Source organism: Polyangium jinanense, assembly GCF_028435265.1.
Lineage (GTDB): Bacteria > Myxococcota_A > Polyangia > Polyangiales > Polyangiaceae > Polyangium > Polyangium jinanense.
The window spans coordinates 173014-230435 of sequence record NZ_JAGTJK010000012.1 but is presented as its reverse complement, the minus strand read 5'-3'; the positions used below and the strand labels follow the sequence as shown (position 1 = coordinate 230435).

At 68.8% G+C, this 57422-nt stretch carries 45 protein-coding genes (2 of these 45 only partly in view); 16 read left to right on the top strand and 29 right to left on the bottom strand.

The features are described 5' to 3' along the window. Nucleotides 1-440, top strand: partial view of a hypothetical protein gene (locus KEG38_RS23400; RefSeq protein WP_272421989.1) — the 3' portion only. The gene continues 2317 nt to the left of window position 1, outside the view; 440 of the gene's 2757 nt are visible here — the last part of the coding sequence; its start codon lies off the left edge, out of view; its stop codon occupies nucleotides 438-440. Between the two features lie 64 nt (nucleotides 441-504). Here the strand turns inward: KEG38_RS23400 and KEG38_RS23395 are convergent, their stop codons facing one another. Continuing rightward, nucleotides 505-1929, bottom strand: coding sequence for a serine hydrolase domain-containing protein (locus tag KEG38_RS23395; RefSeq protein WP_272421988.1), 1425 nt, complete (start codon nucleotides 1927-1929; stop codon nucleotides 505-507). Nucleotides 1930-2194: 265 nt separating this feature from the next. Continuing rightward, nucleotides 2195-4783: an AAA family ATPase gene (locus KEG38_RS23390; protein WP_272421987.1), complete on the bottom strand. Its 2589-nt coding sequence runs from the start codon at nucleotides 4781-4783 to the stop codon at nucleotides 2195-2197. A 116-nt stretch (nucleotides 4784-4899) separates the two neighbouring features. On the opposite strand from KEG38_RS23390, the gene KEG38_RS23385 reads away from it, so the two are divergent. After that, complete coding sequence (locus tag KEG38_RS23385) at nucleotides 4900-5478, top strand: 2OG-Fe(II) oxygenase (RefSeq protein ID WP_272421985.1); 579 nt, start codon at nucleotides 4900-4902, stop codon at nucleotides 5476-5478. Between the two features lie 3 nt (nucleotides 5479-5481). On the opposite strand, the gene KEG38_RS23380 is transcribed toward KEG38_RS23385, so the two are convergent. From KEG38_RS23380 to ybiA, 5 genes are read right to left on the bottom strand one after another with little or no spacing between them, the layout of a single operon-like run. Beyond that, nucleotides 5482-6063, bottom strand: coding sequence for a Uma2 family endonuclease (locus KEG38_RS23380; RefSeq protein ID WP_272421984.1), 582 nt, complete (start codon nucleotides 6061-6063; stop codon nucleotides 5482-5484). Between the two features lie 19 nt (nucleotides 6064-6082). After that, nucleotides 6083-7375, bottom strand: coding sequence for a beta-helix domain-containing protein (locus KEG38_RS23375; RefSeq protein WP_272421982.1), 1293 nt, complete (start codon nucleotides 7373-7375; stop codon nucleotides 6083-6085). Next, nucleotides 7375-8388 (bottom strand): peptidase associated/transthyretin-like domain-containing protein, encoded by a 1014-nt coding sequence (locus tag KEG38_RS23370; protein WP_272421981.1) that lies wholly within the window; start codon nucleotides 8386-8388, stop codon nucleotides 7375-7377. Before KEG38_RS23370 ends, KEG38_RS23375 begins: the two co-directional genes overlap by 1 nt. Then, the gene (locus tag KEG38_RS23365) at nucleotides 8385-9896 is read right to left on the bottom strand and encodes a serine/threonine-protein kinase (RefSeq protein ID WP_272421980.1); all 1512 of its coding nucleotides are present in this window, start codon (nucleotides 9894-9896) and stop codon (nucleotides 8385-8387) included. The genes KEG38_RS23370 and KEG38_RS23365 overlap by 4 nt, the downstream gene beginning before the upstream one ends. Nucleotides 9897-9926: 30 nt before the next feature. Next, nucleotides 9927-10484, bottom strand: a complete 558-nt coding sequence (ybiA, locus tag KEG38_RS23360) for a riboflavin biosynthesis intermediates N-glycosidase (RefSeq protein ID WP_272421979.1) — start codon at nucleotides 10482-10484, stop codon at nucleotides 9927-9929. Nucleotides 10485-10612: 128 nt separating this feature from the next. Between ybiA and KEG38_RS23355 the strand changes: the two genes are divergently transcribed. Continuing rightward, the gene (locus KEG38_RS23355; protein WP_272421977.1) at nucleotides 10613-11170 is read left to right on the top strand and encodes a hypothetical protein; all 558 of its coding nucleotides are present in this window, start codon (nucleotides 10613-10615) and stop codon (nucleotides 11168-11170) included. On the opposite strand, the gene lepB is transcribed toward KEG38_RS23355, so the two are convergent. Beyond that, nucleotides 11167-11964 (bottom strand): signal peptidase I, encoded by a 798-nt coding sequence (gene lepB / locus KEG38_RS23350; RefSeq protein ID WP_272421976.1) that lies wholly within the window; start codon nucleotides 11962-11964, stop codon nucleotides 11167-11169. The two genes, KEG38_RS23355 and lepB, sit on opposite strands and share 4 nt — an antisense overlap. Before the next feature lie 127 nt (nucleotides 11965-12091). Here lepB and KEG38_RS23345 point away from each other — a divergent pair, with 127 nt between their 5' ends. Continuing rightward, a complete protein-coding gene (locus tag KEG38_RS23345) occupies nucleotides 12092-12619 on the top strand; it encodes an RNA polymerase sigma factor (RefSeq protein ID WP_272421975.1) in 528 nt (175 codons plus the stop codon). After that, on the top strand, nucleotides 12616-14619 hold the full coding sequence (locus KEG38_RS23340) for a YfbK domain-containing protein (protein ID WP_272421973.1): 2004 nt from the start codon (nucleotides 12616-12618) through the stop codon (nucleotides 14617-14619). Before KEG38_RS23345 ends, KEG38_RS23340 begins: the two co-directional genes overlap by 4 nt. 18 nt (nucleotides 14620-14637) lie before the next feature. On the opposite strand, the gene KEG38_RS23335 is transcribed toward KEG38_RS23340, so the two are convergent. The 9 genes from KEG38_RS23335 to KEG38_RS23295 form a co-directional block, all read right to left on the bottom strand. Beyond that, on the bottom strand, nucleotides 14638-16356 hold the full coding sequence (locus KEG38_RS23335; protein ID WP_272421972.1) for an ABC transporter permease: 1719 nt from the start codon (nucleotides 16354-16356) through the stop codon (nucleotides 14638-14640). Beyond that, a complete protein-coding gene (locus KEG38_RS23330; RefSeq protein ID WP_272421971.1) occupies nucleotides 16353-17582 on the bottom strand; it encodes an ATP-binding cassette domain-containing protein in 1230 nt (409 codons plus the stop codon). The genes KEG38_RS23335 and KEG38_RS23330 overlap by 4 nt, the downstream gene beginning before the upstream one ends. Further along, on the bottom strand, nucleotides 17579-19681 hold the full coding sequence (locus KEG38_RS23325; protein ID WP_272421970.1) for a hypothetical protein: 2103 nt from the start codon (nucleotides 19679-19681) through the stop codon (nucleotides 17579-17581). The genes KEG38_RS23330 and KEG38_RS23325 overlap by 4 nt, the downstream gene beginning before the upstream one ends. Then, nucleotides 19678-20703: an AAA family ATPase gene (locus KEG38_RS23320; protein ID WP_272421969.1), complete on the bottom strand. Its 1026-nt coding sequence runs from the start codon at nucleotides 20701-20703 to the stop codon at nucleotides 19678-19680. Before KEG38_RS23320 ends, KEG38_RS23325 begins: the two co-directional genes overlap by 4 nt. Before the next feature lie 30 nt (nucleotides 20704-20733). After that, nucleotides 20734-22584 carry a hypothetical protein gene (locus KEG38_RS23315; protein WP_272421968.1) on the bottom strand — a complete coding sequence of 617 codons (1851 nt, stop codon included), beginning with the start codon at nucleotides 22582-22584 and terminating at the stop codon, nucleotides 20734-20736. Between the two features lie 72 nt (nucleotides 22585-22656). Beyond that, a complete protein-coding gene (locus tag KEG38_RS23310) occupies nucleotides 22657-23391 on the bottom strand; it encodes a hypothetical protein (RefSeq protein ID WP_272421967.1) in 735 nt (244 codons plus the stop codon). Nucleotides 23392-23728: 337 nt separating this feature from the next. Continuing rightward, nucleotides 23729-24442 carry a hypothetical protein gene (locus tag KEG38_RS23305; protein WP_272421966.1) on the bottom strand — a complete coding sequence of 238 codons (714 nt, stop codon included), beginning with the start codon at nucleotides 24440-24442 and terminating at the stop codon, nucleotides 23729-23731. Between the two features lie 434 nt (nucleotides 24443-24876). Then, nucleotides 24877-27054, bottom strand: coding sequence for a hypothetical protein (locus KEG38_RS23300; RefSeq protein ID WP_272421965.1), 2178 nt, complete (start codon nucleotides 27052-27054; stop codon nucleotides 24877-24879). Continuing rightward, nucleotides 27051-28496: a hypothetical protein gene (locus KEG38_RS23295; RefSeq protein ID WP_272421964.1), complete on the bottom strand. Its 1446-nt coding sequence runs from the start codon at nucleotides 28494-28496 to the stop codon at nucleotides 27051-27053. The genes KEG38_RS23300 and KEG38_RS23295 overlap by 4 nt, the downstream gene beginning before the upstream one ends. Nucleotides 28497-28749: 253 nt before the next feature. On the opposite strand from KEG38_RS23295, the gene KEG38_RS23290 reads away from it, so the two are divergent. The 3 genes from KEG38_RS23290 to KEG38_RS23280 all read left to right on the top strand — a co-directional run bounded on the left by KEG38_RS23290 (nucleotide 28750) and on the right by KEG38_RS23280 (nucleotide 34137). Next, the gene (locus KEG38_RS23290; RefSeq protein ID WP_272421962.1) at nucleotides 28750-32196 is read left to right on the top strand and encodes a hypothetical protein; all 3447 of its coding nucleotides are present in this window, start codon (nucleotides 28750-28752) and stop codon (nucleotides 32194-32196) included. A 1-nt stretch (nucleotide 32197) separates the two neighbouring features. Further along, nucleotides 32198-32653, top strand: coding sequence for a hypothetical protein (locus KEG38_RS23285; protein WP_272421961.1), 456 nt, complete (start codon nucleotides 32198-32200; stop codon nucleotides 32651-32653). A 302-nt stretch (nucleotides 32654-32955) separates the two neighbouring features. Further along, the gene (locus KEG38_RS23280; RefSeq protein ID WP_272421960.1) at nucleotides 32956-34137 is read left to right on the top strand and encodes a hypothetical protein; all 1182 of its coding nucleotides are present in this window, start codon (nucleotides 32956-32958) and stop codon (nucleotides 34135-34137) included. Between the two features lie 499 nt (nucleotides 34138-34636). Here the strand turns inward: KEG38_RS23280 and KEG38_RS23275 are convergent, their stop codons facing one another. Beyond that, complete coding sequence (locus tag KEG38_RS23275; protein ID WP_272421959.1) at nucleotides 34637-35071, bottom strand: hypothetical protein; 435 nt, start codon at nucleotides 35069-35071, stop codon at nucleotides 34637-34639. A gap of 356 nt (nucleotides 35072-35427) precedes the next feature. Between KEG38_RS23275 and KEG38_RS23270 the strand changes: the two genes are divergently transcribed. Together KEG38_RS23270 and KEG38_RS23265 are read left to right on the top strand one after the other, a co-directional pair. Continuing rightward, nucleotides 35428-36717, top strand: coding sequence for a matrixin family metalloprotease (locus KEG38_RS23270; protein WP_272421958.1), 1290 nt, complete (start codon nucleotides 35428-35430; stop codon nucleotides 36715-36717). 104 nt (nucleotides 36718-36821) lie between these two features. Continuing rightward, complete coding sequence (locus KEG38_RS23265; RefSeq protein WP_272421957.1) at nucleotides 36822-39092, top strand: DUF2169 family type VI secretion system accessory protein; 2271 nt, start codon at nucleotides 36822-36824, stop codon at nucleotides 39090-39092. A gap of 2 nt (nucleotides 39093-39094) precedes the next feature. Here KEG38_RS23265 and KEG38_RS23260 read toward each other — a convergent pair whose 3' ends face one another. Genes KEG38_RS23260 through KEG38_RS23240 form a run of 5 tightly spaced genes read right to left on the bottom strand, consistent with a single transcriptional unit; the run spans nucleotide 39095 to nucleotide 44060 of the window. After that, the gene (locus tag KEG38_RS23260) at nucleotides 39095-40240 is read right to left on the bottom strand and encodes a PAAR domain-containing protein (protein WP_272421956.1); all 1146 of its coding nucleotides are present in this window, start codon (nucleotides 40238-40240) and stop codon (nucleotides 39095-39097) included. Between the two features lie 13 nt (nucleotides 40241-40253). Further along, complete coding sequence (locus KEG38_RS23255; protein WP_272421955.1) at nucleotides 40254-40685, bottom strand: DcrB-related protein; 432 nt, start codon at nucleotides 40683-40685, stop codon at nucleotides 40254-40256. A 15-nt stretch (nucleotides 40686-40700) separates the two neighbouring features. Then, nucleotides 40701-41129 (bottom strand): DcrB-related protein, encoded by a 429-nt coding sequence (locus KEG38_RS23250; RefSeq protein ID WP_272421954.1) that lies wholly within the window; start codon nucleotides 41127-41129, stop codon nucleotides 40701-40703. Between the two features lie 4 nt (nucleotides 41130-41133). Further along, a complete protein-coding gene (locus KEG38_RS23245; protein WP_272421952.1) occupies nucleotides 41134-42090 on the bottom strand; it encodes an OLD family protein in 957 nt (318 codons plus the stop codon). Next, nucleotides 42087-44060 (bottom strand): type VI secretion system Vgr family protein, encoded by a 1974-nt coding sequence (locus tag KEG38_RS23240; protein WP_272421951.1) that lies wholly within the window; start codon nucleotides 44058-44060, stop codon nucleotides 42087-42089. The genes KEG38_RS23245 and KEG38_RS23240 overlap by 4 nt, the downstream gene beginning before the upstream one ends. A 120-nt stretch (nucleotides 44061-44180) precedes the next feature. Between KEG38_RS23240 and KEG38_RS23235 the strand changes: the two genes are divergently transcribed. Together KEG38_RS23235 and KEG38_RS23230 are read left to right on the top strand one after the other, a co-directional pair. After that, nucleotides 44181-45533, top strand: coding sequence for an NAD-dependent malic enzyme (locus KEG38_RS23235; RefSeq protein WP_272421949.1), 1353 nt, complete (start codon nucleotides 44181-44183; stop codon nucleotides 45531-45533). Nucleotides 45534-45645: 112 nt separating this feature from the next. Further along, nucleotides 45646-46947 carry a hypothetical protein gene (locus KEG38_RS23230; RefSeq protein WP_272421948.1) on the top strand — a complete coding sequence of 434 codons (1302 nt, stop codon included), beginning with the start codon at nucleotides 45646-45648 and terminating at the stop codon, nucleotides 46945-46947. Here the strand turns inward: KEG38_RS23230 and KEG38_RS23225 are convergent. Beyond that, complete coding sequence (locus KEG38_RS23225) at nucleotides 46937-47419, bottom strand: hypothetical protein (protein WP_272421947.1); 483 nt, start codon at nucleotides 47417-47419, stop codon at nucleotides 46937-46939. The genes KEG38_RS23230 and KEG38_RS23225 overlap by 11 nt on opposite strands. Nucleotides 47420-47475: 56 nt before the next feature. Here KEG38_RS23225 and KEG38_RS23220 point away from each other — a divergent pair, with 56 nt between their 5' ends. Further along, nucleotides 47476-48249: an alpha/beta hydrolase gene (locus KEG38_RS23220; RefSeq protein WP_272421946.1), complete on the top strand. Its 774-nt coding sequence runs from the start codon at nucleotides 47476-47478 to the stop codon at nucleotides 48247-48249. A gap of 136 nt (nucleotides 48250-48385) precedes the next feature. Beyond that, complete coding sequence (locus tag KEG38_RS23215) at nucleotides 48386-49687, top strand: hypothetical protein (protein WP_272421945.1); 1302 nt, start codon at nucleotides 48386-48388, stop codon at nucleotides 49685-49687. Nucleotides 49688-49712: 25 nt separating this feature from the next. Here KEG38_RS23215 and KEG38_RS23210 read toward each other — a convergent pair whose 3' ends face one another. The 4 genes from KEG38_RS23210 to KEG38_RS23195 are packed head-to-tail and all read right to left on the bottom strand — an operon-like array spanning nucleotide 49713 to nucleotide 53302. Continuing rightward, complete coding sequence (locus KEG38_RS23210; protein ID WP_272421944.1) at nucleotides 49713-50210, bottom strand: hypothetical protein; 498 nt, start codon at nucleotides 50208-50210, stop codon at nucleotides 49713-49715. Between the two features lie 10 nt (nucleotides 50211-50220). Further along, nucleotides 50221-51843, bottom strand: a complete 1623-nt coding sequence (locus KEG38_RS23205; RefSeq protein WP_272421943.1) for a hypothetical protein — start codon at nucleotides 51841-51843, stop codon at nucleotides 50221-50223. Further along, nucleotides 51843-52490: a hypothetical protein gene (locus tag KEG38_RS23200; RefSeq protein WP_272421942.1), complete on the bottom strand. Its 648-nt coding sequence runs from the start codon at nucleotides 52488-52490 to the stop codon at nucleotides 51843-51845. The genes KEG38_RS23205 and KEG38_RS23200 overlap by 1 nt, the downstream gene beginning before the upstream one ends. Next, the gene (locus tag KEG38_RS23195) at nucleotides 52487-53302 is read right to left on the bottom strand and encodes a metal-dependent hydrolase (RefSeq protein ID WP_272421941.1); all 816 of its coding nucleotides are present in this window, start codon (nucleotides 53300-53302) and stop codon (nucleotides 52487-52489) included. The genes KEG38_RS23200 and KEG38_RS23195 overlap by 4 nt, the downstream gene beginning before the upstream one ends. A gap of 163 nt (nucleotides 53303-53465) precedes the next feature. Between KEG38_RS23195 and KEG38_RS23190 the strand changes: the two genes are divergently transcribed. Together KEG38_RS23190 and KEG38_RS23185 are read left to right on the top strand one after the other, a co-directional pair. Beyond that, nucleotides 53466-54971 (top strand): M20/M25/M40 family metallo-hydrolase, encoded by a 1506-nt coding sequence (locus KEG38_RS23190; protein ID WP_272421940.1) that lies wholly within the window; start codon nucleotides 53466-53468, stop codon nucleotides 54969-54971. Nucleotides 54972-55016: 45 nt separating this feature from the next. Further along, nucleotides 55017-55631, top strand: a complete 615-nt coding sequence (locus KEG38_RS23185; RefSeq protein WP_272421939.1) for a hypothetical protein — start codon at nucleotides 55017-55019, stop codon at nucleotides 55629-55631. On the opposite strand, the gene KEG38_RS23180 is transcribed toward KEG38_RS23185, so the two are convergent. Then, nucleotides 55625-57422 carry the 3' portion of a DUF8769 domain-containing protein gene (locus KEG38_RS23180; RefSeq protein WP_272421938.1) on the bottom strand. The gene runs 212 nt beyond the window's last position, so the window shows 1798 of its 2010 coding nt (coding positions 213-2010); the start codon falls outside the window, past its right edge; the stop codon is at nucleotides 55625-55627. The genes KEG38_RS23185 and KEG38_RS23180 overlap by 7 nt on opposite strands.

Below are 57422 nucleotides of genomic sequence, written 5' to 3'. Positions count from 1 at the left end.
GCAGCCAGTGCGCGTACAACCCGAACGCGAGCATCCCGGGCTACAGCGGGTCGTGCTCCCAGGCCAACCAGTCGCAATCGCAGGTCTGCCACGATTACTGCGGCCCGCTCACGCCGAACGGCTGCGACTGCTTCGGCTGCTGCGCCCTGCCCGGCCTGAATTACAAGGTCTGGCTCGGCTCGGAGAACCCGGCCGGCACGGGAAGCTGCAACGCGAACACGCTGAACGACCCGTCGAAGTGCAAGCCCTGCACGCAGGTCGCAGCGTGCCTCAACACGTGCGAGGTCTGCGAGGTCTGCATCGGCAAGCCGAACCTTCCGCCCGGCTGCGTCGAGCAATTCTGCCCGGCCGGCGTGGAGAAGTGCGGTCAGCCCGGCCAGGACCCCTGCCCGGCCGGCGAGACCTGCATCACCGGGTGCTGCTACCCCGTTCCGCAGTGAAACCCTGAGACGAAACGAGGGGGCGAGGCGCCGAAATCGCGGCGCTCGCCCCCTCGGGCGTTTGTCACGGCCCCGTGATCGAGAGCTGCACGAGGTCGTTCACGACGTCCGGCGCGATGCCGTTCAGCATGCCCTCGTAGCCCGGCCAGATGAGGTTCCCGCTCGCGTCGACCTGAATGCCGTCCGGCCCGGCGAGCGGCGGAAGGCCGTAGTTCGTCAGGAGAACGATCACGAGGTCACGCGAAGGATCCGGGTCCACCGTGAGGAACGTGCCCGCGGCGCCGATCTTCGAAGCGGCGTACGGGGACGAGTAGAGACCCGTCACGACGTGCGCCCCCGGCACGGTGTCCGCGAGCTCCCAGCCGTGGCCCTTGTTCGCGAAGAGCAGATCGTCGAGCCAGCTCGACGTCACGCCGTAGATGCCGAGCGGCGCGCCGTAGGCGTCCGTCGACTGGACCAACATCGTGCCCTCGACGAGCGTCGGCGACGCGAGCAAGTCGATGCCGCAGGTCCACATCCACGGCGTGCAGTAGCCGTAACTCGTATTGCCCACGACGCGCGCGCCGCGGTTCAGAAACATCTGCCCGAGGAGCGCGAGGTCCCACGCCGTGGAAAAGGCGCCGTCACAGCCGGTCACGCCGTGCCCGTCCGCCTCGATCCAGTAGTCCTGCTCGTCGGCCACCTCGCCGCGCATGTACCGGGGCGCGCCGTTTGGCTCGCGCAGCGTCGAGTAGCCCGTGCCGACGAAGCGGCTCGACTTCGACGGCATGTTCACGAGCGGCTGCCACGCCGTGTCCTTCATCCCGAGTGGGCTCGTGATCCGGTTCTTCACGAGCACGTCGAGCGGCGCGCCGCCGGCCGCCTCGGCGACGCGACCGAGCAGGCGATACGCGATGTCGCTGTAGAGCACCGCCGTGCTCGGTGTGTACGCGAGGCTCTCGGCGAGCATCGTGCTCCAGGGATCGGCATCACCCAAAAGCGACGCGGCGGCGTCGATCGAATGGCCCGAGGTGAACCGCACGAGGTCGGCCACGAGCACGCCTGATTTCTCGGGCGTGGCGAACTCCGGCAGGTAATTCGCTACGGGATCGGAGAGATCGAGGCTGCCGTCATCGTACAGATCGATCGCGACAAACGCTGTGAAGATCTTGGTGATCGACTGCAGATCGAAGATGCCGTCCTTGGGCATCGACGGGTTTTGCGCGACAGGGCCGGCGAAGTTTCCGTCGCGTTTGCCGAACGCCTTGTGGAGCACGACCTTGCCGTGACGCGCGACGAGCAGCACGGCCCCATCGATCGTTCCGGCGTTCACCGCGCTCTGCACGTGCGCGGAGGCCTGCGAGAGGTAGGTCGCGTCCATGCAGACCTGGGACGGCGACGTGGCGTATTGCAAGCTGTAGGGGCGTGTGGCGCTGGAAGGGTTCGCGGAAGCGAGGGCCGGTGCCACGACGATCGAAGTCAAAAGCGCCGCGAAAGCGAGACGTCTCATGGGTTCCTCCATCGATGGAGAAAGGACTTGGTGAGCCCCGGTGATTTTTCGGATCGTGGCGGCGCTGGGCGTTTCGTGGGTTCAGGGCCGACGCCGCGCCGGGCGCGCTCGTCGTGTCCAAAAGGCTCGGCGTGGGTACACCGCTCGTTACGGGCACTCGTCGACAATCCGGGGGCCTTACAAGAATAGTTGCCTTTCTGGATGCTTGTGAATCCTGGCACGCTCCGATACGCCACGATTTGCCTCCGTACGAGACAAAACGACATCAACGTCGACACACCTCCTCGCGTGTCGCATCGCACCCGGGATGACCGATCCGCTCCCGCAAAACGAGCGCCTCTTCGAGATACCGCTTGCCAATCTCCGCTACGCCCACGCTCGAAAGACAGAGCCCAGCCCAATGCAAAACGTCCGCGCGCCCCCAGGCGTCCTCGACAAGCACCCGGTCGGGCGCGTCCTTGGCCCGCACCGTCATCCCGTCGTCACCCCGCGCGAGCGCGATTTCGAGCCCGAGCGCGAGGAGCCGCGCCCGGAACAAACCGAGCCCACATGCCTCCGCGAGTTGCTCCCCCGCGAGCGCCTCCCGCGCCGCCTCGAACAACGCCCCTCGCGCGAGCGCGAGCCGCGCCGTCAGCTCGTGCACGCGCGCTGCCATTTCCACTTCCCCGGAGACGGCGACCCACGCCCGCGCCGCCGCGAGCCGACGCGACGCCTCCGCCGGATCCTCGTCCACCACGGCGAGCCCGAGCAGCACGTGCCCCTGCGCCGCGTGCCCGGCCCAGCCGAGGCGCTCGCAGGCGGCGACGTTCGCCTCGGTCATCTGCACGGCCTCCGCCCGCTGCCCGAGCGCGAAGAGGTGCTCCGCCTCCCAGAGCCCTCGCCGCGCCACACGCGCATCCCCCATCGCCGCGAGCCGCGAAAAACCCGCGCGCGCGGCTTCGATGTCCCCGAGGTCGTGCGCGATCGACGCGTAAAGCGCGATTCCTCGGGCCATGTGCGCGCCGAGGCCGGCCGACTCCGCGATAACGAGCGACCGCGACGCATGCGCCCGCGCCGCCGAAAGCGTTCCGGCGAGCCGCTCCGTGTATGCCAACGTGCGCATACCTGTAACGAGGTGTGATAGCTCGGACGCCCCTTCGATCAGCGTGTTGTGCTCCTCGTAGGAACGCCTGGCGAACGCGAGATCCCCGAGCGCTCCCGCATACAGCCCGCGCTCGTAGAGCAACGCGAGACGATAGCTCCATGCAAGCGAGGCGGCGGGTGATCCCGGATTGGTTGTCTCGCCAAACATTCGTAAAATTCGTGCACCACGACTCATTTCTCCGAGCACAAGTCCGAGGTGCGAGAAACCGCCTAGCGTTTGCGAATACACCCTGTATGCCTCGGTCGGCTGGCCCGCAGCAAGGAGGGTCCGGAGAACGTCTTCGATGGCGTCGAGGCGGCCGCGGTCCCGGGGTTTTTGCCGGGGCGCGAAGATCAAGGTGCCCTCGGAAGGCGGGCTCATCGCCGCCTGCACGGCCGAGGGCGAGACCGGGAGCAATCCGCGGAAATGGTCCCGGACGAACGGGTGCGACGACCAACGCGGCGGCTCACCGCCGGCGCGGAACACGAGCCCGAGCCGTTCGAGACGGGCGAGCGCGCGGCGAAGGCTCTCGGCGGAGGCTCCTGCGAGCGCGCCCGCGACACGGGGGGAAGCGGAGGCGAGCGCGAGGAGCGCGTCCTCGTCGGCGCCGGCCGACAGCACGGAGAGGCGCGCGAGGAGATCCCGCTCGGCATCGGGCAACGCGGCCGCATACGCCGAGAGGACCCGGGCGAGGCGCCGCGCCAGCGGATCGTCGCGCGCGGCCTCGGCGAGATCGAGCGGATCGAGCGGGCGCAAATCGCCGCCGAGAAACGCCCCCGCATACGAGCCCGCCACCGCGAGCGAGAGCGCATGCCCGCCCGAGGCACGAACGACCCGCGCGAGCGCCTCGCCATCCGCGTCCGCGCCCCACGACCGGAGCAAACGCGCGGCGTCGGTCGGCGGGAGCGGCCCGAGCTGCACGGTGCGCGCGCCCGCGTCTGCCCAGGGCGCGAGGTCCCCCAGCAAAAACCGCGATGTGACGAGCGCCCGCGCCGCCCCGAGCCCTCGAGCGAGCGCGACGAGCAGGCGCCGCACCAGCGGATCTTCGAGCTCGCCGTGCGCGCGCGAGGCCCCGCCCGAGGCTTGCACCGTCTCCAGCCCATCGAGCACGAGCAAATGCGGCGGCCCGCTCCCGAGCGCGAGGAGCAGCTTCTCCAGCCGCTCCCCGGCCTGCGCCTCCGCCCCCGCGAAATACCGCACGGCGTGGGCCAGAAATGCCTCCGTGCGCTCGTCATCGTAAAAACTCCATACGAAGAGCCCGCCGTGCCGCGGCGCATCACCGATCCGCGTCACGAGCCGCTCGGCGATGGCCGTCTTCCCCGCGCCGCCCACGCCCACGAGCGCGACCACGCCCGGCGTCTGGCCTTTCTCGGGCGCCGAAGCCCATGCCCACAGCTCGTCGAGGATCTCCTCGCGCCCCACGAAATGCGGCGCGCGCTGGAGCGTGTGCACGTGCTCGGGCGGAAAAAGCTTCGGCGCGGGCGCGGGAGGCTCGGGCGCGGCGTCGATCACCAGGTCCGCGGCGGCGATCCCGAGCTCGGCGGAGAGCCGTTCGATGAGCTTTCGCCGGGCGGGTTGCCGGATGGAAAAGCCGCCCTCGTTGACCTCGCCGGATTCGTACCGGCGGTACGTGCGCACGTCCACGCCGACCGAGGCAGCGAGCTCCTCCTGGGTGAGCTCGAGCTCGAGGCGTGCCCGCAGCAAGGCCTCGTGGTTGAACCGCTGCGCCATTCGATTCGCCTGCGCATCATCCTTCCGGCGGGCCGTCCTGTCCACCGCCGGCCCCGCCCGGTTCCTGCCCGGTTCTGCCCTGTTCAGCCGCCCGGCGCGGCCGCATGGTGTCCGGCATGAACGCCATCGAGAAACGCCGGCTCGCGACCGGCAAGGAGCTCTTCACGCTCTCGAACGTCCTCGCCCCCGCCGAGTGCGACGACCTCATCCGGCGCGCCGAGGCCCACGGCTTCACGGACGCGCCGATCACGGTGGGCCCGAACAAGTTCGTGATGGCGAAGGACGTCCGCAACAACCGGCGCGTGATGCAGGACGACCCGGCCCTCGCGGCCGAGCTCTGGCCGCGGGTCGCGGCGCACGTGCCGGCAGAGCTCGGCGCGTATCGCCCCGTGGGGCTCAACGAGCGATTCCGGTATTACCGCTACACGCCGGGCCAGCAATTCGACTGGCACCGGGACGGCGCGTTCCTCCGCACGCCGGAGGAGCAGAGCCTCTTGACGTTGATATTTTACCTCAATGAAGACTGCGTCGGCGGGACGACCGATTTCATGTACGTGACCGACGACGAGATCCGCGTGGAGCCGCGGCGCGGAATGGCGCTCGTGTTCTCGCACTCGCTGTACCACCGAGGAGCGCCGGTGATCGAGGGGACGAAATACGTGCTCCGGACGGATGTGATGTATCGGCGGGGGTGAGGGTCAAGGGGTGGGCGGACGAGGCGTCCAGAGCAGGGAAAGATCGATTTCAATCGCTTCGAACGGCTCGGCGCGGACGCGCACATCCCCGTCAAATGTCGCCGCGACAACCCATAACTTGCCTTCGAGCCGGTAGACCTCGAGCGTCTGCAACTCTGGGTCGATGATCCAATAATGGCGGACGCCGTGGTGAGCGTAAAGCCTGAGCTTTGCTGTCCGATCGGAGCGAGCCGTGCTCGGCGAGAGAATCTCGCAAACCCAGTCCGGGGCCACGAGGAACGGGCCCTCGTGCGGCTCCTCGAAGCGCTCGATCCGCCAGCCTGCCAGATCGGGTACGCGGATCTCTTCCCCGAACCGGATACGGGGCTCCGGGCGAATCTCCCACCCGCCTGGCCCCCCTTCGCCCAGGTCGAAGGCGCCGCCAATCTTCGCATGCAGCTTCGCCTGCGCCCGCCCGTGCGGCGGGCTCGGGCGAGGCAGGAGGACGATCTCCCCCCCAACGATCTCCCCGACAACCCCCTCGGGCAAATCCGCCAGGTCTTCCCAGGTCTTCGGACGTTTCGACGCGCGAGCCGGATCCGACATGCCCGCATTCTACCACGTCTCACCGATCCGGAAAGGCCGTCCACCCCTCGAAATCCGGGCACACCTCGCCGCAGGCGCCCACGAAGAGCGCGGTCGGATCGAAAAACCCGTCGTCCGGCGGCGCAATCGCTCCCGAAAGCCCCTTCGCCCCGCTCACGAGCGACAGATACACCGGGCCGTTCGTGAACAGCGGCAAACCACTCTCGTCCGGCGTCAGAGCGCGATTGTTCCGCACCGGCTCCGTGGCCCAGTCCGACTCCGCGAACTCAGCCTCGCCGTCCTCGAAATTGTCGTCGTTCGCGAAGATCGAATGGCGAATGTCGAGCAGCCCCGCGTTCGCATTCTCGTGCGTCGGCGTCTCGTCGATGGCCAGGCCCGTGTCCCCCGCGTTCGCCACGAGCATGTCGAACATCCGCCCGCGCGTCCCGCCCCGCAGCTTCACGTTCGGCCCGAACTGGTCGGCCATTCCCACGAGCGTCACGTTGTACAGCAAAGGATCCGAAGGCGCCGATCCCGCGCCGTCGACCTCGGAATCGCTCGTGCCCTGACCGGCCTGGATGCCCGTGTCGCCCTGCATGTCGCCCATCACGACGCCGATGAATTGACCCTTGCCACGCCAGCCGAGCGCCCAGTCGAAGCCGTCGTCCTCGTACCCCGTGACGAGGATGTGCTTCACCGACACCGTCCCGCCCCGCAGATCGATGGCGTCGTCTTCGGTGCGGTGCACCTGCACGTGCTCGACGACCGTGCCGCTCCCGACGCCCTCCAGGCGGAACCCGCCCGGCGAGCCAGAAAGGCCGTCGTTCCGGCCCGCAAACTCGATCCGCACGAACTGGAGCTCGCCGCTGCTATCGTCCTCCGCCGTCCCGCCGCAGGTGGCATTGATGCCGGGAGGAAGGACATCGAGCTTTCGGCCGCTGGGCGCGCCATTGATCGGGGCGCGCCCACAGAGGATGACGCCGCGCCAATCCCCGTCGGAGCGCTCGGTCGCCGCGCTCGTGAACACGATCGGCGCCTCCTTCGTGCCGCGCGCGACGATCCGCGCGCCTGGCCTCACGAGGATCCCGCCCTCCGTGTGGGCGAGGATCCGCGTGCCCGGCTCGATCGTGAGCGTCGTGCCCGACTCGACCACCACGTATCCCGTCAGGATCGTGGTCTGATCCGCATACCACGTCGTATCCTTGCGAATCGAGCCGGAGACCTCGATGCTCGGGCGCAACACGCCCTCCTCGATGCCAAAAACCGAGGCGCAACCCGTCGCGCCCGCGAGCGCCCCGAGGACGAGAACAAGGTTGGCAGGACGAACGCGCATCAAAAGCTCCCTCGCGCGAAGATCCCCCCGGGTCCGAGCGTCAAGGTCACGCTCGCCTTGGGCGCCGCATCCGACGGCCCCCGCGTCGCGAGCGAGACGACGAAAAGCGCGGCGCCCGCGGCCGTGAGGACCGCGCCAGGCACGAAGATCGCCGTCCCGACGCCCGCGAGATCCTTGGCGTCCTTCCGAATGGCAACGCCTTCCCGATCACAATACGTGGCGTCGCAGAAAGGCGCCGCCTCGTCGAACCGCGCGCGCGCCGCGAGCCCCACGCCGAGGGACGCGCCCATCGTGAGCAGGCCCGCCCCACCCGCCGCAATGCCCACGATCCCGAGCGGCCCGATCCCTTTGGGCTTCGGCCGAGGCGGCGGGGGCGGCGGAGGCGGCGGCAATTTCACGGGCTCGAGCAAGGGCTTCGCCGGCGGCGGCTCGACCTTCGCGTCTTCGAGCGGCGGCAACATCACGGTCGTCGTCGCGGATCCACGCTCGATCACCACGGATGTCGAATACGGCACTTTCCCCGGCGCGGTCGCCTCGATCTTGTACGTGCCCGGATCGATGGGCACGCCGGTGTTCCACAGGACGGACCCTACCTCCAGCCCATCACGACGCACGACGAACCCATCACGCAAAATCGAATCCGGCACCTCGATGACGAGGCGCGAGAGCTTCGCTTCGAGCGCGTCGGCCCGCGTCCGCCCGATCTTCTCCCGGTCCGGTTGGCCCGCCCGGCGCGCCGCGTCGGCCGCCTCGCGGAACGTAGCCCACGCGGTCGCGAACTTACCTAGTTTTTCTTGACAATCACCCAGATAAAGCAACGTGCCGATGCCCGAATCGAGCTTGTGGCTCTCGGCCAGCCGTGGACACGCGTGCTCGTAATCGCCCTTCTCCATGAGGGCGAGCGCCTCCTTGAAGAGGTGTTCGGCCGCGGCCACGTCGCCCTGCTGGGCAACCCCGGGGCGCGCCCCGCCGAAGAGCGCCACGGCGAGGAAAAACCCGGCGGCGCGTTTCACTTCCGGCCTCCGAAATCGGGGACCAGTCCGGTCGTGGGGGCCGCGCTCGGCGTCTCGGTCGCCGCAGGCTTCGTCGTGCCGGTCTTCACGGGCGCCGCGACCTTGGGCGCCGCCACGCTCGCGGAAGGCGCCGCGGACGTGCTCGGGGGCGCGGCGGCCGTCTCCGCGGTCTGCGGGGGCGCGACGGTCGCGCTGGGCGCAGGCGCCAGGGTCACGGCCGGCGCAGGCGTCTCGATGGCCGGCGGCCGCGGCGGCTCCGCGGTCATGGTTTTCTCCTCGCGGCCCCCGAGCAGCCGCGTCCCCACGATTCCCAGGAGCAAAGCAACCGCGCCTGTCAGGACGAACCATTTTCCCGACCGATGAGGCGCGCCCATCTGGGTCTGCGACCACGTCGAGGCCGTCTTCCCCATCGCCTGCGTCGACAGCCGCTCGCCTCCCCCGCTCGGCCGCGCCCCTTCGCCCGTCGTTCCTCCGGACGAACGTTCCTTTTTCCCGAGCGACGCACCCGTCGTTTGTCCGGGCGATGGATGACCCGTTTTCCCGGCCGGCGCCTCGGGCGGCAAGCTCTGCGGCGCGCGCGGCCCGGCGAGGTGCGCGTGAATGCGATCGAGCAGCGCCCTCGACCGCTCGGGCACGAACGGGGCGAGGGCATCCGCGAGCTCGGCCACGCTCTGGAAGCGATCGGCCGGGTCTTTTTGCAAGCAACGCAGCACGACCTCGCCAAGCTCGGCCGGCAGGTCCTCCCGGCGTTGCCCCGGCGGCTCGGGATCCTCGGTCATCAGCACCATGATGAGCGCGCCGAGCGAATCGGCGACAAACGGCATCGTCCCGGTGAGCGCCTTGTACAGCACCACGCCAATCGACCAGATGTCGCTGCGCGCGTCGACCTCACGCGCCGCCCGGAACTGCTCGAGCGACATGTACATCGGCGAGCCGAGTAGCGCGTTGCTACGCGTGAGCGCCGTGCCGTCGAGCGCCGCGGGATCCTGGTGCTTCGCGATTCCGAAATCGAGCACCTTCACCGCGGGGCTTCCATCCGCGCGCCGGGTCACGAACAGGTTCGCCGGCTTGATGTCTCGATGCACGATGCCGCGCCCGTGCGCCTCGGCGAGCGCCTCGCACGTCTGCAGCACGACCTCGCACGCCTCCTCGATCGGCAGCTTGCCGGCGGCGCGGATCATCTCGTCGAGGTCCTTGCCTTCGAGCAGCTCCATCACGAGGTACGGCACGCCGTCGTCGAGCGTGCCGAAGTCGAGCATCCGCGTGACGTGCTCGCTCCGGAGCTTCGTCGCGGCCTGCGCCTCACGCAAAAAGCGCTTCTTGCCGACCTCGTTCTTGGCCGCGGCCTCGAGCATGAACTTGATGGCCACCCGCTGCTCGAGATCCGTGTGCTCGGCGGCGACGACGGCGCCCATGCCGCCCACGCCGAGCACCCGATCGACACGGTATTTCCCGGCGATCACGTCGCCCGCCCTGACCGGAAGCTCCATCTCGCTGTCGCTACTCATCGGCCGCGCACGTCGTCTCGGGGGCCGAGCCTATCGAGGAGGCGCCGCGCCGGCAAGCCCTTCGCGCGCCTCCATGAGCGCAAATCCCAGCAAATTCAGCCCTCGCCACGCCCGAGGGTCCGTCGCTCGCGGATTCGACGCGCCGAGCCCGATCCCCCAGATCGTGTCCCGCGGGCTCGCCTCGACGAGGATCTTCGATCCGGTGCGAAGCAACCATTCGCCGAGGGCCGGATTCTGGCCGAACTTCGCGAGGCTCGCCTCCACCACGATCCCGAACCGGTGCTCGCGCCACCGCGCCTCGTCGAAATCACGCACCTCGCGCCCGAGCGCCTTCGCCTTGCCCGGATCCTCCGTCGCCAGGATCTTCGCGCGCGTCACTTCGTCCCCGAACAGCCGCGCCTTCTCGGCCATCATGAAATGCTCGGCGGCCGCGTACCTCTGCCCGCGCACGACGAACGGCGCGGGATACCATTGGCTCAAAATGAAAGGTCCAAGCGTCCCTTCCTCGCTCGGCGTATGGCCCCAGAAGAACAGGAATTCGAGCGACTCGCCGCGTTCTTGCCGCGCGATCAGGGTGGCGACGTCCATGGCGGGATTCTAGCCCAACCCATCGCCGGCAGGGAAGCCTCGACACCATCTCCCCCTTTTCCGCGGCCCGCCGTGGCGGTAGCGTATCCCGCAGACCGGCGAACGACATCGTCGGAGGAGGCTTCTTCATGCGCACCCGCTTCTTCCTTTTTGCAGCCGCCGCGATGCTTTTTGCGGCCCCCGCGTCCGCGGACGTCCTCTCGGATCCGCCGTCCGACTGCCCCGAGGGCAGCGTGGGCGAGTTCTGCCACGGACCCCCGCAGTGCGCGCCCCTGTTCTGCGAGACCAACGTCGATTGCAAGGACGGCGCGACGTGCGTCGAAACCGAGCTCTGTATCGAGGAGATCGGCTGCTCGGGCGGGTGGATCGGCGACGGCGCGCCCCCGCTCGAGATCAACGTGCTCGGCGCCTGCGACGCGGCCAGCGCCTGCCCGCTCGGCGGCACATGTTCACCCCTCAAGGTCTGCGTCGGCGGCTCGGGCGCGGGCTCGGGCAGCGGCGCAGGCGCGGGCAGCGGCGCCGGGAGCGGCGCGGGCGCAGGGAATGGCGATAGCGGCGACGACGACATCGCGGTGACGGGATGCGCGTGCAGCGCGGTCGGCGACCGCGCCGCGCCGTGGCTCGGGCTCGCCATGGTCGCCGTGGGCACGGGGATCGCCGCGGCGCGAAGGCGGCGGGCGCGTTAACGCGCGGGCGGCGGCGGCGTCGCGGCGGTTTTTTCCTTCAAGCACTTTTCCATCGCAGGCCCGAGCGACGCCGCGCCCGCCGGGAGAATGGGCGGCCCGTCCACGGGCGTCGCGCTCCGGCCGGAAAAACCGCCGAGCATGATCATCGCCACGCGCCCGACGACCGTGGAGATCGGCATGCCGCGTCCGATTCCACCTTTCCAGCTCCGCGAGTCGTGGCTGTTCATTCGGTTGTCGCCGATGACGAACGCCTCGCCCGCGGGCACGACCCAGGGCCCCTGCACGGTCCCGCAAATCCCGCCCCGGCACGATTGCATCGCGCTGCAATCACTGTCCTTCTCGCACGTCTCCCCGAAGACGGGCCCGTCGAGCAGAACGCCGTAAGCGTGTTCGTCGAGCCATTCGATGAAAAGCTCGTACGTCCGCCCCTCCCAATCGTAGCGGCCCACGCGGCATTGCGGGACACGAAAGCCGTTGATGATGGGCCGCCCGTCCACGAACTCGATCCTGTCCCCCGGCATCCCGATCACCCGCTTCATGAAGAGCTGATCCGGGTTCTCGGGGAACGGGAAGACGATCACGTCGCCGCGATGCACCTCGCCGCCCCGCAGCGCGGAGACGTAGTCGCCGGGCACGAGCGTGGGTACCATCGCCCCGGACGGGACCTTGTACACCTTGACCATCACGCGGAGCACGACGAAGGTCGCGACGAGGAGGCCCAGGATCACATAAGCCAAGAGCGCCGAGCGCTTCTTGCGGGCCGCCTCGTGGCGGGCCGGGGAGGAGTCGGACATGTTGGGCCCCTACCCCGATCCGCACCCGGCGAGAAGCCGCCCGAGACGCCGCGCCGCCCCCGTACTTTTTTCTCTAAGAAACCTCCCGCCCCCTCGTTCTTCGAGAGAACGACTTCCGATCGCGCCCATGCCGAGCGAACCGACGAGCCACTGGGTCCTTCTCGCGCTCTCGCGCTACGAGGCCCCTTTGCTCCGTTACGCCTCGGCGATCGTGGGATCCGCCCAGGCGGCCGACGTGGTGCAGGACACGTTCCTGCGCTTGTGCAACCAGGACCGAGCGGCCGTGGAGCCGCACCTTCGGGCCTGGCTCTTCACGGTCTGCCGGAACCGGGCCCTCGATGTTCGGCGCGACAAACGACAGGTCGAGCCCGTGGCGGAGGTGGACGAGGTCATGGCGGACAATCAACCCGGGCCCTCGGAGGCCCTCGAGCGCCGGGAGGCGATGCGCCGCGTGCTCGGCGCGCTCGATACCCTGCCGGAACGACAACGCGAGGCGGTCCTGCTCAAATTCAGCGGCGACCTGAGCTACCAGGAGATCGCGGAGGTGCTCGGGACGAGCGTGTCGAACGTGGGATTCCTCTTGCATACGGCGCTGCGCGCGCTGCGCGAGCAGGTGGAGAAGAAGGACCGCGAAGCCGCGAGGAGGACCCGATGACGCTCTCGAAGGACGATCCGCGCCTGCTTTCGTACGTGCTCGGCGAGCTCGACGAGGCCGAATCGCGCGAAATCGAGGCGGCGATCGACGGTGATCCGGACATCCGCGCGGAGATCGACGCCCTGCGGATGACGGCGGAGATGCTGCGCGAAGGGCTCGCGGAGCGCGCGCCGAAGGCGCTTCCGGCAAAGCAACGAAAGGTGCTGGAGGAGGCCACGCGCGAGACGGAAACCCCCAAGGTGATGCCGCTCCGAAGGCGTTTTCTCCAGCCGATGTTGCTCGCGGCCGCCGCGGTCGCGCTCGTCGCGATTCCGCTCGGCGTGATGGTTCAACGCCGAAAAACCCTGCTCGCGGCGGAGCAAGCGATGAAAGACTTGGCGGCGTTCGAGGCTCCGCAGAAGGAGAAGGAAAAGACGACGGCGCCGCCCCCGAAAGACGACACGAAGATCGACGAGGCGACGCGGCGAGAGATCCTGAGAATGCTCCAGGAGGACCGGGCACGTCAGGGTGGCGAGGTTGCGGAGAGGATCCCGAAGCCCCGCAGGCTGACCGCGCGATCGAAGCCGAGGGCCGACGAGAACCCGTTCATCTACACGACGAGCATCGCACGTTCGACGTTCCCACTCGACATGGACACGGCCTCGTATTCGCTCGTCGAGCGGTACATCCGCGAGGCCGCGCGCAGGCCGACGCCGGGCCTGGTGCGCGTCGACGAGCTCGTCAATGCGTTCCCCTACGAAGACCCGCCCCCGATCGGAGACGCGCCGCTCGCCGTCCGGGCCGAGGTCGACGCGGCGCCGTGGAACCGTTCGCACAGGCTCGTGCGCCTCGCGCTGAAAACAGCGCCGTTCGATCCGTCGATCCGCCCCCAGACAAACCTGGTCTTCGTGATCGACAAATCGCCCGGCTTCGCCAAGGATCCGGACAAACTGCCGCTGCTCCAGGCCGCCCTGCGCAGGCTGGTCTCGCGGCTCGACGAGCGGGATCGGCTGACGCTCCTCGCGTACGGAGACCCCTCCGAGGAGCCTCATCTGCCGCCGACGCCGGGCGACGACAAACCTCGGCTCCTCACCGCCATCGACAAGTTCGAGCCGAGCGTGACGGCCCCTTCCGGCGATTCCCTCGCGCGAGCCTTCAAGGAGGCGCAGGCGCATTTCGTCGCGGGCGGCGTGAACCGGGTCTTTCTGGCGACGGACGCCCATTTCGTGGCGAATTCCGAGGAGGGCCGGCTCACGGCGCTCGTCCGCGAGAAGGCGGCTACGGGCATTTCGCTGTCGGCGCTCGGGTTCGGTCCGATGGATGGTCCGGCCGGACAAACCTTGAAGCGCCTGGCCGAGGAGGGCAAGGGGAGCTTCGCGGAGATCACGAGCCCGGACGACGCGCGCAAGGAGCTGGTCGACGAGGCCATGGGGACGCGCACGCCGATCGCGAGGGACGTGCGGGTCGAGGTCGATTTCGATCCGCTGTACGTGCGGTCGTTCCGGCTGATCGGGAACGAGGATCGGACGGGACCGGAGCGCGAGTTTTTGGATGCCTGGAAAGGCCCGGTCGATCTGTACGCCGGGCAAGGGGTGACCGCGCTCTACGAGCTCGAACCCAGGCCCGATACCTCGGGGGGCTCGGAGGCGCCGCGCGTGCCGTACCTGCTCACGCTGCGGGTCCATTACAAGGACATGTCGGGACAAACGAGCCAGGAGATCGAAGTGCCGCTCCGGGACGAATGGCATCGGGGGGGGAGCACGGATTTCTACTTCGCCGCGTCGGTGGCGGCGTTTGGCCTGCTGCTACGAGATTCGCCATTCAAGGGGAACCTGACGGTCGCGGACATCGCGGCGATGGCCAAGAAAAACCTCGGCACGGATCCCGGCGGGCACAGGGCCCGCTTCGTGAACCTGCTCGAGCTCGCGGAGTTCACCCCCGGCCTGGCGCCCCGCCCGCAGGGCTCCGCGCCGCCGCGAAAGGGATGCGCCCCCGGGGATCCCCTCTGCAGTGAGCTTTGATCCGTCCGGCGCCCTGGCTCAGCCCGCAACCGCGGGCTCGGGCTCGGCCGGGGGCACGGCGGCCGCCGGTTGCGCTGCCGCCGCGGCCGCAGCGTCCTCCATCACGCGCACCGCCGCGGCGTCCTCCTCGGCGAGGATCCGATCGCTCTCGCCGAGCGCGGCCTCGTGCGCGGCGATGACGCGCATCACGCGGCTCCGCGCGAGCGTGAGGAACATGATCCCGAGCAGGCCCCACACCGCCGACGCGACCACCGAGGCCACGACGAGCATTTCCTCACCGCTCGTCTCCATCGCGCCGAGCGCGACGAAAACGTAGAGCGGCGACGGCGCGGCCACGATGAGCGCGCTGCGACCCGAGGGCGACGCGAAGATGCCCGCGATCGCCGCGACGATCCACGGCCCCACGGCGACGAGGAAATGCACCGCGAGGAGCAAGACACGCGAGAGCAGCGCGGTGCTCGACCGCGCCCGCAAAAACGCGCCGAACCCCACGGAGAACAGGTAAAACGAGCCCGCGTAGAGCACGACGATGAGGATCTGCAGGATCTTCAGCTTGGGGCTCGCGTTGTTCATCAGCGCGACGATCCCGGCCGCGACCGGCATCAAAAACGCAACCGCGGCCCCGCCGAGCTGCATCACCGATGTGCCGAGGATGCCCGGCCCGAGCAGCCTCCGCAGCCGGCCCGCGCCCTGCCGATCCCAGTGCAATCGCACGCGCCGCGAGGGCCCGAGCGAGTCGCCGAGGAAGAGGTAGACCGAGATCATCAGGAAGACGAGCAGCACGCAGATGCCCGCGACCGCGGCCTCGAGCTCGTCGTACGCGTCGACCGCGGCGACCGGCGCAGCCGTGCAGAGCGCGAAGACCGGCGCGGACACGAGGAACCAACGCTTGAGGCCCGTCGAGCGATCGTCCGTGATGCTCGTGAGGTTCGCAATCGTGACCTCGTAGAGGAACCACGCAGGCAGCGCCGTCGCCACGATCGGAAGGAGGATCAAGCAGAGGACGTACGTGAGATCAAAGGGCGCACGCGCGTACGCCGTCGGCAGCCAGATCGGCGGGCCGTCCGGCACGCCCGACCAGGCGTGATGCGCGGGGATCGAAAGCCCCACACCGAGCCAGCCGTAGACGTTGAGCGAGACGATCACCGCGCAGATCAACGTGACCACGAGCGCGGCGCGCAGGCTGTTCATCTTCGAGCTCACCGCGAGCCCGAAGGCGACCGCGAGGCCCGCGATGAGGAACAAGAAGCCGAACGCGACGATCGTCTCCGTCGCGGTGACGCCGCCGAACAGGAACGGCAGCGCGCCGACGGGCGCGAGCATCACCACGTACATGCTGATCGACGTGTACGCGGCGAGGAACTTTCCGCGCGCGATCACCTCGGGGCGCAGGCCCGTGAGGATCACGGCTTCCCAGGTGCGCCCCTCGCGCTCCGAGGCGATCGCGTTCGCCGCGACCGCGGGCCCGACGAACGTGACCACGAAGTACGCGAGCGAGAAGAAGACCTGGAAGAGGACGTACCCCGTGGTCGCTGGGCTCTCGTTGATCGAGACGAGGCCGCCGATCGAGGCGATCGCCAGCGTGGCCAGGATCGACAGCACGCAGAGGATGATCGGTGTGCGGACGAGCCGCGCGGACTGGCGGAGCTCGCGGATCCAGATGGGGTTCGGATCGTCGAGCAGGCGGCGCAGGCGCGAGGTGCCCGCGGCCGTTGCGGTTCCGGTCTGCGCGCTCATTGGACGTCTCCGCGCGTGACCTCGAGGAAGATGCGCTCGAGCTCGTTCCTCTCCGGCTCCACGCCCACGATGCCGATGTTGCGGTGCACGAGGTGGGTCACCATCTCCGCGATCTTCGTCTCCGTGCCCTGGTAGCCCACGTGCACGACGCCCCCGATGACGCTGACCTCGACGATCCCGGGCCCGCCGCGCAGGAAGTACGCGGCCGCCTCGGGATTGCCGAGGACACGCAGTTTCACCCGACGAACGTTTGGCGTGGGCGGGATCGGCGCCGGCACGTGCGGCTGCGGCGGGGCCACGGGTGCGCTCGGATCCATCGCGGGCACGGGGGCGCTGATCGCGGGTGCGTGCTGCGGCGCGCCTGCCATCACGGGCGAAGCGGGCGCGCCTTGCGCGGGCACGAGCGCGCGCACGCCCGGCGGCACGTACCGCGGCGGCGGCGCGTGACCGTGCGCCTCGGCCGCGCGGATCGCTTCGAGCCGCGCCGAGATCTCGTGGATGGGACCTGCGACGACGAGACGGCCGCGCTCGAGGATGCCGATCGAGGTGCAGACGTCGCTGAGCTCCGTGAGGATGTGCGACGAGAGGAAGATCGTCTTGCCGAGGCCACGCAGCTCCAGCAAGAGATCACGGATCTCGATGCGGGCGCGCGGATCGAGATCACTCGCCGGTTCGTCGAGGATGAGCACCTTCGGGTCGTGCAGGAGGATGCGCGCGAGCTGAAGCCGTTGCTTCATGCCCTTCGACATCTCGGCGACGAGCCGATCCTGCAGCTTGCCGAGGTCCGTCAGCTCGAGGACCGCGTCGACCACGCTGATCGAGGGCACGCGGAACGAGTCCGCGAAGAACTCGAGGTACTCGCGCACCGTGATGCGATCGTAGACGCCCGCGTGATCCGGCATGTAGCCGATCACCTTGCGCACGGCGTCGGGGTCGAGCGTGACGTCGATCCCGTCGATCTCCACGCGCCCGGCCATCGGCTCGAGCAGCGTGGCCATCACGCGGATCGTCGTGGTTTTTCCGGCGCCGTTCGGCCCGATGAAGCCGAAGATCTCGCCCGCGCCGACGTCGAAGGTCACGTCGCGCAGGACGTCGCGGTTCGCGAAGCGGTGCCAGAGGTGGCGCACGCGGATCGTCGGCGGCGCGGGCGTGACGAGCGCAGGCGGCTCGACCGCGGTCGCGGGTGATCGCTCCCAGGTCTCGGGCGTTGCGACGGGCTCGCTCACGGCCGACCTCCGTATCCGACGACCCGCACGAGCAGCCGATCCCGTTCGAGCTTGAGGCCCGCATCCGAGGTCTTGCCCTCACCGCCGTCGAGCTGACCGAGAAGCACCGGCACGTCCTCGGGGAACCAGTCCACGAGCCCGCCCGAGCTGCCCTCGACGGCGAGCCACGCCTCGCCGAGCCCGGGCGCGTCGGCGTTGATCAAGGTGCCCAGGTAGTGCCCGGCGAGCGGATGAAGATCCAACGATCCCGCGCGCCGCGTGCCGCCGATCTGCCGGACCCAGGTCGTCCCTTGGGGCGACGCCTTCACGTCCTTGCCCGCGCTCGCGAGCACCCGCTCGCCGTCCTTGATCATCGGGAAATACCGCGGCTCTAGGCCCGGCAAGACGAGCACCGCGGCCCGCAGATCGTGGCCGCTCCGGTTCGTCACGGCCGTGTCCTTCTCGCCCTCGCGCACGATCGAGATCCCCTCGCCGACATCGGCGAACCCGTCCTCGCGGACGACCACGGTTTGCCAGGGCAAGAGCGCGAGATCGACGAGGCGCGCGCCGTCGCGATCGACGAGCATGTGATCGTCGATCGTCGCGGGCGCGGCCACGACCGCGGTGGTGACCACGCTCGACCCGTCGCTCGTGCGAACGGTGAGATCCTTCGATCGCGGCGTGAAGAAGCCACGCCACCGCCGCGCCGTGCCCTTCGTCATGCCCGCGCCTGCCTCGACGAGCGTGAGGTGGCGCGACCGACCCGAGAGGCCCTTCGCGGCGAGGCCGATGAGCACGACCGCGAAGAACGCGATCGCCGAGAGGATCGGCAGCCACACGAGCGCGCGCAGGGGTTTGCCCTTGCTCCCGTGCATCGTGAAGTTCACCGGTCCCGCGAGGACCGCGTAGACGATGAGCAGGAGCGCGGCGACCGCGATCCCCCAGCGCGAGCTCTCGTTCGGATCGAGCTCCTGCCGCACGCGATCGAGATCCACGGTGCCGGGCGAGCCGCCCTGGCGGTAGACGATCGAACTCTTCCGATCGAAGGCCCTGCGCGTGAGATCGAGCACGCGCGCCTGTGCCCAAGGGTCGTCGACCGCGGGCTTGCGCGTGGGATCAAAGGCGAGCAGGTGAAACTCGCCGAGTCCGTACGTTGCCGAGGCCCCGTAGCGGCTCCCGTGCAGGTTGCCGCCGGAGAAGCCGACGAGCGTCTTTGCGACCTCCTCGTTCGCCGCTTCGGCGAAGGGGATCGACTTCGTGGCGTTCGAGGGCGCCGAAGGCAGGACGAGCTCCCGCAGCGTCTCGGAGTGCACCGACGTCTGCGCGATCTCGCCGCCCGCGAACGCGGCGAGGAGGGGGCTCCGGAGGTCCTCGGGGCGCGCGAGCGCGACCGCGAGCGTGCCGCCGGCGAGGACGTATCCGCTCAGCGCTTCGAGCTCGGCCGCGCCGATCTTCACGAGCGTGTCCGAGCGCAAAAGCACGGCGGAGGCGGGCGCGTAGAGCGCGGCGCGATCGGGCAGGATCGGATCACCCGTCGCCGGATCGAAGCGCGGCGCGCCCACCTTGAGCTGCGGCCCCGTGCCGTACGCGCCGTAGCCGCCCCACGGCGAGAACAGCGGCGAGATCGAGGCGTCATGGAGCGCGCCTTTGAGCCGCGACGTCTCGCTCACGTCGAGCAGGAAGACCTCCTGCATGTTCGTCACGGCCGCCGTGTGGCTGCCGAGCACCACGCCCGCGTCGTCCCGTGCGACGACGTTGGTCTCGCCGTACACGGCTCCGTGCGTCGGCAGCCGGACGACCACGCTCGTCCCCGCGCCGACGACGAACGGCGCCGTCGCGCGAAAGCGCATCTGGTCCGAGTGCAGCCGGCTCAGAACCTCGACCTCGCCGCGCAGCGGCTTCGCCTCGTTGTTCTGCACCCGCACGAGGAACCCGCTCCAGCCCGCGGGCGTCGGCGAGGTCGAGCCGAGCAGCGGCGCGACCTCGAAGGACACGTTCGCACGCCCCGGCGGGGGCACCTCTGCGATGGACGTCGCGGCGATCGTCGGCGCGGGCTCGGCGTGCGTCGCGACCGGCGCGAGCGCGAGGATCGGGACCAGAGAGAGCGCGCGGAGCCTCATCGACGGATCGCCTGCTCCACGTTCTCCGGCCGGGCGGGCACGCTCTCGACGAGCGCGTCGACCACCTGATCGGTCGTGATCCCGTCGGCCTCGCCCTCGAAGGATCGGATCAGGCGGTGGCGCAGGACGGGCTTGGCGACGCGCTGCACGTCGCCGAACGAGACGTGCGCGCGGCCTTCGAGCACGCTCACGGCCTTGGCCGCGAGCACGAGCGACTGCGCGCCGCGCACGCCCGCGCCGTAGCGGATCGCGCGCCGCACGAGATCGGGCGCGCCTTGTGTCGTCGGATCACTCGCGCGGACGAGGCGCGAGGCGAAGCGCATGATCGGCTCGGCCACGGCGACGTCGCGGCATGCTGAGCGGATCGCGAGCACCTCGTCGCGATCGAGCACGCGCGGCGGCGCGTCCTTCGGTTGTCCCGTCGTGCGCGCGAGGATCTCGGTCATCTCGTCCTCGGTCGGGCTCGGCACGATCACCTTGAGCAGAAATCGATCGAGCTGCGCTTCCGGCAGCGGGTACGTCCCTTCCATCTCGATCGGGTTCTCCGTGGCGAGCACGAAGAACGGCTCTTCCATCGCGTGCCGCACGCCGCCGATCGTGCACGCGTGCTCCTGCATCGCTTCGAGCAGCGAGCTCTGCGTCTTCGGCGTCGCGCGGTTGATCTCGTCCGCGAGCACGACCTGGCCGAAGATCGGCCCCTTGTGCAGGGCGAAGTGCCTCGATCCGTCGGCCGACGTCACGAGGATGTTCGTGCCCGTCACGTCGCTCGGCATGAGGTCGGGCGTGAACTGGATGCGCGAGAACTTCAGGTCGAGACAGCTCGCGATCGTGCGCACGAGCAGCGTCTTGCCGAGCCCGGGCGCGCCTTCGAGCAGCACGTGCCCGCCGGCCACGAGGCCCCAGAGCGCCTGCTCCACGACCTCGCCCTGGCCCACGATCACCTGCCCGATCGCGTCCTTGAGGCGCGCGCTCGCCTCGCGGGCCCGCTCGAGCCTTTTTTGAAAGTCGCCCGTCGTCGTCATGCCAGCGCGCAGCGTACTCGCGCTCTGCCGTTACTTGGGCTGGAAATAGCGCCCGACCTGCTCGCGGTACTCCTCGGGCACGTCGCTCCGCTCGATCGCCCCGAGCTCCCCTGCCGCGGCCTGCCCGAGCGCGCCCGTCCCCTGGATGTTCGCCGATTCACCCGCTCGCCCCGAAGTCCGTCCCATGACGAGCCCCGGCATGGGCTTGCCCTTGTTGATCGGGCCGGTTGCGCGGGCCTTCATGCCGGGACCGTCGACCACGCCGGTCTGGCCCTTGTGATCGCCCGGCCCGCCGCCCTCGCTGTGACCGGCGAACGGCTGCCCCTCGTCCTTGCCGCCGGATCCGGGGCTCCCGTTGTTCCCGCCGGGCTTCTCGCCGGCCTTGTTCCCGGGCTTGTTCCCCGGCCCTTGCCCCGGCACGGGCACCGGCATCGGCGCGCCGAGTTGCCCCTCGGCCTCGCCCAGGCCCTTCTGCGCGTCCTCCAGCCGCTTCTGCCGCTCGCCCTCTTCGCTGCCCTCGGGCTCGGGCTCGGCCATCTTCTTGAGCTCCTCGGCGAGCCGCTTCTGGCCCTCCTCGGATTCGAGCTCCTCGGCGAGCTCTTGCAGTTGCTCCTTGCTCGGCCCCTCGCCCGGCGCCTCTTCGCCGTTCATCTCGGCGGCGCGCTTCTTCATGTTCTCGGCGAGCCGCTTGCGCTCCTCGGGCGTGAGCTTGCCCAGCGCCTCTTCGAGCTTCTCCGCGAGCTTCTGCTGCTCCTTGCCGCCGGCCTTGCCGCTGTCGAGATCCTTCAGCGCTTCCTTCGCGTCCTCGGACAACCCCTCGCCGAGGGCCTTGCCGAGCTCCTTCAGCTTCTCGTTCTTCTTGGCCATCTCTTCGAGGCGCTTCTTCTGCTCCTCGAGCGCCTTCGCCACGTCCGGCGCGTTTTGCTTGCGCGCGGCCTCGGCGGCCTCTTCGAGTGTCTTCTTCGCGCGATCGCGGTCCTCTTTTTCGAGCTTGTTCGCGAGGTTCTCCATCGCGTCGTCGAACGAGACGAGATCACGATCGCCGAGCGCCTTCGCCGCGTCCTTGAGGTCGGGGTTCTCCGCGAGCTTGCCGAGCGCGCTCTCCAAGCCCTGACGCTGCTCGCCGTCGCCGAGCGAGAGCCGCTCGGCCGTGATCGCGTCCTTGAGCTTTCCGATCTCGGCCTGCGCCTCGCGCTTCTCCATGCCCTCCCGGAGTTTTTCGCGCAGCTTCTTCGCGTCCTCGGCGATCTTGTCGAGGCGCTTCCTCTGGGCGTCGTCGCGCGCGTTCGCGTTCGCGAGGTCGATGATCTTGTCGAGCCCCTTGATGTCCGCGAGCTTGACCTGCTCGGCGCCCGGCGGCGGCGCGGGCGGCGGCGGGAGCGCGGGCAGCGGGAGCAGCGACATGTAGCCGATCGCCGCGAGCCCGAGCGGAATCGCGAGGTGATGCGCCCGAACGAACCGCGGGCGCGCATCCTTCGGGTTGGCCTTTTCGAGCACCGTCGTGGCTTGCGAGAGCACGACCGCGCGCGCCGGATCGTCGCGCTCGTCCTCGCGGTCGAGCTCGATCGCCGTGGAGATCGACTCCTTGCCGCCGAGGCGCCCGTCCAGGTACAGCGCGACGTCTTCATCCCGCCAGCGCCTCCGGCGGGCCACGATCGCGCCGGCCGCCGCGCCGAGCGCGCCGCCCGCGGCCATCCACGGCCGGAACGCCCCGTGCCGCGTCTGCCAAGCCGCCGCGGCCGCGCCTGCGCCGAGCACGAGGCCGATCGCCGCGCCCGAAAGCATCCGTTCGAGCGCGAGCCGCCGCCGCACGCGACCGGAAAAACGCCGGAACGCGTCGCGGAAGGAGCGATCCGTGGGGGAAGGCGGGCGCTTGCTCATGGCAGCTTACTTTTACCTTTTGCCAGGCCGCGGCGCCACGGCAGCGAGGCTCATGCCACGGTGTTCGGGCGCTCAGCCCGTTCCGCCTTGTCCCTTCGGGGGCTCTTCTCCGCCAGTCTTCCTTTTGGCGCGCCGCGCGGAGAGCTCGTCGAAGAGCCCGAACACCCGGCTTTCGAGGTCGCGCGGCAGGCTCGCGTGGAGCTCGATTTCGTCGCGCGCGGCTTCGCGGAACCGATGGAGGAGCTTGATCGTCGATTTGCGGAGCTGGTTGTTCTTCCCGTCGTTCTGGGCGTCCGCCTCCGCGGAAGCGCGCGCGGAGAGGAGCTTTCCGATCGTATCGCCCGCGCCGACGAACCCTGTGGCCCAGTCATGGAGCGTCTTGCCATCCGGCAGCGGGAGCGATTGCAGATCGGGCTCGAGGTCGGCGAGCTTGGGTCGGTTCTTTTTCGCGGCGGCGGCTTCTTCGGCATAAGAATCGGCGAGGAGGCTGCGTCTCGGCAGCAATGCCTCGCGGATGCGCCTGGCGGCGGCGCGGGTCGCCTCGGAGACGTCGGGCGCGTGGAGGAGGGCCTCGGTATAATCCCAGAGGGCGCCGCCGAAGCCGTCGTGAAGGGAATCGGCCTCGGCGAGCTCGTCGGCGAGCGCGCGGCCCGCGAGGGCCGGCGCGAGGGCCTCGATGGCGGCATATTGGATCAGGATCTGAGGGAGGTAGACCTGGCTGCAAACGAGCAGCGTGAGGTTCGGCTTGCGGTCGGTGAGGAGATCGCGCAGGCCGATATCGAGGTCGCCGAGGGTCAGGTTTCGCATGAGGAGCGCAGGATCGGGTCGGGAGGTCGGAGCCGTCAAGGGATATGAGCGGGAGCACATCGGAAGGGTGCCTGTCGGTGATGGGCGAGGACGCGCTCGGGGGGTTGGGGCCGCGTGGGGTTCATCGGGGAGGAGGGGGACGGCGGGGGAAGAGGTCACGCGGGTCATCCGGCATGAGGGGCGCGAGGGGTTCGGGGGGCACGCGGGTCATCCGGCATGAGGGGCGCGAGGGGTTTGGGGGGCCTTGGGGTCATGGGTGAGGACGAGGGCGAGGGGTGGACGGGCCTTTCGTGCTCTGCTGTGTGATTCTTCCAACCGATCCTGCGGCTCTGTTCCTCTACCTCCGGATCCCCAGCAGATTCAGCGCATCTGCCCAGAGTTGCCAGAGCGTGCGGTAAGGGTGGGTCGCGAGGAGGACGCCCCCATTCGGCAGCCTGCGGACGTGATAAGGCGCATGGTGCTTGAGGAACTGCACGTGCGTCCCGTCGGGCCAATAAATCTCGCTCGTAGCCCCGCCTTTTTCTTTGGCTTCGGTCATCGCGCGCGCAATGGCTTCCGCGTCGCGCCAGTCCTGATCGGGGACCGCTGAAGCCTCCAGCGCTTCCAGGAGCACGACCGGCGGCAGCTGGAGCGCCGCGAGGACCTCTTCGCGGCTCAGCTCAACGTCCGTCGGCAGCCTCTTCCGCGCCCCGCGACGAACTGCCCCCGGATGCAGGGGCCAACCGAGCTTCGTGTTCGTCGCTTCCATGTCTAGGACGATATGCTCGCCCCGATGCTTGGCGTTGGTCGCGATGCCGATGCGCGTCCCCTTAGGCGTCGCCTCGATGCGCGCCGCGAGCGCATCCATGGGGAGCCCCGCGATGTACTCGATTCGTTCACCTTCATGGATGTACATCCACGAAAGCACGAGATCACGGGCAACGTTACCATCGAGGTGGTACGTCCCAGCGATCTCCAGGGGGGCATACCAGCGTCCGGAGGAGATGCCCCCGGTTGTCACGCGTTTGCTCTCGTCCGGCGAGCACACGCAGAGGAGGGCGTGTTCGCACATCCGTTGATGGTACATGGCGACGTACGCGGCCTCGGCAGCCGGCGAACGCTCCCCGTCTGGGAGGACGAACTCGAAGCAACGCATCTCTTCGGGGGATGGGAAATCTTGCCAGTCTCCACCCAGGAGCACCTCGGGTTTCCACCTCCCGACGTTGTAGTCAACCCCGTGACACTGCATGCGCAGCCAAAACTGCTCGCCCGACGCGCCGCGCCCCGTACCCCACAGCAACGCTGCCGATTTTCGAGTGAACTTCTCCCGAAGGATCTCCACGACCTCCGCTACAGGGACATCATCCCAGCCGGTCCAGCGGGGACGACCTGGCGTCGGTGGCTCCGGGCGGCAATACGCATCCGCCCCCATGAGCGCAAGGACTGCCGCAATGAAGGCGTCCACCTTGGCAGACTCCTCGCACCATGCGTGAAACGCCACCTCGCTCATATCTCCACCACTCGAACGAAGAGGTTCGGCCTGCCGGGCATGGTGACGGTCTGCCCGTCACCATTCCGCAAGTAGCCATCCTTCACACTGAAGTTATCCTTGAGCTTCGCGCCTGATGGCTTGATGATCTGGACCCGTTCCACGTCGTGAGCCAAGTTGTACTCCGACACCTTCTTCATGGCGTTCTCCAACTGATCAACGGCGTGTTTCGCGTCCACCGCACCGTCCACGGATACGACCCCTTTAGCCTCGCTCAACACCAGCCTTTTTTCTTTGGTCACCGACACGAAGTCTGGGGCCAGCCCGTCTTTGCTATAAGGCTTGGAGTTCTTCGGGATCTTCAGTACGTCTCGCACCCCATCGTCCCCCACGCCTAGCATCTGGTGTCCCTTGTCCTTCATCAAGTAGAGACCGGCCTTCTTCTCAAAGTCGTTGATCAGACCGGTCGACACGGAACCCCGCGTCGCGAGGTTCTTGTACTCGTTGATCTTACTCGCCCGGAGCGCCTGGGCAAACTCCTCCCCGAGGTTCAGCACGCCAGCCGCGACAATCTTCGCCCCCGGCTTGACCCCGGCCGCCTTGATCCCCGCCCAAGCCTTCGTGATCTGCCCGAACCCGAACCCCACCCCCGAGAAGATCCGCTCCTCCGTGGACAGATCCTTCCCCCCGGGCAAACAGAACAACTTGCCCGTCACCGCCTCGCAGAGGTCGAGCGCCGGCCCCGCATGCGGCACGAACCCAATCGCAATCCGCGACGATGCATGCACCAGCGTCTGCATCACCTCCGCATACGCCGCCGCCCCTTCCTCGACGAACGACATCGCCCCCGCGAATGCCCGCACCGTCTCGATGAAGGAACCCTGCTCCGGCCCGAGCACGATCGCCTCCCACACATTGAGGCTCTCCTTCATCTGCTCCGCCATGTCGGCGAAAGCATTCTTCAAGACGCCATCCACCTGCGCCCGGACATCCGCGGGGATCGGCGAATCCAGAAACCAATCCGACGCATCCATGTACTGCCGCACGAAATCCGTGACGCGGATCTGCGCCTGCAAGAACGCGCTCGTCTCCGCCTGGGAAACACTCACCCGCGCGGCCAACGCCTTCTCGATCGCCGCCGTATTCGACCGCCACGCCCGGACGTTCGTCACGAAGTCCCCGCGCAGGATCACCTTGCCGCCCTGCACGTCCTGCGACAGCGCCTCGATCACCGCGTCCGCATACGCCGCATAAGGATCCTTCCCCGGCTCGAACGCCCCCGCCGACCCCGAGACGTCGGGCACCTCGACCCACGGCACCTCCGACGACGTCAGCGAATACTCGAACGGATCGTCCGGCGAAAACCCGCCCGCCCGCGCCTCGCCCGTCACGAGATCCGCCACCGCGTCCGCCTGCGCGCCGAAATGCTCGAGCAGGCTCGCGAGCTCGTCCTTCAAATCCTGGACGCTCTTCTTCAGATCGGCGAGAAGCTGCTCCAGCGCGGCCCGCGTAGCCTCGTCGACCACGTCTCCATACCGCTCCAGAATCGCGTCGAGATCCACCTCGCTGATCTCGTCGAGCGGTCGCGACACGAGATCGTGCAGCTCCGTATCGAGCTGCTGGAGTAGGTCGAGCCGCTCCGCGAGGTTCGCGGCCTCGGATGCGTGCTCGATGAGCCATTTCCGCTCCGCCGCGATCTCGACCTCCAGGTTCGCGATGTCTCGCGCGAGGGGCGGATTGATCTCCGAAAGCGAGAGACCGACCTGCGTACTGCCGCTGAAGGCCGTCCCGTCACGCCGGATGTTGAACAGCGGCTTTTGGATCCCGAGCGGGATTGAGACGAGGGTCACGAAGTTCTGCTGGTGAACGCAGGTATCGTTGCCCATGGCGTTCTGGGTGCCGAAGGTGAATTCGTTCGTGCCCATGCGGAGGAGCACGGAGTCGAACGGGGCCTCCGCCACGTTGCTCTTCGGGCCGTTCGGAATCGAAACGTAGGCCCCCGGAACCTCGAAGGTCGCGAGCGGCATCCGGTTCGCGTGGAAATAGGCACCGCCGGGGACGTTGAGCCGAGCATCCTCGCAAGAGTTGCTCTCCTGGAGCATCTCCCAGTGAACGCTGTACGGCGTGCCTGCCCGCGCATGCGCAGGCGTGATCAGCACGAGCACGACCATCCAGAAAACAAGCAAACGGTTCATGCCCCCTCCGCGCCGTGCAAAGCGGCATCATGCAAAACGGCAGCCCCCTTCACATCGCCCGCTGCAAGCTTTGCCGCCGCCGCATCGAGCAACGCGCCTCCTACCCCTTGCGCTTTCATCGTCGAGAGCCCGGTCTGGATGAGCCCCGGCAACGTCGTCGCGCGGTACGTCGCCGCCGTCTTGAAATGCGGACGCATCTCCGCGCAGCCGGCCTCGCGCCAAGATGATGAAGGCAGCTCGCAGAGCGGGCGCATCTGCAAGAAGGCCGTGACCTCGTCATACCGCTTCGCCAGGTAAGGCAGCGATAGCTTCACGCCCAGGGGCGGCGCCTGCTCGACCGCGAGCACCTGCGCCTCCGCGCTCTCTTTGAAGGTCGCCTCCGCCTTCGCGATCTTCACCTCCGCCACCGTGTCCCGCACGGATTGGCTTTCGTCGAGCAATTGCAGCGCTTGCCTCCGCATCGTGATCCCGAACAGGAGCGACATCGCCGCCCGGTCGCTCCTGGCAATACGCCGATCGACATACCCGAGCATCGCGTGGATCGAGCGCTGCGCCCCGGAGGTCATGTCCGGGCTCTGCGCGCCATGCGTGACCATGAAATCCGCGTGCGGCGCGAGCGCCTCCTGCGACGTGACCTCGAATTGGGTGATTTCCGCAGAGAGCTTCATCGCCCGGAGGGCCATTTCCTGCGGCCCCGCGCTCGCGTCATGCGCCGCTTCGAGGATCGCCGTCTCGATCGCGTCGAGCTCGGTCACGGTCGCCGTCGACGCCTTCGCCGCGAGCTTCGTGTACGTAGTAAGCTCCCCGGACTCCGTCTTCCGATATGCCGCGAAGTCCGCTGCGAGATCCGCATAGGCCGCCGACAGCGGCCCGACATCGAGCGACACTTGATCGAGCACGCCCTGCACGGCGCCCATCGAAAGCTTATCCGCGGCGATCTCCGCGACGAGCGGGTCCTTCTCGGCTGCGCCCTTTGACGCGAGGGCCTCCTTGAACCCCCCCACAGCGTCAATCGGCTCTTCCGCGAGGATTTCATTTTGCCGGATTCGCGCCGACCCGAGCGCGTTCCTCAGCGGCCCCGGCGCCATGCTTGCTTTGTAGGACTCCGCGCACCGCTCCTCGTCGCGCACATACCCGAGGGCCTGATCGATATCCCCGAGCCACCGATTCATATCGCGCGGGCTCGTCACCAGCGTGTCGAGGGTCATCCCCTCTGGCCGCTCGGCCCACATCTGGATGGGCCGAGATCCATGCGCCGCCGCTTGGTTCCACGCGCTCGCGGGCCCCTCGCTCGACGAGACGCAATACTCGCCGCCTGCCACAGGCGATGCGCAAATACGGCCGTGCCCTTCGTCCTCCCCGAACGACCCCAAACACCCAGGCAACACGACGCCCGGCGCCGCGACGACGAGCGCCGCGACGAGGTAATCCCCTCGCCTCATCTGGAAACCCCTCCTGCGATGAGCTGTGGCCCATCTATCAGGAGGACGAACGGGTCGGGCAAGACAAAAGACAAAGAGCGCGGATGTTGTCTGTCCGGCTCACGGCCCAGCGGGGAACGGTCGCGGGGGTGAGGCCCCCCCTCTCCCCCCGAGAGTTTTGTCTCGGGAGCTGAATCGCCTCCAAACCCTCGCCGGGCGAGGCGCCCCCCGTGGTAGGCTTTGCGCGCTCGCCCCGCGGCGCGCTCGATACTCCATGGAGACGACCCTCGGCTTCCCCACTCCTCCGGACGCCCACATCGAGCACGGTGTGGCGCTCTTTGGCCCGAGCGAGTTCGAAGGCGGCGCGCTCGCCGCAGGCCGCCCCTTCCAGGAAGCGCTGCCCTTCGGCGGGCGCGCCGAAATCCTCGCGGCCCTCGTCGACTTCGCAAGCGCACGCGGCCCGGCGCGCGTCGCCGTGCTCCCCGGGCGCTCCGGCTCCGGCAAGACGAGCCTGCTCTCCGCGCTCGCCGACGCCCTCGCCGCGCAGCGGGTCGGCACCATGCTGCGCTTCGCGACCGACATCACCAGCGCGCCGACCCCGACACGCCTGCCGCCCGGCCCGTGCCTGATCGTGATCGACGACGCGGGCCGCAAAGCCGCGCCCGCGATGCTCCTGCCCATGGCGATCGATCGCCGCGACGTGCGCTTCGTGCTGACGACGCGCCCCGCGGGCCTGCCGCGCCTCTCGGCGCTCCTCGCGCAGGTCGGGCTCTCGTCGGACCTGGTGCGCATCCTGCCCGAGCTCGGCGCGCTCTCGCCGAGCGAGGCGGAAGCGGCCGCGCAGCATGTGCTCGGCGATGCGCCCGGCGAGTTCGCTGCCGCCCTCGCCAAGCACGCCGAGGGGCATCCCTTCGTGATCGCGCTGGCCGGCCGGCTCGTGCGGGAAGAGGCCATTCATCCCGTCTTGCTCGGCAAGGGCGAGCTCGCGGCATGCGCGCTCGATCGGGGCCACGAGCTGCTCCTGCTCCGCTCCTCCGCCGCGGGGGATCCAAAACTCCTCGCCGGCGTGCTCGCGCTCGTCGCGCTCCTCGCGCCGGTGCGCACCTCGGACGAGCGCTTCCTTCAGGGCGCGGGGGATCTGCTCGGGTGTCGCCGTCGTGATCTCGTGTCGGCGCTCCGCGCGCTCGAAGCCGCGGGCGTCGTCGATCGGGGCCCACACGGCGCGCGTGTCGTCCCCGGCGCGCTCTCGGATCACGCGCTCTACCGCGCGCTCGTCGGCCCCTTGACCGCGGGCAGCCTCGCGGGCTCGCTCGACGATCGCGTGCGCGCGCTGGAAGAGCGCTTCGGCGCCCACGCCATCGTCCCGCTCATCCGCAACGCCGGCGAGCTCGACGGCCCCTCCCTCCCGAGCGGCGCTTCCGACGAGATCACGACCGCCCTCTTCCGCCACGTCCGCGCGGGCATCGACGCGGCCTCGGCGGCGGATCGATGCCGCCTCCTCGCCGGCCTGCGTGAGCTCTCCTCGGATCATCCCGCCGCGATGCTCGACCTCGCCGCGGCGGTCCTCCGTTCTCCTGCGCAGACCGAGGCCGCGCGGGGCCCCAGCGCCCTCTTCTCCGCCGTGTCCGTCCTCTACGAGCTCCCCGCGATCCTGCGCCGCGTGGGCCTGCACCTCGCGCACTTGCCCCGCGCCGCCGACCTCCTCTGGGAGCTCGGCCGCGACGATCTCCGTCTCCAGAGCCCGCACCCCGATCACCCCATGCGTGTCCTCCGCGAGCTCGCCTCGCGCTCGTCGGCGCGCCCTGCCGGCGTCCACGAGTCCTTGCTCGACGCCGTCGATCGATGGCTCGTCGCGGACGACGCGCACGATCACAAGCACTCACCGCTCGACGTGATCGACACCTTCCTCTCCGAGGGCGCCGCCTTCGCCGGCCCCTCCGACGAGCGCCGCCGCGCCCTGCGGAAGCAAGCCCTCGCCGCGCTCTCCGGCTGCGCGCAATCGCCGAAACGACGCGCGGCTCTCTCGGGGGTCAACGGCCTCGAGCGTGTCCTCTCCGACGGCTCCGGTGGTTCTTCGCTCGGCGAGCGGATGGAGCCTGGGTGGCGCGACGAGGAGCGGCTCGAGATCCTCGCGATGCTCGGCGCCGCCGCGTCGAACTCCGGCGACCCGCTCGTCCATTTCGCCGTCGCCGACGCGCTTCGCCGCGCGGCCCGGCGTGCGAGCTCTCCGGACGTCCGCGCCGCGGCCGAGACGGCCCTCGGCAACGTCCCGACCTCGACGGAGCGCAGGCTCTACGAGGCCCTCACGCAACGCTCACCCGCGCAGCGCGGCTTGATCGACATGCCGCCGAGCGAGATCCCGGGCTCGGGCGAGATCGATCGTGGCACGGAGCGCCGCTCGGCGGACGCCTGTCGCGCCGTCGTCGACGAGATGCTCGCCGAGGGCCGCGCGCCTGCGCAGACGGCCGAGGGGCTCGGCGCGGCGCTCGAAGCCCTCGCGCTCGCGGGCAAATCCGGCTCGCCGCGGCTCCTCCTGCACGTCCTCTCCCGCAAGCACCCGGCGGCGGCGGTGACCATTTGCGAGGCCGTCATGGGCGCGCCCGAGAGCCCACTCGGCCCGCACGTCGCCTCCTTGCTCCACGCGCTCCGCGAAGCCTCGCCCGAGCGCGCCGAGGCCCTCGTCGGCAGCATCGTCGGGGGCGGCAACGCCACGCTTTGCGCCTCGCTCGCGCAGGTCTTCCATCGCTGGGTCGAAAAGCCCCTGCCGGGCGATCGCGAAGCGCTCCGGCACCTCCTCGGGCACCGCGACGGCTTCGTCCGACGCGCGGCGCTCGGCGCGCTCCGCACGCTGGCCAAGTCCTCTCCACGCGACGCGGTCGAGCTCGCGGTCGGCGTGGACCTCTCCGAGGGCCCCGAGGTCGCCGAGGCCCTCTTCGGCGCCCTCGACGCGGGCGGCCTCTTCTCCGAAGGCGCGCTCTCCGAGGAGGAGATCATCCTCTTCCTCACGCGCCTCGGCGCGGCCCGCAGCCTCGACGGCCACTCCACGATGCGCTTCCTCCACCACGCCGGCAAGCGCATGCCCGAGGACGTCACGGGCCTCTTCATCGAGCGCATCGCGCGCGCCGCGTCCGGCATCGTCGCGGGCGCCGAGGAGTACGAGCCGCTCCCGCCCGAGGGCTTGTCTGCGATCCTCACGGGCCTCGCGCGCTCGCCGGAGTGGCTCCCGCTCCTGCGCCGTGTCCGCCACCTCGCGCGGGCCCGCATTGGCTGGGTCCGCTTCCATGCCGCGCGCCTCTTCCACGACGCCTCGCGCTCGTTTGCGTTACCGACGGTCGAGGTCCTCTCCGAGTGGGTGCAGGACGGCGGCGAGAGCGAGCTCGAAGCGATCTCCGCGCTCCTCGAAGAGGCGCCGCCCACCTTCCTCTTCGCGCACCTCGAGCTCGTCGCGACGCTCCTCCGGCGCGCGCACACGACCGGCGAGGGCTGCTTCGAGCGGGTCCGGAGCGCGCTCTTCTCGGTCGTCACGGGCCAGGCGCGACCGCGCTCGGGCGCCCGGGCAGAGCGCAGCGAAACGCTCCTCCGCTCGCAGGCCCGGGAAGCCGCTGCTCGATTGCCCCCGAAATCCCCCGAGCAAAAATTCTTCGAATCGGTCGCCAAGCACGCGGAGGCCCTCCTCGCCGAGGAAGACGCGGGCCAGGACGACGAGCTCTTCGATCTCTGACATGCGGTCCCTGCCCTTTTTCCTGGTCACGCTCCTGCTCCCCGCGATCGCCTGGGCCGAACCCCCGGCAGCGCCGCCGGAACCCCCGCCGACGCCGTTCTGGACCGGTCCCCGCATTGCGGCGTCGTTCGTCGTGGGTGCGGGCATCGGTGGGATCGTGGCGGGCGCGGTGTATGCGGCGCGCTCGGACGAGGCGAATGCGGCGACGAAGCAGCATTGCCTCACGTCGGATCCGGACAAGTGCGACGCGGAGGGATATGCGCTCCGCGACAAGGCGACGGTCGACGGGCGGATCGCGACCACGGCGCTCGGCGTGGGCGCGGCGGGGGTCTTTCTTGGATTGGTGCTCGCGTGGATCAATCCCGAGCCGCATTCGAGCCCGACGCAGCCGCAGGTCTCCATTGCACCCCTCCTGAGCGGGGAGCAGCGGGGAATCGTGGTGTTGGGTCGGTTCTAATCGGGGAACGCTGGCCGGCATGACCTGCTTCGGCGGGCGGCTGGGGTGGGCTCGACACATGCCACGACGGGCCTGTCCGTCCGGCACATCCTCCGGCGCAGGTTGGCGCAAGCATTGGAGATTCCGGGGACGCCCCCGTTCCCCTGCCGAGCCGCCCGATCCTTACGTTTCCGCGATGGCTCCCGACGAAAAGTTGCTGTGATTCCGCGGTGGTGCGGAGCTTGCCAAGGGCACGCCGCACGACGCCCCAGGGTCGGCCCTAGGTGCCGACGGCGGGGCAAACCTCGGAGCTCATCGACAACATGCAATCTCGCAATCGCGTTCTTCTCGCCAGTCTTCTCCTCACATCCCTCGTGGCCTTTGGCTGCACGGAGACCAACAACGGCGGCAGCGGCGGCGCTGGCGGCTCCGGCGGCGCTGGCGGCGTCGGCGGCGTCGGCGGCTCCGGTGGTTCCGGTGGCGCGGGCGGCTCCGGTGGTTCCGGTGGCGCGGGCGGCTCCGGTGGTTCCGGTGGTACGGGCGGCGGTGGCCCGGCCTGCGCCAATTTCAACGGCACCTACGTCGTGACGGAGCCGGCCCCGTGCCCCATGGGGGGGCTGCTCAAGAGCGCATGCGTCGCGCAAAACGACTGCACACTCACCGTCTCCACCAACATGGGCGTGATGACCGGCACCGTGGACGGGGATGTCGCGACCTTCTCGGGCGAGCTCTCCCACCTCTCCACGAAGTCTCCCTACGAATGCACCGCCAAGCTCGAGAACGGCAATCTGGCGCTGAATTGCACCGTCACCACGACGGGCACGACCTGCGCCATGGCGCTCCCCGAGCAGGCCCTCCCGGCCAGCGCCACGAGCGCCTGCTGCGACCTCGTGGGACAGAACTGCGGCGCCGGCAGCGAATGCACGCTGGTCGACCCCGCGGGGGAAAAGAAGACCTACTTCTCGGTGTGCGAGGCCGTGGGCGGCGCCGTCGCGGAGGGCGCTGCGTGTACGCGGACCGCCTTCGGCGAAGACAACTGCGCCCCGGGCCTGCTCTGCACCGACGACGCCAAGGCGCCGAACAACTTCGCCTGCCGGGAGTACTGCGCCAAGGCGAGTGATTGCGACGCGGGCGAGCTGTGCCTCGCCTACTGGACCGGTTCGCCCCTGGCCGGTGTCTGCATCCCGACCTGTACACCCTTCAGCAATGGTTGCGAGGCGGGCTCGACGTGTCGCGACCGCAACTCCCTCACGAACGACGGAATCGTGGACATCTCCGGCGCCGGCGGCTTCGCGTGCGGCCACGCCGGCCCCGTGCCCGTCGGCGAGATCTGCCTGTGGGACGCCGATTGCGGCGTGAATGCCCGGTGCGGCGTCGAGTTTTCCGCGGGTGACAACAACAAACGCTGCCTCGCGTATTGCGACGACGCACACCCCTGCTCCGGTGGGAAGTCCTGCTTCTCGTACAACATCCCCGACTACATGGACTTCGGCGAGTGCCAGTAACAAAGGCCGGGAGGCTTTTGCTCCGGCAAAAGCCTCCTGGTGTCGGGGGTGGGGGAATTCAGCCGTTGGGCGCGGCGACCTCGGGCTCGGCCGCGTCCTCGGCGCCTCGGTCTCGTTGGCGACACCGCGTGAGCTGGCCCTATCGACGCCCAGACGCGCGATTTTGCGGCGATCGACGCACCTGGAGGGGAACGGAGGAAAGGTCCGGCGGGGATCCGAAAAGCGCCTCGAGAGCTCGCCTCTCACCCGCTCGATCGTGACGGCGACGGCACCGTCGACGGATCCGGCGCAGCGGGCAACGTAGGATCGTGCTCGCCTTCTCGTGCCCGCTCGGGACCGCCGCCGGGACGGGGTGGGACAGGCTCGGTATTGCTCGGGCGCAGCGGGATCGAAGCGTCGCTCGCGGGAAGATTGCTCTTCCCGGGCATGGACGGCAGCTCCCCTCCGGGGGGCGGCTCCTTCGTCCCTGGCTCACCCGCGCTTGTCTTGTTCCAGGCCATCAGCGCGTTCCACCTCCCTGCGTGCCGCCGCCCTGCTGCCCAGGCCGCTGCTGCTGGCCGCCTTGCTGCTGGCCGCCTTGCTGCTGGCCACCTTGCCACTGCCCACCTTGCTGCTGGCCGCCTTGCTGCTGCTGACCGCCCTGCTGCCCGGCCCCTTGCTGCCCGGTTCCTTGGCCTTGATCGGGCCTCACCTGGTCCTCGGGGCCTCGCGGGTATTCGGAGCCTTGTTGTTGTCCGGCGCCTTGTTGTTGTTGCCCGGCGCCTTGTTGTTGTTGCCCGGCGCCTTGTTGCCCCGCGCCTTGTTGCTGCTCGGTGCCCTGTTGCCCGGCCCCTTGTGGGCTGCGGTCGGTCCCGAGCGCCTTCCCTCCACCTTGCTCCGTCTCACATGCCGCGAGAAGCAGCGCAGCCGCCGCTCCCATCATCAGCTTCCTCATGATTGCCCCCAATGGCTGCGCGCGAGCGCTTGGCTCGCGATTCCGCGTCCCGCGCAGCAATCCTCGAGCCACGAGGTGCCGTGTGCACGGATCTCCCCTCGGACCGAGCGCTCCTCCGGCAAGCGTATCCGCCCCGGCGCCATGCCCGTCCGCCGGGCGCGCGTTGGCGGTTCCCACCTCCATGCCTGGAGGCTGGCACCTCCAACCCTCGACACGCCCCGCCCTCGCGCCCCCCGTCCCGTCCCCGAAAACACCATTCCTTTCGACAGGATCGCCCCAAGGGCCCCGCGCCCCGCCGAGGTGGCATGTCCGTTGCGATAGGGGCTTTCATCCCTCGCATACGGAGAATCAATCCCATGGCCTCGACGAACCTTTTCGACTCCCGCTTCGCACTGTTTCTCGCGCCTCTCGCCCTGGCCGCCTCGACGACCCTCGTGGGATGCGCGGGCGACGACGTCTCGACGCTCGGCGACGAGGCTTCCGTGGATGCCGAGAGCGCCGCGGGCCTCGGGCTCGGCGCGCGGGGCGCGGAGGTGCGCGGCGTGTACGAGTATCTGCGTCGCTATGGGTATTACCAGAACGAGGAGCTCGCCGAGCATTACGCCGACTGGACGCCCGCCGTCTCACGCGAGCCGGCCGATCCGGAGCTCTTCGACGAGGCCCTCGAAGAGGGCGTGCGCCTCTACCAGGCCCAGCACGGCCTGCCCGTGACCGGCGTCGTCGACGCCGCGACGCAGCGAATCATGCAGATGCCGCGCTGCAGCCACCCCGATTATTACGATCCGCCGAGCGTCGTGCCGACCCTCGACATCGACCCCTACACGCACTTCGGCGGGACCTGGTCGTCCACGGCGCTGACCTATCGGTTCGCGAATTACACCTCGGACTTCGCCCAGGCCTCCGTTCGCTCCGCGATCGAGAACGCGCTCTTCTCGTGGCGATCCTCCTCGTCCTTGAGCTTCTCCGAGGTGAGCTCGGGCGAGAACATCTCGTTCGGGTTCTACACGGGCAGCCATGGCTGCAGCAGTGCATTCGACGGCTCGTCCGGCGTCCTCGCCCACGCCTATTCGCCGGGCGGCGGCCTCGGAGGCGACGTGCATTTCGACGACGCGGAGGGCTGGTCCTCGGCCTACCTCGAGACCGTCGCCCTGCACGAGGTCGGTCACGCCCTCGGCCTCGGCCATTCGACCGACTCGGCCGCGACCATGTATGCGTATTACACCGGCAACGACACCTCGCTCGCGGACGACGATCGCGCGGGCATCTGGTCGCGTTACGCCGCGTATGCGTCGCCGTCGGGCTGCGGCTGGCTTTCTTCCGGCCAGGGGCTCGGGGCGGAGCAATCGGTCTGGTCGTGTGACGGCCGCTTCCAGCTCAAGTTCCAGGGCGACGGCAACCTCGTGCTTTACCAGGGCGGCTCGCCGCTCTGGGCCTCCGGCACGAACGGCAAGGGCGGCGACCGCGCCATCATGCAGGAGGACGGCAACCTCGTGATCTACAAGTCCACGGGCCAGCCCGTCTGGGCCTCGGGCACGGCCGGCTCGTCGAATTACTACGCCAATCTCGCCGTACAGAACGACGGCAACGTCGTGATCTACCGGTCCGGCGGCGGCGTGGCCTGGGCCAGCAATACCTGCTGCCATTGAGACCACCAAGAGGCGCCCGCACCAAGAGCCCGCGCTCGCCTTCCCCGACCGAGCGCGGGTGTTGACAGGGGCCCCCCACCCCGCCTAGATCTTTTGGGGGACCAATGAAAATCGTCTCGAACATCCCGTTCCCCTGTGCGCCTTTGGTCTGGCCGAACCGCTCGCAGGGGTGGGTGTTCACGCTCGTCTGCAAGGCGACGTTTTCCCTCGCGCCGGGCACGTCCCAGCTCGCCGAGGCGCAAGAAGACATCACCTCCGCCGACGAGCACTGGGACGACGACACGAACCGAAGCCTGCGCGCGCCCGGCGACCTCGTGCCCTTCAAGCCTCGCGCGGACGTGCTCCTCGTGGGCTCCGCGCACGCGCCGCAGCAGGTCCCCGCGCGCTCGGTCGTCGCGCGGCTCATCGTCGGCGAGGTCGACAAGTCGATCGAGGTCACCCTGGATCGCTGGTTCCAGCCCGACGGATCCCTCGCCGAGGGGCAACGCTTCGCGCGCATGCCGCTCGTCTACGAGCGGTCCGGCGGTGGTCCGGACACGGCGAATCCGGTCGGCGTGCGCGCGGGATGGGCCGACGGAATGGGGCGCGTGCGCGTGCCGAACCTCACGTGGCCGGGCGTCACGGTCCGCGCCCCCGCCGATTACGTCGAGCCCGTCGGGTTCGGCCCGCTCGCGCCCGCGTGGCCCTCCCGGCGCGAGCGGCTCGGCGCGCTCGCCCGGAGCAGCTTGCCCGAGCGCTGGTACGAATCACACGTCCCCGACGGCTTCGATTTCCGCTATTTCAATGCGGCGCCGCCGGATCAGCAGACCGATTTCCTGCCCCCGAACGCGCGGATCATCCTCGAAAACTTACACCCGAGCGTGCCGCGGCTCGTCACGAACCTGCCGGGCCTCCAGCCGGTGTTCCTGATCGAGGGCCGCGGCGCGGCCGCGCAGCCGATGCGCGCCGATACCTTGTGGATCGATACCGATCGGCTGCTCTGCACGCTGACGTTCCGCGCGCAGATCCCCATGCGCCAGCGCGACGAACCGGGCGAGGTGCGAATCTGGCTCGACAACGCGCCGCCCTCGAAGTCCGCGGCCGCGCCCGAGGCGCCGCCGCGCCCGCAAAAATCGATTCCCCCGAACGACGACGCGGAGGCGAAATCCGCGAAACCCGTGCCGCCGCGGGCCCAGACGATCGCCGATCCGAGCCTCGCGCAGGCCGCCGCCGCGGGGCGTGTCTTGCCGTTCCAGTCGACGCCCAGCCCCGCGCCCGAGGCGCCTGCGGCCCGGCCCCCCGCGTCCGGCGGGCGCCTTCCCTTCCTGAGTGCGCCGGCCTCGTCGCTGAGCGCGCCGGCCCCCGCGCCCCCGGCTGCGCCGCCGATGTATACGCCCCCGCCCGCGCCCGTCGCGCCGCCCGCGCCCGTGCCCATCGCGGCGCCCGTGCCGCCCGCGCCCGTCGCGCCGCCCGTGCACGATGCCCAGGCGACGCTCGGCGGCCTCGCGGCGGCCTCCGATGCGGCGGCCGTCGCCGCGCCGCGCCCCGAACCGGCCGCGCCCGCGATATCGACGAGCGCACCTGCGCGGCGCCGCGCGCCGACCTCGGAATACGTCGATCTGATCTGGTTCGACGAGCGCGCCCCCCAACGCGTGCGTCAGCAATCGGCGTGGGCCTCGTACGTGCGGGATCCGCAGCGCCCGACGGAGTGGCTCACGGGCGAGGAACCGGAGGAACCGACGCAGGCCATGACCGATCGGCGCGACATTCGGCGCGCGCTCGGCCGCGTGCCTCCGCTCGACGCGGTCGGCATTGCCCGCGTGATGGAGGAGGCCATCGACGAGGATGGGATCTTCGAACAGCCGCTCGTCCTCGTGAATGGCGAGCTCGTGATGACCTGCGACCCGCTGGAGACGCTGAAAACGACGATCGCCGTGGCCTCGCAGCTCGCGGGGGTGGACAAGCGGCTGAAGGAGGCGCTCGACGCGGCGGAGGAGCTTTGCCGGGGGCCGCGGAGCGCGGCGGTGCCTCTGCTCGAGGGCGCGCTGTCACGCGTGCGGCAGGCGTTTGCCCAGGCCAATCGGTCGCTCGCGTCGGATTACCTCGAAACGACGGCGCAGCGCATTCTGATCGAGGAGCGGCATTACCTCAGGCGCAAGCTCTTCGGCGGGGAGCACATCGGGGGAATACTCTCTCTGGGCAGCGGATCGCCTTTGCCGACGTACATGCCGGAGGCGCTCGCCGAGAAGCTGCCGCTCTTCCCGAAGTTCCGCGTCCGCGCCATTGCCGAGCCGCACCCGCAGCAGGATCCGGCGGACAATGAGCCGATCACGCTGCGGGTGCTTGCACTGGGTCGCGTGGTGCAATCGCAGCCCGCGGGGCGCGGCGGGCGGTAGGGTCAGCCGCCGCCGGAGCCGCCGGAGCCGCCGGAGCCGCCGGAGGGAGGAGGCAAAGCGAGCCGAGGCGGCGGCGCAGGCAAAGCGAGCTGTTGCGCAGGGGGCGGACGTCCGCCACCGCTGCCGCCGCTGGAGCCACCGCTGCCGCCGCTGGAACCACCGCTGCCGCCGCTGGAACCACCGCTGCCGCCCCCGGAGCCACCGCTGCCGCCCCCGGAGGAGCCACCGCTGCCGCCCCCGGAGCCACCGTTGCCGCCGTTCCCGCCGCTTCCGCCGTTGCCGCCGTTGCCGCCGTTGCCGCCAGAGCCGCCATTGCCGCCGTTCCCGCTGTCACCGCCGCCGCTACTGCCGGTTGCGTCGCCGCCTCCGCCGCCCCTCCCGTAGTTCCGCGAGCTGTACCCCTTCCTCGCCAGTCCGACCGCGCTCACCCCCGTCATGGTATGGCGGTATGCCGGATGATCGGTGAAGTCCGAGATCGCCTGCGAGACGCCGTAAAACCCGGTCTGCTCGGCGAGGATCTGCGCGTATCCGAGGTACTGGTCGAATTTACCCGCCCACTCCGTCACGTTATCCACGATCCGCCAGAGCCTCGCCAACTTCCCCGGCGTACTGGCGGGGTTCGGCGCGAACATCGCGACGATGCCGAGGCCCTCGCGGCTCAACCAGAACCACTCCGGAAGCTCGCCCGAGAAACGCTTCGCCATCACCTGCCGCGAGTCGCCGCCATACCAGACCGTCTCGCAGCCCGTCTTCAGCTCACCGTCGCACCACGTCTTCTCCTTGACCCGCGCCGCTTCCCGCAGGTTGATGAAAACGGTCGCCGCCCCCGACACGATCGGCGCATCGTCACACCGCACCTTGTCCCGGACTCTTGCGGCGTTGCGTCTAGGATCTCCGACGAACGTGTTCGGTGACCCCTCGCAGACGTCCCCCGCCTCGTATTTCAGGTTCTTCAACAGCTTCTCGCCCAGCCCCGAGGCATCGACGGCAATGGACAGAATGAGCAGCGCCCCCAGAATGCCGCCGCCCGTGCCGACGATCAGGAGTCCGAGGATGGCCCCCGCCGCGAAACCCAGAAGCGCCCCCAGAAAGGCCGCCGAATGCTCGACCTTGTCCTCGAGACGTACGGCTTCGTGGAGCTCGCCCATCGCCCTACCCTCCTCAGGCCCCCGAGGGCCGCGCGCGTAACGTGAACGTGGACGCCGCCCGCTCGAACATCGCGTCGACCTCGGCCTCCTGCGTCGCCGTTCCCTTGACGCCCAGCACGAAGAACCGCCCCCCGATCACAAACGAGAGCGCCCGCTGATACACCTTGCGCGACGACTCCTCGTACGTGACCCTCGTGTCGATCCCGGGCAAACCCCCGCAGACGCGATCCACGCGCCCGAGGAGCTCGAAGAACGGCAGCTTCCGCCGCTGCTCCACGATCACCTCCTCCAGGCTCGCCGCGAGGTCCCGGTTCCCGCGCTCGGCCCGCGACAAACCCACCCGGATCAAACCCTCCGGGCGCGGATACTCGAGCATGTTGATGCTCGCGTCGGTCCAGTTCGCCGGCAGCTCGAAGCCCGCTTCCTGCGTCTGATAAAAGCCCAAAGCTCCTCCTCCGCCTCAACGCTTCTTCAGGCGCAAGCTCGAGATGAATCGCTCGACGAGCGCATCGCATTGCGCGCTCTGCGACCGCATCGACGTCGCGATGACCGTGAGCAACGTGCCGTAATGGCCCACGAAAAAACATCGCTGATAGACCGGCACGGTGCCCTGCACCGCGTGGATCCGCGCCTCCCGGCCGGGCAGCGCGCCGAGGGCACGATCCCGCTGCCCGAGGACCTTCATCCCCGGCACCTTCGCCGCGAGCTCCTTCACGAGCCGCGAGGCCTGCTGCGACACCGTCTCCTCCGTGCGCGGCTCCCGCGTCACGAGCAGGCTCTGCCGCGTCGCCTGCATGAGCCCCGCAGGCGGCGTGAACAGGTTCATGCTGCGATCGACGTACCCGTCGGGCACCTCGAACGAAAACTCGTCGACCTCGTAGACCGCCATCACCTCACCCGAGCCGGATCACTTGATCCGCCTGCACGCTCGACACGAGCGCCGCCGATTGCGTCGCCACGATGAGCTGGTTGTCCGCGCCGAGCGTCGCGAGCGCCTTCACGAACTCGCGCGCTTCCACGTCGCCGAGGTGCTTCTCCGGCGTGTCGACGAGCACGATCGATTGACCGATGCCCGCCCGCACGAATGTCGTCGCGAAGAGCAGCGCGTCGAGCTCGCTGTCCGAGAGCTGCGCGATGCTGTACGCCCTGCGCCGTCCGTCGAGGAACACCGGCAGCATCGCGTCCCCCGCCTTGTAGAGCCCTCCGAGTTCCTTCGTCGGGCAAAGCGCCTCGAACGCCTTTTTGATGCGTCCCTTTGGCTTTGGTTTGCCCTCGGCGTCCACGTCGAGCCCGAGCCCCGCCTCCACGATGAACCGCACGAGCCCCGCGTACTTCGTGTCGTCGCGGCCGAGCCTCACCATACGATCGAGGCTGTCTCCGGCCGATTTCGACAGATCGATCGTCGACCCGAGGGGCAGCCTCCGCGAGGCGTGGAAATACTCGACCTTCCCGAACGCCGGCTCCGGGATGTACTCCGAGAGCAACGCCGCGAGCGCCGGATCCGGCTCCGGCGGATCGACCACGAGGTCGCCGAAGATCGACTCGCTCACGAATGCGCGTTTGCCCGTGCCGTACCGATCTCGCTCCCCATTCGAGAGCTCCCATTCGACGCGCACCTTCGCCGTGCTCACGCCGGGGCGCAGGAAACTCGACGGCGGCGCGGCGGGGCCATACGGGCCAACCTGCTCCTTCGCCGCGACGATCGCTTCGAGGAAGCTCGTCTTGCCGCTCGCGCGCGGGCCGGTCACGACCACGAGCTCGTGGGCGCTGTCCGTGCGCGGATCGGTCAGGGAAAACTCCTGGTCCGGCAAACCCCGGAATCCGTCGACGCGTACTTTGCGAACCCTCATGGCGCTCCGATGTATCCGGTGATGGTCGTGGCGTCCCCGATCGCGTCGGGCTGCGGCGGATTGGGAACGGACGTATCGCCCGGGTTGATGTGCACGAGCGGGGCCTCGATCGTGATCTTGCCCGGCGTGATCAGGATGAACGAGTTCGGCGCCGTGGAGAGCACGATCTTCTCCGGGCTGAAGAGCGTGAGCGCCTTGTTCGACATGTGCGTCGCCGTGCCGTTCACCGCCTGCGTGAGGATGTTTTCCCCGACCTGGTGCTGCTGATCGAGCTTGACCCGCACCGTGCGTTTTTTCGCGACCTTCACCGACTGCTCGCCGACCACGGACTCCGTGTCGTTGTTGCCGACGTTGTGCGTGCGGTCGTTCTGGATGTTGAACCGCATATCGTGCTTCACGAGGCCCGTGAAGTCGCGCTCGGCCTGGAGCCGCATGAGCTCGCGGCCCGCGGCGTCCTCGAACATGAGCTCGTTGTACCCGCCCGTCGCCGGCGACGACGCCGATCGGAGCCCGCTCTGCGTCTTGTTCGCCGGCAGCGGATACGGCACCTTTTGCAGATTCGTGAACACGCGCCCCACGATGATGGGCCGGTCCGGATCACCGCCGAGGAAATCGACGATCACCTCCTGGCCGATGCGCGGAAGCTGCACGCCGCCGTAGCCCGCGCCGCCCCACGATTGGCTCACGTGGATCCAGCATGAGCTATCCTGGTTCATCTGGCTCTCGCGGTCCCAGTGGAAATGGACCCGCACGCGGCCGAACTCGTCGGTATGAATCTCCTCGCCCGCGGGCCCGACGACCGTCGCGCTCTCCACGCCGCTCACCTTTGGCTTCGGCGTGACGAGCGGCGGGCGGTAGTGGATCTCGGCGCTGCGCGTCTCGAGCTTGTGGACCCACTCGCCGAACGACGTGCCCTCGTAGGTCGAATGCACCACGAGCAGCCGATTCGACAACTCGCGCCGCGGATGATCGACGACACGCATCACGGTCCCGGGCCGGAGCTCGACGAGGTTCGTGCGGAACGTGGCCTTGCGGGCCTCGACGCGCTTCGCCTCCAGGCGGATCCGCGCGATGCGCTTGGCCTCCGACTCGTCGTGACGCGCCGCGCCTTTGTCGTCGGCGCTCGGCGTCGGCTCGCGCCCGTCGGTGCGGAAGAGGAACGCGCCCGGCACGTAATGAAACCGCTCCATCTGCTGCTCGAAGGCCTCGCCCTCGGCGTGCGTGCCCATGAGCTTGTAGTTCGCCGGCCGCCGGTAATCGTGGTCGAAGATCGTGTACTTGCCCGGCCGCGTGCGTTGCCCGACACGCACCTCGGTCACGAACTCGAGATCCTTGTCCACCATCGGTTTGTCCACGAACCGGACGGCGGGCTCACGCGGCGGATTGTCCTGCGGTGCGTCATGAAGGACGAGCACCGTGTCCTCGCCCTGCTGGTCGAAGTAAAATGTGATCCCCGCATCCTCGAGCAGCCGGCAGACGAAAGCGTAATCGCTCTCGCCGTACTGCACCCGATATTTGCGTTTCTTGTAGGCGGCCGCGTCGACCTTCTGCACGGGCTCGATGCCCCACTCGCGGAGGACCTGCAGCACGACGTCGAGGTCCGAAAGCTGCTGGAACATGCGGTGGTTGCGCCGCTGCGTGAGGAACCAGAGCTTCGGCACGATCACGAGCTCGTACGTGGAGAGCCCGGCCTCCTCCGACTCGATCTGCTGGATGTGATGGCAGATCCCGCCCCAGGTGCGGTACGCGGAGGCGAGGAGCCGGTCGCGGGAGAGCGTGAACGTCGCCTCCCGCCCGAGCACGGCCTCGAAGTCGATCTCGGGGTTCGGCGAGAGCGCCACGAGGCGGACCTCGAAGAGATCCGACACGCGCTCCGTGACCTGGAACTTGCGCACATCGAGCGTGTCCCCCGACGCGACCTCCACGTGCAAGTTGGGCCGCAAGGCCTCCGTGGGCGAGAACATCACCATGCTCGTCTCTCCTCGGGCAACGCTACGCGCGGATGATAAGGGAAGATCCGACGAGACGGAATCTCCTCCTTCCCCAACTTGCTCCCACTCGGCCTTCTTCGTGGTATGGTCCGCGCCCCCATGAGGAAGACGAGCCTCGACACCGTACTTCGCGTCAAATGCAAACACCGCGTGGGCCAGCTTGCCCGTCTTGCCACGGTCGTGGCCGAGCAGGGCGGTTTGCTTGGTGACATCACCACCTTGCGCATCGTGGAGAGCGATACCCTGCGCGAGATCACCGTCGAGACCCAGGACGAGGAGCAGCGCGACCGCGTCATCGAGGCCGTGCGCGCCATCGACGGCGTCGAGCTGATCGACACGATCGACCGCGTCTTCGACCTGCACAAGGGCGGCAAGCTCCACATGACGAGCCGGATCGAGCTCCGTCATCAGCGCGATTTGCGTTACATCTACACGCCGGGCGTGGCCCGCGTTGCGCGTGCGATCGAACGGGAGCCCGAGCGCGCGCGGCACCTCACGGGGATCGGGAACTCGGTCGGCATCTTCACGAACGGCACGCGTGTCCTCGGCCTCGGCAATGTCGGGCCGCTCGCCTCGCTGCCGGTCATGGAAGGAAAGGCCGTCCTTTACGACAAGTTCGTCGGGATCAGCGCCTCGCCGATCCTCGTCGACACGCTCGATCCGCGGGAGTTCGTGGACACGGTCCTGCGCCTCTCGCTCACGTTCGGCGGCATTCACCTCGAGGACATCCGCATCCCGGATTGTTACAAGATCGAGGAAGAGCTCATCGAGCGCCTCGACAAACCCGTCATGCACGACGACCAGCACGGCACGGCCACGGTCGCGCTCGCCGCGGTGCTCAATGCGTGTAAAATGACGGGCGTCTCGCTGGAAAAGGCGCGCGTCGGGCAGATCGGGCTCGGCGCGGCCGGAAGCGCGATCGCCCGGCTCATGATGGCGCACGGGGCGCGCGACGTGCTCGTGACGGATCGGTCGGAGGAGGCGATGGCGTGGCTCAAGAGCCTCGGCGCGCACCCGGTCGATCTGCCGACGCTCATGCGCGAGGCCGATATCGTGATCGCGGCGACCGGGAGGCCGGGGCTCATCGATCCGAAATGGATCCGGCCGGGGCAGGTCATCTTCCCGCTGTCGAACCCGGACCCCGAGATCGAGCCGGTCGATGCGCTCGCGGCGGGCGCTGCATACTGCAGCGACGGGCGCAGCATCAACAATGCGCTCGCATTCCCGGGCCTGTTCCGCGGCGCGCTCGCCGTGGAGAGCCGCGCCATCACGCCGGAGATGCGTATCGCGGCGGCGCGCGCGATCGCGTCGTGTGCGGAGAAGGGCGAGGTCGTTCCCTCGCCGCTCTTGCCGCATGTGCACGAGGCCGTGTGTGAGGCTGTCGTCGAGGCAGCACGCGCGCAGGGGCTCGAAGGGACGGCGCGTCTCACGCCCCGCAAGCCTTCGTCGTAACGGCTCCCTCCCCTCCCTCCCAATCTGCGAAATCCGTGCTCGGCGCGCGCCTGCGCGTGCCATCGCACGTCTCTTGCCTCCTTTCGCCCTCGAGACACGCGGAGGGCAGACGATGCGCGCGCGACCCTGGGGAATCCTCTACCTGGCGGCGAGCCCTCTGGTGGTCCCGCCCTGCCCCACCGACCTTCCCGGCTTTCGCGACTGGCACGTGCGAACGACGCACGCCTTCTTTGCCAGTGATCTCGAAGGCGAGATCCTCGACGACATCGGCGCGACGCTCAGGCGCTGCAAACGGCAGCTCGAGGCCCTTCCCACCGCCCGAACATGCATGAGCAACTTTTCGAGCTTCTTCGAAGCGGTGACGCAGGACAAACAGATGAACGGCCATAAGATGGGCGCATCGATTCCGGACGAACAATACTTCTCCGAAATGCCGTACCCCGAGATGCTGGAGCTACCGGCGGAGCTGAAGGACCAGCCATTTCTACGGTGGCTCGACAAGAACGACGACGCATCCCTCACGAGCGCGCTCCAGTACATCGATGGGATCAACAAGACGATCTCCGACCCACGACTCGAATGGATCGCTTTCATCTACACGTCACAACATCTGCCCACCCCCGACGGCACGCGTTCGCTCGGCCGGTTTTTCGTCTACGTTCCGCGCAAAGACTTCGACCAGTACATCCAGTTCGGGCTCCAGCAGGATCCCGCCGGCGAGCTGCCCAAGGGCGTCTCGGTCGTGGCCGTCCAGAAAACGGAGGCGGGAACGGGCATGACGCTGAAAACGCCGCGCGCGAGATTGAAGGATTTCTGGCGAAAGCGAGACGGCGGCAGGATCGAGATCGGCACACGACTCGACGAAACCGGCATCGCCGAGAACTGCTACGCTTGTCACAAGCAGGCCACCCTTCCCATCACGCCCGATCCCCTCCAATTCGACGAAACTCGCTTCGGCGAGAAGCTCAGGGCGGTGAACGCGCGGATGGCGAGTCATGGCGCCATCGACCTCGACGGATTCACGCGCTCGGACTACGGGCCGCCGATGGGTCCCCGGACCTCGCCGCTGCGAACACCGGAATTCCTCGCCGCCTGCTCCGCCGGACTCGTCGAACCGGAGCGGCTCGCACGGCTCGGAGAGGCCATGCAATGCGCCCATTGCCACGATGGCCTTCTACGCGGGGAGCTGAATTATCCGAGCGGGATCCGTTTGCAGCCCCAGGGCGGGACGCTGGTGAGCTTTTATGTCGTGAACCACCAGAAGATGCCGCTCGGCGTGACCGACCTCTCCGTGTCCGAGCGAAAAGCCCTGGTGAAATGCCTGAATGACGAGTACTATCGGGGTTTCGGCGAACAGCCCGGGCTCCTCGAAGCGTGGATGCTAGAGGAGGAGTGCTGGCGGGCTAGCCAGTGATCGCCACGACGGTCACCACCATCCCCTGCACCTTGTAAAGCAAGCGCCGCATGCCCATGCGGTTTTGCAGGTGTCCATCCTTTCGACCGTGAAGCGCCATCACCCCGCGCGGCACCGGATCGAAGGCGAGCGCGTCGATCTCCAGCGACACTTCCTCCCGCTCGGCTGCCTCGAGTGCTTCGAGGTCTCGCGCTGCGCGCGCGAAGAGCTCGATGTCGCGAACGTCCCTCCCCCGCCCGCGCCGGCTCGCGCGCGCTGCGTTGCCTCGCCAGGACGTCGGCTCCTCGTTGCCTTGCTCGGCCCAGGCCGCGGAGATCGCCTCGTCGTCGATGCGCAGCTCGAGCTCCGCGGTGATCTTGGCCATGAGATCCGCGGGGAGCGGCGTGTCCCCTTTCGAGAGCCGCCTCGCGAGCGCCGCGAGCACCTCTGCCTGTGCGGCCCGTACGTCCTTGTCTCCGCGCTTTTCTTTCATCGGGCCTACGATACACGAACGTGCCCGCGGCGCGCATCCCGTGGTAGGGTCGGGCCGTGCGCCTTTCGCCCCTCGTGTTCGTCCTCGCCCTCTTCGCGGGCAGCCCGCGTCCGGCGTCGGCCGAGGCGCCCTCGGAGACCGTCACCGACAAGCGCCGCTGGTGCGCGGCCGAGCTTCCCGCGCTACCGAACGAGGTCTGCTACTTCGTCCCGGAAAAACCCGCGCCCGGGCCGCGCACGCTCATCATTCACCTGCACGGCGTCGTCCAGCCCGACACGAACGATCAATGGAACTCGCAGCGCAACGCCGCGCGGGTGGGCGCGACGTACGGCCATACCGTGATCATGCCGCGCGGGCGCCGCGGGATCGGCCCGAAGACGATGGAGTCGTGGTGGGCCTGGCCGACGAGCATGGACGCGCGCCGGATCCACGAGGACGCGCTCGTCGCGGAATGGACGGCTGCGCGGCAAGCGCTGGAGCAAGCCGCGGGCAAACCTTTCGAGCGCGTTTACGTCTTCGGATTCTCGAACGGCGCGTATTACGCGACCTCGCTCGCGATGCGCGGCCGGCTCGACGTCGCGGGGTATGCGCTCTTCGCGGGCGGCTCGGGCGCGCCGTATCACGAGACGGAGGCGAAGGGGACGAAGAAACGGGCGCCGATCGTGGTCGCGTGGGGCGCGGGGGATCCTTCGCACGACAAGCAGCAGGCGCTCGCGAAGATGCTGAAGCGGATGCGCTGGCCGCACCTCGAGATCGGGCGTCCCCGCGCGGGCCACGCGATGACGGACGAGCAGGTCGAAAAGGCGCTCGCTTTCCTCGGCAGCCGCTGACGTTTCATCGGTGCGTGATTTTTTTCCGAAATGGTGCTCGAGGACCATGTCTCGACGGGCACACCCGAGGCTTCGTCGCAGGTCCACTTCATGCGCCGAGGTGCAACCGCGCCGGGGGATGTGCTAGTCTCGGCGCGTGGCGAAGGAACGGGGGCGCGAACTTGGGGCGATCGCGGTCGCGATCGTCGCGCACGTGCTTTTCCTCGCCGTCGCCCCGCGTGGCCCGGCGCCGGGGGCCGAGGTGCTCGCGCCCCGCGTCGAGCCGTCGGCAGATACGACGGTCGATATCGAGGAGGAAGGCCCGCCCGGCACGGTGACGCGCGCGCCGGCTCCCGCGCTCGAGCAGGCGCCCACGCCCGAACCGGCCCGCGCGGCCGTGCGTGCACCTGCGCCCGTGCCTGCGCCGGCGCCCGAATCCGCGCCCGCTCCCGCCCCTGAATCCGCTCCCGCTCCCGAATCCGCTCCCGCTCCCGAATCCGCCTCCGCGCCCGCGCCCGAATCCGCTCCCGCGCCCACGCCCGCCGCGCCGAGCCCTCCCGTCGACGAATACGGCGGCGCGCCCGCGCCCGCGCCCGTCGTCGGCGCCCTTCCCGGTCTGGGCTCGCCGGTCTGGGCCGTCCCGGGCGTTGTCCCCGGCGCGCCGGCGGCGCGGCCCGCGCCCACCACCATCGAGGCGCCGCGCCCCGTCGATTCCGACATCGCGAGCCGCGTCATCGCCGGCACCCTCCACAACAAGGACAAATCCACCGGCATCGACGTCCCCGCGGCCGGCGTGGTCGCCTCCACCATTGCTAACGCCGTCCGCGGCTCGGCGGTCAAGGACGCCCGCGCCACGTTCGAGGTCAAACTCGACGCGCAAGGCAAGGTCGAGGGCGTTCGCCTCGTCAGCACCACGGACGCCAATGCGAACCACTGGACCGGCGTCGTGGAGGCCGTGAAGAGCGGCCTTGCCGCGCGGTCCTTGCAAATGGGCCCGGACAAACAGGGCGTCACGGTCGTCGTCAAGATCGAATCGAAGGTCCAGTATCCGGCCGGCAGCAAGGTGAAGGGCGAGATCAAGCCGCTCTGCGCGAACGAGGTCATCGAGCAGCTCGCGCAGGCGATCCAGGACGGGATGTCGCAGGGCGGCGGCGGTGGCTACACGCGCGGCGTGCGCGACGATCAGGGCCGGTTCATCCCGTACAGCGACCTCGACGAGGAACGCAAGCGCCTCTTTTGCATTCCGATCGGCATCGCCGGCGGGGGCGACCTTTCGAATTTCGGCGCCCACATGTACAACGTCGTGAGCTCGTCGTTCACGATCAAGCGCGCCGGAGAGCAAGCCTTGCCCGCGGATACGCCGCTGCCCGTGGATCGGAGCGCCCCGTGGGTCCCCGCCGCGCCGGGCAAGACGCGACCGCCGCCTCCGCCGAAGAAAAAGAAGAAAAAGAAGCGGTGAGCTTCGGGCTCGGTGCGCGACGCGCTTATTTGCCGGCCCTCGGATCCACGGGGATCACCTCGACCTCGACGGGGCCGGGTTTTTGCCCTTTGACGTAGACCCGCGGCAGATCCTTGACCGAATACCAGAAGTTCCCGTCCGGCGCGGCGATGAAGCCGCTGATCGTGTAATTGTCGAACGGGTCGAACTTGGATTGATCGGCCTGAATCTCGAACGCGTAGGGCGCCGGCCCCGAGAGCTTCTTTTTGATCTTCCCGAGCTCCACGCGCTCCGTCTTGCGGATGTTGCCGCCGGAGAGCGTCAGGATGAGCTCGAAATCGGGGGATTCGATCGGCTTTGCATTCTCGGCCAGACGAACGAGGCCGGTGATGGTGCCGCCCGTCCACTCGGATTGCTCCACCGGCGCGTCGTCGACCGGCGGCGTGGAGGGCAACGTTGATTCGGGCGTCGCGGGCTCGGGCTCGGCCGAGCCTCCGCATCCAAGAAAGGTGACGGCGGCCAGGATGATCACGAAGGGCTTCACCCGGCATCCCTTATCGCGACGGCGCGGGCCGTTCAACCGATGGGACGCGTTTCTGCCTTTCAATATCTTTCACCGTCTCGAGCGCCTGAATCTGCGCATCGAGCGTCTGCCGCTGCCTGCGCAGCCGCTCGATTTGGGCGAGCGTATCGACCGTGGCGAGGTCCGGCTCCTTCGCGGCGGTGTCGACCATGCTCGCGACCCCGAGCGCGCTGCTCGCGCTGGCGAGCCCGTCCGCGACCGCGCCGGTCGCGCTCGGGAAGGTCGAGGCGCTGCTCTGCTCCAGCCGGACGAGGCGGCCTTTCGTGTCGAACCCGAGCGCGAGCCTACGCTTGGCAAAGGCAGCCGGATCAAAAGAGACCGTCGCCGGAGACTCGCGTGGATCCATCACATCGATGATCCGCGCGTCCACGATACGAATCCCCTCGTACGATTCGCCGATCCGCCCTTCGTCCGGATCCGCGATCTTCCCTTGCGAAAGCAGCCGCAGCGTGGCCGCGCGTGACGGACGATAAAACACGCGCCCTTCCGCGACTTCCTCCTCGACCGGCGCCGCGCTCGTCGGTTTTTTCGGCGGCGCGCCCCGGTCCGGAGTCAAGGCGATCGCGATACGGGTCGCGTTCCACAGCTCCAGCATGGCCGGGTGCTTCGCGAGCTTCGCCGGCACGTCGGCCGATTTCGTCCCCTCGGGGAGCGTGGCTTCTTCGGGGATCTCCGCGACGTCGAAAACCCGCACGACGTCCCGCGTGATCGACTCCGGCGCGAACCGTTGCTCCTCCGCGAACGCCTGGAGCCGGGCCTCGAACGCGGAGGTCACCTCCTTGCGTTCTTCGAGGGCCGCGCGGAGCGAGGCGTCGAGCAAGGCGCGCTTCGATTCGAGCGCGGCGAGCTCCTTCGCGTCCGCGGCGCCGATCTTGTCCTCGACCTCCTTCTTCGTTTTCCGGCGCTCGCTCGTGATGGCGTCGAGCTCGTGTCCGCGCAAGAAGAGCTTTCGGCCCTCCGCATTCGCGGCGAGGAAATACAAGGTCTGCATGGGCAAACCTTCGAGGTCCTCGCACGGGAACTTTGCAGCGGAGGGATCGGCGCGGAGCTTTCCACAAACGAACGTCCGCGCGGCCTCGGTCCCGCGATCCGCGAGCCCGACCAAAAAGCCCGCAATGGTGGCCGCCGCTTCCAGCGTATCGGCGACGACCTGCCCCTCGCGCCCCGCGCTCTCCATGTTGATCGACTTGAGCAAGCCATTGCCATACGTCTCGACGGCCAGCGAATCGTCGGACGTGCGGCCCGGTTCGAGGTGGAGCGCATAAAACTCCCGCGTGTCCGGCACGTGCAGGACCGTGACCGTCGCCGCGCTCTGCTCCACGTCGAACGGCAGGCTCTTCACCTTGAATTCGTACAGCCCCGCGTCGTTTTTCTCGTACGAAACGCTCCTCCGCGACGTCAGCGTGGTCCGGACGCTGACCTCGATCAGCGTCTTCGGCAGGTGATACCGGATCCCCTCGGGCGCGGCTTCCCCGTACGCGTGCGGGCCGCTCCCGATCATACGCGTGCCCCCGCAGCCGAAGGCGGGCAGGGCTGCGAGCGCCGCTGCGAGGACGAAAAACCGTGCCGCGCGTGTCGCCTCATCGATTCGCATCAGAGAATCACCATCGTCCCGAGCGTCTGCCGCATGTCTCGCAGGTCCTGCGCATACCCCGGCGGCGCCGTCACCAGCCATTGCTCGACGCGTCCGAGCCAGCGCGTACGAATCTCGCCTACGACCTTCGGATCGGGCGTCTCGACGACCGCGCGCACGGTCTCGGCGTCGAACTCGCGCCACCGCTGCCGCCCCTCCGGCGAATGCCAGCGCGGTTTGCCCTCGAACCCGACGACGAGACGCGCCCCGAGCCCCGCGAGCCGCGAAAAAAGCGGTCCCGCGCCCGTATCGCAGCACATGAAATGCAAGGCGCGGTTCTCCGCCCAGAGCCTGAGCTCGTCCGCGGGGAAATCGTCGGCGAGGAGGAGGCCTTTGGGCGAATTCGTGTCGAGGACCCGGCTCGGCTCGCCGTGCGAGGTCACGAGGATCGCCGCATAAGGTCGCCCCTCTTCCGCGGCGGCGCGAAGCGCGGCGAGGACGGTGCTGCGCTCGGTGAGCGTGCGCCCGAAGCGCACGACGCGGCCGCCGAGGCCCGCATACAGCGAATCCCGCATCCGCTGAATCTCGACCGTATCCTCGTCGTACGCGCTGTCGATCGAGAGGACGCGGCGTTCGATCCGCGGGCCGGATTCTACGGGCACCGTCATGCCATGCCCTTCGCTTCGAGCCATTGCCGCGCGAGGCCGTCGATCTCGGCTTCGAGCGGATGGAAATCGCGACGGAGATAGGACTTGATGCCCCGCAAAAACACGCGCTGGCCGATCGGATGCTCGCGGAGCTTGCGCAACTCGGCCCGAAGATCGACGTTGCCGCGGCGGCGGTCCTGTTCGAGGAGCACGAGCGTCCCGGCGATCCAGAAGGCCGCCAGCGTGGAAGCGGCGAGGGCCATCCCGGCGACGCGCAGGGCATAACTCGGCGCCACCGTGCCGAGCACGTCGAACGCGACGGCGCGGTGCTCGATCTCCTCAGCCGCGTGCCAGAAGAGCAGGTCGCGCAGCGCCGGGTGGGCCCGCTCGAGGAAGCGCTCGCGGAGCGCGTTCTCGGCCATGATGGCCGTGAAATGTTCGGCCGCCGCGGTGACGGCGAGGCGGAACGCGGGCGGGAACGCAGGCTCGAGGATGCCGTACGCGATCTTCTCGTAGACACGGAGGAACGGCTTGATCTCGTAGCCCTGCTCTTCGAGACGCTCGAAGAAGCGCTCGTGCGTGCGGGCGTGGCGGCCCTCCTGGGCGAAGAAGCCTTTCACCTGGGCGCGGAGCGCGGGGTCTTCGAGTTTGTCGAGGTAATGGTGGACGCTGCGCACGAAAAAACGCTCGCCCGCCGGGAACAGCAGATTGACGCCGTTCGCGATGTGGGTCGCGAGCGCGTTGCCCCCGAACCAGTGGCGCGGGACGGTCTCGTCGAAGTCGAGACCGGGATCACGAGGCTTGATGGCGGGGCGTTCGTGGGAGGTCTGCATGGCCGAGTCCTGGGACGATTCGAGGGTACCCTCACGTCCTTGCCGGGTCAACGCGATGCTCCCGAGAATCGCGGCAAGCCGGATGCTCCGCGGGGCAGGCTTTCGCCTCGCGTGATCCGGCCATTTTCATCGCGGCCAACTTGCGCCAAACTCGCGCCCCGCGATGTACGCCCGAAGCGCACTCCTCCTCGCCACGCTCTCGCTCGCGGCCTGCTCGGCCGCGGAAACCCCGGCCCCCGAGCGCATCCCCGCGCCCGCCGCCGCGACCGCGACCGCCTCCGCTGCCGCCGCCGCGCCCGCGACCGCCTCCGCTGCCGCTCCCGCGCCTGCCCCCGTCCCACGCGATCCGAACGTGGACAAACTCCAGCTCGCCGCGCAGGTCGACTCGCATGCGTACGACATGGTTCGTTCGCTCGTCGACGAGGTCGGGCCGCGGCTCGCGGGGTCGCTCGGGGACAAGGCCGCCGTCGCCTGGGCCCTCCGGACCATGAAGGAAAAAGGGCTCGAAAACGTGCGCGCCGAAAAGGTCATGGTCCCGCATTGGGAGCGTGGTGCCGAGAGCGGGCGGATCGTCGCGCCGTACGCCCACACCCTCGCGATCGCCGCGCTCGGCGGGAGCATCGGGACGCCCGCGAAGGGCCTCGAAGGCGAGATCGTCATGGTCGAGTCGCTCGACGCCATGGCCGCCATGGACGAGGCCAAGGTCAAGGGCAAGATCGTCTTCTACTCGGCCCCCACGACCCGCACGAAAGACGGCTCGGGCTACGGCAAGGTCGCCGGGATCCGGTACCGCGGCGCGATCGCCGCCGCGAGGAAAGGCGCGATCGGCGTGCTCCTCCGCTCGATCGGCACAGACCACGACCGGCTTCCCCACACGGGCGGCATGGTCTACGACAAGGACGTCCCCAAGATCCCGGCCGCCGCGGTCTCCGTGCCCGACGCGGAGCTCATCGCGCGGCTGGTCGGTCAGGGCAAACCCGTGCGCGTGAGCTTCTCGCTCGGCGCGAAGCTCTTGCCCGACGCCGAGAGCGCGAACGTGATCGGCGAGGTGAAGGGGCGCGAGAAGCCCGACGAGATCGTCCTGCTCGGCGCGCACCTCGACGCATGGGACCTCGGGCAAGGCGCGATCGACGACGGCGCCGGATGCGCGGCCGTCGTCGAGGCCGCGCGGCTCGTGCTCGGCCTCGGCGCGCGGCCGCGGCGCACGATCCGCGTGGTGCTCTTCGCCAACGAGGAGAACGGCCTGCGCGGCGCGGTCGCGTACGCCAAGGACCACGCGGCCGAGCTCGACAAACACCAGCTCGCCCTCGAGATCGATCTCGGCGCGGGCCGCGTGCACATGACGCGGTTCCTCGTCGCGGAAGGCGCACGGCCCGTGACCGAGCGGATCGCGAGCCTCCTCTCGCCGCTCGGGATCCAGTACGACAAGGGCCCGGCGCACGGCGGCGCCGACCTCATCCCACTGCACGCCGCGGCCGTGCCGATCGTGGATCTGCACCAGGACGCGACGAAGTACTTCGACGTGCACCACACGGCGAACGACACGCTCGACAAGGTCACGAAGGAGGATCTCGATCAAGTCGTCGGGGCCGTGGCCACGGTTGCATGGGCGGCTGCCGACGCGGAGGAGACGTTCGCCCGCGTGCCGGAAGAGCTGCGAAAGCGCTGAACTACGCGCTTTTCGAGGGCGACCGCGCCGGCCTATAGTCGCCCGATGCGAATCGGTATCGGCTGGAAAATGCTCGTCCTCGGGACGTTCTTGGGGCTCGTCGCGTGCAGCATGGAGGAGCCCCCTCCCAACAACACGACGAGCGGCACGGGCGGCAGCGGCGGCGGCGAGCCGAAGCTGCCCCCGGCGCGGTGCGGCGAGATGTGCGATCACGTCTCGCAGATCAACTGCTTCGTGTGGGCGGACTGCGCGGAGGATTGCGCGGCCTACCTCGACGCGGGCGAGGCGTGCGAAAGCGCGTTCGAAACCCTGCTCGGCTGCTGGGCGGATCAGAAAGCGGATTTCACGTGTATGCCGTCGCAGGTCGTGCCGCCGGCCGGCTGCAAGGCCCAAGAGGACGCGTTCCGGGCCTGCGCGCAGGGACAAACGCGGAGCGATACGGCCGCGTGCACGGGGCAAAGCGGCACGGACGCCCCCGACGCATGTACGAGCGCGACAACCTGCGCCGGGGTCGGCGAGTTACGCGCGTCGTGCGCGCGGCTCGCCGACGGGACGTGGCAGTGCGCCTGCCGCTCGAATACCTCCCTGCTCGGGACGTGCACGGAGCCTTCGGGCCAATGTGACAATCAAGAGGGTTGCTGCGCGGCATTCTTTTACTGACGGTCGTCGCGGTGGAGGGACACCTTGACCACCGGCTCTCCGGTAGCCTCCACCGTCACCTGGCCCTGATCCCAGACCACGGTACCTGTGCCCATCTCCGTGACCTCGACCTGCCCCTGGGGCGTCGTCAGGGTGAGGGGGGCCGGGGTGAGGCCCAGATAGCCGGCAACCCAGCGGCCGCTTTCCGGGCTCGCCCATAACCAGGCTGCTTCAGGGCCACAAACCAGGCTGGCTTCACCGAGCTCCACCCGCCCGGTATTCGTCTGCCTGGCCGAAGGCGCTTCCAGCATGGGCCAGCCGATTTCACCGGCTTCTGTCCAGCGGCGTTTGAGTTTCCAGGCCATCAGCTCGACCTCCAGGCCCAACGCTTGGCCGTCACGCTGGTAGGCAACCCGATAGACGCGTTCGCCTGCCGCTGCGTAGGTAAAGGGAGGCCCGAGCGTCTCCTCCACGGTTCCACGCAACACCTGCCGTCCAAAGGCGCGGCCATCCGGATAGGCATGGCGCTCGGCGACTTCCAGGTAAAAACAACAAATGGGTCGGCCCTCGTAAAAGAAGCCGGGCCAGTGCATCTCCCAGAATTGCTTGAATGGCCCCCGGTAGTTGTACGACTCGAGCACCAAGTCCCCGTCCCGTTCCACGAGTTCGAGGGGAGTTTCCCGGCCCAGAGGGGTCTGGGTCAAAGGACGCACCGCCATATATACATCGCCACTCCCAACGACGATCACCTGCCCTGGCGACACGAGCACGGGGAGGCTTTCGACCCGCTGCTCGCCGACCCACAGCTCGTCGACCTGCGCCCGGTCCAACCAGATCAGGCAGGCTTTGGCGCTCTTGCCTTCGGTCATATTGGCCGGCGTGTAAAGACCGATGGCCTGATTTTCGCGCTGGACACCCCAAAAGAGACCTTCATCCAGCAGGTTGCGACGCTTGGTCCGGTCGGTCGCATGGTAGAAGTCGCCGAACCACTTATCATCCAGGATATAACGGGTATAGAGAACCCCGGGCCGGGTTGCGCCCGGCCGCTGATAATGGAGCAAACAGACATTGGATTGAACCTGGTAGAGCTGGCTGGCCACGCCCAGGGCAAACGTCGGGGTCTGATAGGTGGTGAAGCTGAATCCACGATCGCGCTCCGCGGTTTCGCTCACCTGAAAGACCGCGGGCAAACCTTCCAGGACCGCCTGGATCCAGGGAGGAACAATGCCCTCGGCGATCCAACTCTGGACCAGCTCGATCTCCGGCGGCGTTTCACAGACCACCGTGGAATGGTAGGCCCGGCTATGGGGACCGGCCCAACGGCCGGTGCCGGCGTGAAGGTGCAGGGCCACGCTCAGCGCCAGCCGGGCAGCCATGGCCCTGGCCCGCACGCGAGTGTCCCGGTGCTGAACCAGGTCTGCCAACTGTTTGAGCGCCCGCAGGGTGATGGAGGTATAGGTCGGGCTGTTGTACTCAAAAGGATGGCCTGAACGGTTGGTAAAGGCGATCCAGTAAACCAGCTTGTCATAACCCCGTTCGGCGATCGCCGTCTCGCCCAGCAACTCGCCGCCCAGGCAGGTATTGAGAATGTCCAGAACGGCAATGTTCGTATAAGCCACCAGCACATCCAGCCGCCGGATCTCTTCCAGACCCAGCCGAACGCTCTCCAGCACCCGGTCATGCATCACAGACGAGAGCCGGTCGCCATGTTGGAGCATCATGGGAATGAGAGCCTCCAGCACGAACTCGACCGCATTCAGGTCCTCGACGACCTCATCCTCCCGCATCCAGTAGAAGTTTCCGTAGTGGGGG

What these genes read in the sequence shown, in the direction of transcription:
- KEG38_RS23395 (WP_272421988.1), bottom strand. Translation starts at nt 1,929, where the DNA reads ATGAGACGTCTCGCTTTCGCGGCGCTTTTGACTTCGATCGTCGTGGCA.
- KEG38_RS23390 (WP_272421987.1), bottom strand. Translation starts at nt 4,783, where the DNA reads ATGGCGCAGCGGTTCAACCACGAGGCCTTGCTGCGGGCACGCCTCGAG.
- KEG38_RS23385 (WP_272421985.1), top strand. Translation starts at nt 4,900, where the DNA reads ATGAACGCCATCGAGAAACGCCGGCTCGCGACCGGCAAGGAGCTCTTC.
- KEG38_RS23380 (WP_272421984.1), bottom strand. Translation starts at nt 6,063, where the DNA reads ATGTCGGATCCGGCTCGCGCGTCGAAACGTCCGAAGACCTGGGAAGAC.
- KEG38_RS23375 (WP_272421982.1), bottom strand. Translation starts at nt 7,375, where the DNA reads ATGCGCGTTCGTCCTGCCAACCTTGTTCTCGTCCTCGGGGCGCTCGCG.
- KEG38_RS23365 (WP_272421980.1), bottom strand. Translation starts at nt 9,896, where the DNA reads ATGAGTAGCGACAGCGAGATGGAGCTTCCGGTCAGGGCGGGCGACGTG.
- ybiA (WP_272421979.1), bottom strand. Translation starts at nt 10,484, where the DNA reads ATGGACGTCGCCACCCTGATCGCGCGGCAAGAACGCGGCGAGTCGCTC.
- KEG38_RS23355 (WP_272421977.1), top strand. Translation starts at nt 10,613, where the DNA reads ATGCGCACCCGCTTCTTCCTTTTTGCAGCCGCCGCGATGCTTTTTGCG.
- lepB (WP_272421976.1), bottom strand. Translation starts at nt 11,964, where the DNA reads ATGTCCGACTCCTCCCCGGCCCGCCACGAGGCGGCCCGCAAGAAGCGC.
- KEG38_RS23345 (WP_272421975.1), top strand. Translation starts at nt 12,092, where the DNA reads ATGCCGAGCGAACCGACGAGCCACTGGGTCCTTCTCGCGCTCTCGCGC.
- KEG38_RS23340 (WP_272421973.1), top strand. Translation starts at nt 12,616, where the DNA reads ATGACGCTCTCGAAGGACGATCCGCGCCTGCTTTCGTACGTGCTCGGC.
- KEG38_RS23335 (WP_272421972.1), bottom strand. Translation starts at nt 16,356, where the DNA reads ATGAGCGCGCAGACCGGAACCGCAACGGCCGCGGGCACCTCGCGCCTG.
- KEG38_RS23325 (WP_272421970.1), bottom strand. Translation starts at nt 19,681, where the DNA reads ATGAGGCTCCGCGCGCTCTCTCTGGTCCCGATCCTCGCGCTCGCGCCG.
- KEG38_RS23320 (WP_272421969.1), bottom strand. Translation starts at nt 20,703, where the DNA reads ATGACGACGACGGGCGACTTTCAAAAAAGGCTCGAGCGGGCCCGCGAG.
- KEG38_RS23315 (WP_272421968.1), bottom strand. Translation starts at nt 22,584, where the DNA reads ATGAGCAAGCGCCCGCCTTCCCCCACGGATCGCTCCTTCCGCGACGCG.
- KEG38_RS23310 (WP_272421967.1), bottom strand. Translation starts at nt 23,391, where the DNA reads ATGCGAAACCTGACCCTCGGCGACCTCGATATCGGCCTGCGCGATCTC.
- KEG38_RS23305 (WP_272421966.1), bottom strand. Translation starts at nt 24,442, where the DNA reads ATGTGCGAACACGCCCTCCTCTGCGTGTGCTCGCCGGACGAGAGCAAA.
- KEG38_RS23300 (WP_272421965.1), bottom strand. Translation starts at nt 27,054, where the DNA reads ATGAACCGTTTGCTTGTTTTCTGGATGGTCGTGCTCGTGCTGATCACG.
- KEG38_RS23295 (WP_272421964.1), bottom strand. Translation starts at nt 28,496, where the DNA reads ATGAGGCGAGGGGATTACCTCGTCGCGGCGCTCGTCGTCGCGGCGCCG.
- KEG38_RS23290 (WP_272421962.1), top strand. Translation starts at nt 28,750, where the DNA reads ATGGAGACGACCCTCGGCTTCCCCACTCCTCCGGACGCCCACATCGAG.
- KEG38_RS23285 (WP_272421961.1), top strand. Translation starts at nt 32,198, where the DNA reads ATGCGGTCCCTGCCCTTTTTCCTGGTCACGCTCCTGCTCCCCGCGATC.
- KEG38_RS23280 (WP_272421960.1), top strand. Translation starts at nt 32,956, where the DNA reads ATGCAATCTCGCAATCGCGTTCTTCTCGCCAGTCTTCTCCTCACATCC.
- KEG38_RS23275 (WP_272421959.1), bottom strand. Translation starts at nt 35,071, where the DNA reads ATGAGGAAGCTGATGATGGGAGCGGCGGCTGCGCTGCTTCTCGCGGCA.
- KEG38_RS23270 (WP_272421958.1), top strand. Translation starts at nt 35,428, where the DNA reads ATGGCCTCGACGAACCTTTTCGACTCCCGCTTCGCACTGTTTCTCGCG.
- KEG38_RS23265 (WP_272421957.1), top strand. Translation starts at nt 36,822, where the DNA reads ATGAAAATCGTCTCGAACATCCCGTTCCCCTGTGCGCCTTTGGTCTGG.
- KEG38_RS23260 (WP_272421956.1), bottom strand. Translation starts at nt 40,240, where the DNA reads ATGGGCGAGCTCCACGAAGCCGTACGTCTCGAGGACAAGGTCGAGCAT.
- KEG38_RS23250 (WP_272421954.1), bottom strand. Translation starts at nt 41,129, where the DNA reads ATGGCGGTCTACGAGGTCGACGAGTTTTCGTTCGAGGTGCCCGACGGG.
- KEG38_RS23245 (WP_272421952.1), bottom strand. Translation starts at nt 42,090, where the DNA reads ATGAGGGTTCGCAAAGTACGCGTCGACGGATTCCGGGGTTTGCCGGAC.
- KEG38_RS23240 (WP_272421951.1), bottom strand. Translation starts at nt 44,060, where the DNA reads ATGGTGATGTTCTCGCCCACGGAGGCCTTGCGGCCCAACTTGCACGTG.
- KEG38_RS23235 (WP_272421949.1), top strand. Translation starts at nt 44,181, where the DNA reads ATGAGGAAGACGAGCCTCGACACCGTACTTCGCGTCAAATGCAAACAC.
- KEG38_RS23230 (WP_272421948.1), top strand. Translation starts at nt 45,646, where the DNA reads ATGCGCGCGCGACCCTGGGGAATCCTCTACCTGGCGGCGAGCCCTCTG.
- KEG38_RS23225 (WP_272421947.1), bottom strand. Translation starts at nt 47,419, where the DNA reads ATGAAAGAAAAGCGCGGAGACAAGGACGTACGGGCCGCACAGGCAGAG.
- KEG38_RS23205 (WP_272421943.1), bottom strand. Translation starts at nt 51,843, where the DNA reads ATGCGAATCGATGAGGCGACACGCGCGGCACGGTTTTTCGTCCTCGCA.
- KEG38_RS23200 (WP_272421942.1), bottom strand. Translation starts at nt 52,490, where the DNA reads ATGACGGTGCCCGTAGAATCCGGCCCGCGGATCGAACGCCGCGTCCTC.
- KEG38_RS23195 (WP_272421941.1), bottom strand. Translation starts at nt 53,302, where the DNA reads ATGCAGACCTCCCACGAACGCCCCGCCATCAAGCCTCGTGATCCCGGT.
- KEG38_RS23190 (WP_272421940.1), top strand. Translation starts at nt 53,466, where the DNA reads ATGTACGCCCGAAGCGCACTCCTCCTCGCCACGCTCTCGCTCGCGGCC.
- KEG38_RS23185 (WP_272421939.1), top strand. Translation starts at nt 55,017, where the DNA reads ATGCGAATCGGTATCGGCTGGAAAATGCTCGTCCTCGGGACGTTCTTG.